This is a genomic window from Vibrio sp. V15_P4S5T153 (assembly GCF_963874485.1).
In the GTDB taxonomy this organism is placed as follows: Bacteria; Pseudomonadota; Gammaproteobacteria; order Enterobacterales; family Vibrionaceae; genus Vibrio; species Vibrio anguillarum.
This window is the reverse complement of sequence record NZ_CAWNHR010000011.1, coordinates 1111042-1168712: the sequence shown is the minus strand read 5'-3', so window position 1 is coordinate 1168712 and position 57671 is coordinate 1111042. Positions and strand designations below refer to the sequence as shown.

The window sequence follows — 57671 nt, the reverse complement described above, 5'->3', positions numbered from 1 at the left end:
ATTGTTCGGCCAAGCCTTTTCCGTTGGCAAACGACCGCTCCTGATGAAAACTTACTGGTGTCTGATGGTAAAACCTTGTGGTATTACAGTCCATTTATCGAACAAGTGAGTATTTATAATCAAGAACAAGCGACGGAACAAACTCCTTTTGTGTTGCTGACTCGTAATCGCGCCAGTGATTGGGATCACTACAAGGTTGCACAAAACGGTGATGATTTCACCCTAACGCCAACCGCGGTAGATTCAAACCAAGGGCAGTTTCAGATAGCGATTGATGAGAAAGGGATCGTGAAAGGTTTTAACGTGATTGAACAAGATGGACAGAAGAGTCTGTTTACGTTTAGCGATGTACAACTAACACCGGCCGCTAAAGCGCGTTTCACGTTCCAGATCCCGCAAGGTGTCGAGGTTGATGATCAACGTAATTGAGATAGGGACTAAGGCGTGAGTAACTATAGTGTGGGTAACTACAGCTTAGATTTTTCGGGTGATGAAGATTTCCGTCCGTTGGCCGCTAGAATGCGCCCTCAGACGGTTGAGCAGTATATTGGCCAGCAGCACATTTTAGGTGTGGGTAAACCCTTGCGGCGTGCATTAGAGGCTGGTCATATTCATTCGATGATCTTGTGGGGGCCGCCCGGTACGGGTAAAACGACCTTGGCTGAAGTGGCGGCGAATTACGCCAATGCAGAGGTTGAACGTGTTTCTGCGGTGACTTCTGGCGTTAAAGAGATCCGTGCTGCCATTGAAAAAGCGCGCGAAAATAAAATGGCGGGTCGACGTACTATTTTGTTTGTAGACGAAGTGCATCGTTTTAATAAATCTCAACAAGATGCCTTTTTGCCACACATTGAAGATGGCACTGTGACTTTCATTGGTGCCACGACAGAGAATCCCTCTTTTGAACTCAACAACGCTTTGCTATCTCGTGCTCGGGTGTACAAATTAACCTCGCTGGCTAGCGATGAAATTTTGCTGGCGCTCAATCAAGCAATCAACGATGCCGATCGCGGTTTAGGTAAAGTTGCAGCGCAGTTTATGGATAACGTGCTCGAACGTTTGGCTGAATTGGTCAATGGTGATGCGCGCATGTCACTCAATTATCTTGAGCTGCTGTACGACATGGCCGAAGAGAATGCGCAAGGTGAAAAGCTCATTACGCTCAAACTGTTGGCCGAAGTGGCAGGCGAAAAAGTGTCGCGCTTTGATAATAAAGGCGATATTTGGTACGACCTTATCTCTGCGGTGCATAAATCGATTCGAGGTTCCAACCCCGATGCGGCGCTGTATTGGTCGGCCAGAATGATCGCAGCAGGCTGCGATCCACTTTATATCGCTCGTCGTTTATTGGCGATAGCTTCGGAAGATGTTGGCAACGCCGACCCAAGAGGCATGCAGGTGGCGCTCGCTGCTTGGGACTGTTTTACCCGCGTTGGTCCTGCGGAAGGTGAACGTGCGATTGCACAAGCGATTGTCTATTTAGCGTGCGCGCCCAAAAGTAATGCTGTGTATAGCGCGTGGAAGCAAGCCTTAGCTGATGCGCATAATTTGCCAGAGTATGAGGTGCCGCCTCATTTGCGTAATGCACCAACCAGTTTGATGAAAGATCTTGGTTATGGAGCACAATATCGCTATGCCCACGATGAACCGGGAGCTTACGCGGCTGGCGAAAGTTATTTGCCGCCTGAAATGAGCGATACACGCTACTACCAGCCAACAAATCGAGGTTTAGAAACCAAAATTGGTGAAAAGTTAGATTACTTGGCTAGTTTAGATGCAAAAAGCCCACAAAAGCGCTATGAAAAATAGTCTCTTTTCGTTATCTTTGTCGGGTTCAATTTTCTCTACGCGTCGCTCTTATTAGAAAGGGATGCAGGCGCGTTTTTCATAACTAAAAGCATAGGATTAGCAATGCTGGATTCTAAATTACTTCGCACTGAGCTGGATGAAACAGCTGCAAAATTAGCGCGTCGCGGTTTCAAACTCGACGTTGAGACAATTCGTCAACTTGAAGAACAACGTAAGTCCATTCAAGTAGAAGTTGAAAATTTACAATCCTCGCGCAACTCCATCTCCAAAGAAATTGGCCAAAAAATGGCCGCCGGCGACAAAGCGGGCGCAGAAGCAGTCAAGCTACAAATCGGCTCTCTAGGCAGTGACTTAGACGCGAAAAAAGCGCAGTTGAATGACATCCAAGCACAATTGGATGCGATTACTATGTCTGTACCCAACGTACCAGATGAATCGGTTCCTGACGGTAAAGATGAAAATGACAACGTAGAAGTTTCTCGTTGGGGCGAACCTAAAACTTACGATTTTGAGCTCAGAGATCACGTTGATCTTGGCGAAATGGCTGGTGGTTTAGATTTTGCTAGTGCGACTAAAATTACTGGCGCTCGCTTTATCGTGATGAAAGGCCAATTTGCTCGCCTACACCGTGCGATTGCTCAGTTCATGCTGGACTTGCACACACAAGAACATGGTTATACAGAAATGTATGTCCCTTATCTTGTCAACGCTGACAGCCTGTTTGGTACTGGTCAGCTACCTAAATTTGGTCAAGACCTATTCCATACTGAGCCACTAACTGAAAAAGTGAATGATGAAGAGCCACGTAAACTGTCTCTTATCCCAACGGCTGAAGTACCGGTAACGAACTTGGTGCGTGACACCATTTCTGACGAAGCCGATCTGCCACTTAAAATGACGGCTCATACACCTTGTTTCCGTTCTGAGGCGGGATCGTATGGTCGCGATACACGTGGTCTTATCCGTATGCACCAATTTGATAAAGTCGAATTGGTTCAGATTACGCGCCCAGAAGATTCAATGGCGGCGCTGGAAGAGTTAACCGGTCATGCGGAAAAAGTGCTGAAATTGCTTGAACTGCCGTACCGTAAAGTGGTGTTGTGTGCAGGTGACATGGGCTTTGGCTCTCGCAAAACTTACGATCTAGAAGTGTGGGTTCCTGCGCAAGGCACATACCGTGAGATCTCCTCTTGCTCAAACATGTGGGATTTCCAAGCGCGTCGTATGCAAGCCCGTTTCCGTCGCAAAGGCGGCAATAAACCTGAGCTTGTACACACGCTGAACGGTTCAGGCCTTGCTGTGGGTCGTACTATGGTAGCCATTTTGGAAAACAACCAACAAGCCGATGGCCGTATTGCCGTTCCTAGCGTACTGCAACCATACATGGGTGGCGCAACGCATATCGGTTAATCATGATGCGTTAAACACAGTAAAAAAACCGACTTGCGAGTCGGTTTTTTTATGCATCAATATTCTATGTCGGTTCTATTTAAGCCCCATCGATTTGAAAGCATTGCGAATTTTGCAATGCCACCGCTACAGCGTTGATCAGTTTTTCAATGTCATCTACTTGGCTAATAAACGGTGGCATCACATAGATTAAACAGCCAAAAGGACGGATCCAGGCCCCTTGCTCAACAAATAGCGCTTGAATGACTTCCATATTGACAGGGCGATGCGTTTCAATCACGCCGATAGCGCCCAGCCAGCGCGTCTCTTTTACCATCTCAAAACGGTTAAGCATGGGCAGTAAATGAGCAAATTGCGCTTCAATACGCTGGGTTTGCTGTTGCCAATCGCCCTGTTCGATGAGCTCTAAGCTAGCGCAGGCGACGGCGCACGCCAATGGGTTAGCCATAAAGGTTGGCCCATGCATAAAGCAGCCCGCTTCGCCAGCACAAACCGTATCGGCGACTTGCTTGGTCGCCAGTGTGGCCGAAAGCGTCATATAGCCACCCGTTAAGGCCTTGCCGACACATAAAATATCAGGCGCGATATTAGCGTGCTCACAGGCGAAGAGCTTTCCAGTACGGCCAAATCCAGTTGCAATCTCATCGGCAATCAGTAGCAAACCATATTGATCGCAAAGTGCACGCACGCCTTTTAAAAACTGAGGATGATAGATACGCATACCGCCAGCACCCTGCACAATTGGTTCTAAAATCACCGCCGCAAGCTCTTGATGAGCGTGCATTATTTTCTCTCGAAAATCATCGAGATCGCGTTCATCCCACTCATCCCAAAAACCGCAAGTTGGCGAATCGGCAAAAATATGCTGCGGCAAAAAACCTTTGTAGAGCGAATGCATCGAGTTATCTGGGTCAGTGACTGACATTGCGGCAAACGTATCGCCGTGATAGCCATGACGTAAGGTGAGAAATTTCGCTCGTGGTTGACCTTTTGCATGCCAGTATTGCAGCGCCATTTTTAAACTGACCTCCACGGCGACGGAGCCAGAATCGGCTAAAAATACGTGCTCAAGATTGCTTGGCGCTAATGCCAGTAATTTTTTACAAAGCGTAATGGCGGGTTGATGTGTGATACCGCCAAACATCACGTGTGACATTTTATCAATTTGCTGATGCGCAGCGTAATTAAGGTGTGGATGGTTATAACCATGAATAGTTGCCCACCAAGAGGACATTCCATCAATCAAGCGTCGCCCATCTTCCAAATAAAGATGGACACCTTGAGCGTGAGTGACGGGATAACAAGTCAATGGCGTCAGCGTTGAAGTGTAGGGATGCCAGATATGTTGGCGGTCGAAGAGTAAATCCATGATCAGTCCATATTGCTGGGTTTGTTTAAATATTAATCAAACGTAAACTTGAGTTTTATTTGGTTGTTGACAGCTTATCGCTTGTCAGTAGACTAGCCAAGCAACAAAATAATAAAACTGAATAAGGAAGAGATGTGGAAGTTCGTCATAACTGGACCGTTGCTGAGGTGAACGCACTGGTCGAAAAGCCGTTTATGGATCTACTGTTTGAAGCGCAGCAAGTACATCGTCAATACCATCCCAAAAATTATGTTCAGGTCAGCACGTTACTTTCTATTAAGACGGGGGCGTGTCCTGAAGATTGTAAATATTGCCCGCAGAGTGCGCATTACCGGACTGATGTTGATAAAGAACGGTTGATGGAAGTCGAGCGGGTGTTAGACGCGGCGCAAAAAGCGAAGCGCTCTGGCTCGACCCGCTTTTGTATGGGAGCTGCGTGGAAAAACCCGAAAGCGCGTGATATGCCTCTCTTGAAAGAGATGATCAGTGGCGTTAAAGAGATGGGCTTGGAAACGTGTATGACGTTGGGCATGCTAACGCCTGATCAAGCAAGCGAGTTGGCCAGTGCAGGGCTTGATTACTACAACCACAACCTAGATACCTCACCTGAATACTATGGCAACATTATCACCACCCGAACCTATCAAGATCGCCTTGATACCTTATCGCACGTGCGCGATGCAGGAATGAAGATCTGCTCTGGGGGAATTATCGGTATGGGAGAGAGCGCTAATGACCGCGCTGGCCTGTTGGTGGAATTAGCGAACTTACCAACCCATCCTGAAAGTGTACCGATTAATATGCTGGTCAAAGTGAAAGGCACACCGTTAGAGCAAGCCGAAGATGTCGAAGCGTTTGATTTTATTCGTCTGATTGCCGTTGCTCGGATCATGATGCCACAATCGGCGGTGCGTTTATCGGCTGGACGTGAAAATATGAATGAGCAGATGCAAGCGCTGTGCTTTATGGCAGGTGCAAACTCCATTTTCTACGGTTGCAAGTTGCTAACGACTCCTAATCCTGATGAAGATAGCGATATGCAGTTATTTAAAAAACTGGGTATCAATAGCCAACAAGTGAGCCAAAAACCGGATGAAGTTGCAGAAAGTGAGCTGCTTGAACGTGTCGTAAAACGGGTGGCAGCTCGTCCTACTAAAGATGATCTTTTCTACGATGCCAGCGTTTAATTCACGTATTTCAGCGGCCCTCAGTGCTCGTCACGATCTTGGGCTTTCTCGTTCTCTTATCGAGCTTGAGGGAGGCAACCAGGTTCGATTGTGCAAAGATGGCCGCCAGTATCTTAACTTTTCCAGTAACGATTACCTTGGCCTTGCACATGACTCAGAATTGATTGCCGCTTGGCAGCAAGGGCTGAGTATGTATGGTTGCGGTAGTGGCGCATCTCCTTTGGTCACAGGCTTTAGCTCAGCCCATCGCAACCTTGAATCTAACTTGTGTGAGTGGCTAGGTTATGAGCGAGCCATTTTGTTTGGCTCGGGTTTTAGTGCTAATCAGGCACTGCTGTTTAGCCTGCTCAATAAAGACGATTTGCTACTGCAAGATAAACTTAACCACGCCTCTTTGATGGAAGCAGGAATGCTTTGCGCAGCCAGTATGAAGCGTTTTCGGCACAACGATGTCACTCATCTTAAGCAACAGTTTAACCGCGATAGTCATATGTTAGTGGTGACTGAAGGGGTCTTTAGCATGGATGGTGATTGTGCACCGCTGTGCGAAATCACGGATGCACTGCAAGGTGAAGCGTGGTTGGCAGTCGATGATGCACACGGCATCGGTGTTTTGGGCGAGGGTGGGGCAGGCAGTTGCAGCGCGGCAGGAATAAAACCACAGCTCTTAGTGGTGACCTTTGGCAAAGCCTTGGGGTTATCGGGTGCAGCTATCTTATGCAATCAAGAGGTGGGTGACTTTCTTACGCAGTTTGCTCGTCACCACGTCTATTCTACAGCCATGCCGCCAGCGCAAGCTTATGCAGTAACTCATGCTATTTCAATGGTCACTCAGCAGCCGTGGCGCAGAGAAAAACTGACTGAGCTGCAAGCTTATTACGCTGAATCCATGCAAGGTTTCGATGGCTATGTTGAAACGCTAACGCCAATCAAACCCTACCTTGTTGGTGAGGCGCAAACAGCATTGAATATCGCCGATCAATTGCGACATAGCGGGTGTTGGTTGACCGCGATTCGCCCACCAACGGTGGCTCAAGGCCGTGCCCGATTGCGTATCACTCTAACCGCCAATCACACTATTGCTGACATAGAGCAACTAACCACACAACTGCAACGTGCGCTAGAGGAGAGCTGAATATGTCACAAACTCATGCCATAGAGATAAATACGCTGCATGACAAAGCCGCCATTGCCCACTCTTTTAGCCGCGCGGCAAAGCATTATGATGTACATGCCGCATTTCAACGTGACGTAGGACACCGTTTGTTGGACAAAATGCCGCGCAATCTAGTAGGGAAAAGAGTGCTCGATCTTGGTTGTGGTACGGGCTATTTTTCAGAGCAACTGCGGCGTAGAGGGGCGTATGTGGTATGTGTTGACCTCTCCAGTGAGATGCTAGTACAAGCTAAAATACGTTGTGGTGATGTTGGCGTCACCTATTATCAAGCCGATGCTGAGGCGCTTCCTTTCGCCAACGCCTCTTTTGATTACGTTTTTTCTAGCTTAGCGCTGCAGTGGTGTGATGACCTTTTTCTACCACTGCGACAAATTCACCACGTATTGAAACCACAAGGGATGGCTTATTTTTCGACATTATTGGACGGTTCGCTGTTTGAACTGAAACAAGCGTGGACAAAAATTGATACACATCAACACGTCAATGATTTCATCACACTCAATCAGGTAAAAATTGCGTTAGCGCAATCTCACTGTTACCACCATCAACTAGACTTGCCTTCGATCACAGTTTGGTATGACAAAGCTTTTTCCTTGATGAGAGATCTTAAAGGAATTGGTGCAAATCACGTAAGTGGACGCTCACAAGGGTTAACAAGCCGCAAGGCTCTACTGCAAATTGAGCAGGCATACCAAGCATTTCAAAACCATCAAGGTCTTCTACCTGCAACTTATCAGGTTTGTTTAGGGGTTATACATCGATGATTGATGCATTTTTTATTGCGGGTACGGACACCGACGTTGGAAAAACGGTCGCTTCAAAAGCGATTCTACAAGCATTAGCCGCCAAGGATTTGGTGACTATTGGCTACAAACCCGTTGCCGCTGGTAGCGAAAAAACGGAATTTGGCTTACGCAACTCAGATGCATTACATCTGATGAAAGCGGCAACCAAAGAGATGCCCTATGGTGATGTGAATCCATATTCTTTAGCGCTCCCTACATCACCACATATCGCCGCAAAACATGAACACGTCGAGATTGATTATGGCGTGCTCAGTAGCAAATTAGCTAAGCATAAAGCGAACGCTGACATTGTGTTGATCGAAGGTGCTGGTGGTTGGCGCGTTCCGATCTCTGATACGGATTGCTTGTCTACTTGGGTTAAACAAGAACAACTACCAGTGGTATTAGTGGTAGGGATTAAACTAGGTTGCTTAAGCCATGCAATTTTAACAGCGGAAAGTATTATCGCCGACGGGTTGAAGATTGTTGGCTGGGTAGCCAACCGAGTGAACCCCGGAACTGAGCATTACGCTGAAATTATTGCAATGTTGGAATCGCGCATTCCAGCGCCTAAGCTTGGTGAAATACCCTATGTGCCAACGGTAAAACGGCAACAAATTGGTAAGTATATTAATGTTGATCCGCTGCTTGCGTCAGAGTAAGCGATGTGAATCAGCCCAAAGGCATCTCTTAGCGAGATGCCTTTTTTGATCAAGCAGGTTATTACCGCAGCTTATTGACGGGGATTTTCGCGAACTGAGCTAAAACAACAAAAGCGAGCACCAGCAAGTTAGCAGCATAGATGACCACTAGCCACTGTGGCATGGAAAGCGTTAAAAATTGCCATACCACTTTCGAACAGTCACCGTAAGCTTCGAACATCCAAGGTGCCCATTGATTGAGTGGTGCCCAGCTGGGGAAAGTGACAAATAAATCACAAGTGGCAAAAGGAGAAGGGTTGAATTGGTAATCCACATGTTGCAGAGCTAAGGTCAAACCTTTATAAGCACTGGCTCCCCAAGTAACGAGTCCAATCCAACGAACAATCGGATTATTGGGTGCGATTAAGCCAAGCAGAGCCGCTCCGCCAATTCCTAGCATCGCCACACGTTCATAAATGCACATCACACACGGTGCGAGCATCATGATGTGCTGAAAAAAAAGCGCACAAGCCTCAAAAAAAACCACAAAAAGAAGTAATAAAAACCAAGATTTTCTCGATTGAGAGAACAGTTTCAGAGTAGAAAAAAAAGTCACATTCAATACCTGTAAAGAATAAAAAGCCCTGATAGTTCAGAGCTTTTTAACTTAGATAAGTTTCATTATCAACCGAATATTTTAATGCCCGGCAGAGATGGCTTGAACTGCTTTGGCTGAATGGTGCGTAATCCACCCTAAGTCATAAAAATGCGCAGTCATGGGTTCAACTAAGAAGACAATGCCAAACAGGCCAACTAATGCCAATACAATCGTGTAGGGCAGAGCCATGATGACCATTTTGCCATAAGAAAGGCGGATCAATGGTGCAAGTGCTGATGTTAATAAGAATAAGAAAGCGGCTTGACCGTTTGGTGTTGCTACTGACGGTAAGTTCGTACCTGTGTTAATCGCGACAGCCAATAAATCGAATTGGTCACGCGTGATAACACCTTCTAGTAGCGCTGTTTTGACTTCATTAATATAGACAGTGCCAACGAAAACGTTATCCGAAACCATCGACAAAAGCCCGTTAGCCACATAGAAGAGAGCAAGCTGAGCCCCTTTATCTTCAACATTCAACACAGCATCGATAACTGGCTTAAAGAGTTGTTGATCGATAATTACGGCTACGATGGAGAAGAATACCGCCAGCAGCGCCGTAAAGGGTAGGGCTTCTTCAAATGCTTTGCCTAGCGAATGTTCTTCTATCACACCAGTAAATGCTGTCGCCAAAATAATAACTGAAAGACCAATCAATCCCACTGCCGCTAAGTGCAGTGCCAATCCAACAATCAGCCAGACAGCAATAGCGCCTTGGATCCAAAGTTTTGCGACGTCTTGATTGGTTCGATTTTTGCGCTCAGCCGTGTCAAAATCGACCAGAATTTGACGAACGTTAGCGGGTAATTCTGCGCCGTAACCAAATAGCTTCAGCTTTTCAACCAATACACAGGTCAAAATACCACAGAGAAAAACAGGTACGGTTACCGGAGACATACGGATGATAAACTCGCCAAAAAACCAACCTGCTTGATCGGCGATGATCAAGTTTTGTGGTTCACCAACCATGGTCATCACCCCGCCTAAAGCGGTACCTACGCCAGCATGCATCAGTAGTGAGCGCAAAAACGCACGATAGTTTTCTAGGTCATCACGTGTTAGTTCTGAGATATGCTCATCTTGAGTATGGTCATGAGCGGAGCTTGTCCCTTGTCCCGATGCCACTTTGTGATAAATCGAGTAAAACCCAACGGCGACACTGATGACCACGGCAATAACTGTTAAAGCATCCAAAAATGCAGACAGGAAAGCAGCTGTAATGCAAAAGGCGACCGAAAGCATCGCTTTTGAACGAATACCAAGTAGTATTTTGGTGAAGATGAACAGCAATAGCTGTTTCATGAAATAGATACCAGCCACCATAAACACCAGTAGCAGCAGAACTTCGATGTTATTCACAAGCTCATGTTTTACTTGCTCTGCACTGGTCATCCCAATGGCGATAGCTTCGATAGCCAGTAAGCCACCAGGTTGCAGGGGATAGCATTTAAGCGCCATCGCTAGGGTGAAAATGAATTCAACCACAAGTAGCCAACCAGCAATAAATGGGTCGACCAAAAAGAAAACAATCGGGTTGATAATGAGAAAAGCAATAATGGCAACTTTGTACCAGTCAGGGGCTTTACCAAGAAAGTTCTTGAGAAAAGCGCTTCCGAGGGACATCGGCATGGGTAGTTCTCTTACTGTTGAGATGATAGACGCTGTCAGCTTATCTTTAATTCATTATGTGAAGTGGCCAAATAGAACGTGTTAAACACGAAAACAGTATCTATCGGCAATGTTCTAGCGAAACAACAAACCGTTTAGGGATTATGGTTTTACCAAGACACTCCTTGAGTGAGACAAGCAATCCTTACTTCGACCGTCACTCTACTCCGCAAGCTTTTTTAGTCAATAATAATCAGGTTATTGATAAAACACTTACCGATATTTTGGTCAAAAACGCGATCAAAGTTGGGTAAGCATAGCATAAGAGTTGTGAAAAATTCACGCCGAGCCGTATTTTGAAGTGGAGTTAAGGTAATAGGCATCTAAATGACTAAAAAGAGCGAATTTTGCAAGCTTAAATTGATTATTTTAAGTTTATTAATGTGAGTTATATCTCTTTATTTTTTCTACTCTTATGAGTTCTTCCTTTTGAAGAACTGCTAAAAATTACCATTTCATTGACTCGGTATTGTTCATAAACAAGATGATTAAATTAGAGTTTAAGCTCTATTTTGTTTGTGATAACTTCGCGGATGGTTTGTTTCCGATAACGTTCAACTAGTGGTATGATGAGTCCCATTCGACCCAAATAAATAGAAAACTGGATAAGTACTTAATGGTCATTAAGGCAAAAAGCCCAGCAGGTTTTGCTGAAAAATACATAATTGAGAGCATTTGGAATGGTCGCTTTGCACCGGGTTCTATCTTACCTGCAGAGCGCGAACTTTCAGAATTAATTGGTGTAACACGTACAACGCTTCGAGAAGTATTACAACGCTTAGCCCGTGATGGTTGGTTGACTATACAGCATGGTAAGCCAACAAAAGTAAACCAATTTATGGAAACTTCCGGTTTACACATATTAGATACATTAATGACGCTCGATGCTGAAAATGCCACCAGTATTGTGGAAGACTTACTTGCGGCTCGGACAAATATTAGCCCCATATTTATGCGTTATGCATTTAAAGTGAACAAAGAGCCTGCTGAGCGTACTATTACTAATGTTATCGAAAGCTGTGAAGCACTATTAAGTGCTAAATCTTGGGATTCTTTTATGGAGTTATCTCCTTATGCACAGAAAATCCAACAGCATATTAAAGATGATGGTGAAAAAGACGAATATAAACGTCAGCAAATATTGATTGCGAAAACCTTTAACTTTTACGATTACATGTTATTTCAGCGTTTAGCGTTTCACTCAGGAAATCAAATTTATGGTTTGATTTTTAATGGGCTAAAGAAATTATATGACCGAGTCGGCAGCTATTATTTCTCTAATCCAGAAGCACGCGAGTTAGCCTTGCAGTTTTACCGTGAATTATTAGCAGTATGTGAAAGTGGCAATCGTGAGCAGTTGCCGATTGTGATCCGTCATTACGGCATTGACAGCGCTCACATATGGAATCAAATGAAAACAACGTTACCGACAAATTTTACAGAAGATGATCATTAGAAAATTCGTTTTACTGTAAAAAAAGCCCGTATGAAACGGGCTTTTTTGTAGGTTAGATATCTTCGTTACCACCCGCTTCTTTAAACCAAGCGGCTAAATGTAATTTTAAATCTTTCAGTTCATCTGGGCCGATTAAGGCCAACCCTAAATCTTCTGCACGAGTAATGTCATTATGGCGGAGTGGGCGAAAGCTCACGAGCATAGCGCGAGCTTGTAGGCCACCAAGCAAATCACGTAATGATTCTAGCTTATAAAGCGTATCATCGCCGTCATCACGCATACCTTTCGTTTTACATTCAATAATATGCAGTTTGTTATTCACCACTGTAGCGACATCGAGTTCATTTCTGACTTCTCGCTCACCTAATTGACGGTAGACTTGAACATTCAAAGAGCGATCTTGAATGGTAGGCATATCATCTTGGATCTGCCTTATTGTACTGTGCACTAATGTTTCTAACCATTCTCCATTGGAAAATCGGCGCGCATCTTCGTTGGCGAAGGTTAAAATGCCATTTTGATAGGTGGCGATTTGTGCTTCGACCAGATCGGTCAACAGAATATGAAGTTCACGATAGCCTTGTTGTTTTTCTGAAAGTGCAACATCTAGCCGCTGCTCTTTGCGGCACGTCGTCGCTAAATAGTTTAATGTGGCTAAACCAGGACCAAGTTCTAATGCATTACTTGCCCAGCGCTCGCCGAGTTCGTAAAGTTTTTGGTCAAGTTGTGGCGGAATATGATGCTCACTAAATTCACCCCGTGCGCCAAAAATGGTTAAGTAGTCTGAAATGGTAATGTGGTCTTGCACTTGGGTATTATTTTGACCATCGGGATAAAGCCAACACAACTGATCACTGTTCGGTTCGACGACAAAAATAGGCCATTGATAGCTACGGAACACCTCATAAACGGATAATAAACGATGTCTCAAACCACAACTTGCGTTCAGCTTGACTTCGTCGTATCTGGTTTTCAAATCTTCCGCTAAAAACTGAATAGCTTGTTTGATTGCTGAGGTATTGGAACCCGATGGGATTTCAAAAAACTCAGAAGTGATGTCGCGCTGACTCAATACCGAGTGTAAACGTAAATACATTGATTTTTGGTCTTGATCACCGATGAAGACAATGTGCGAACTTACCGTTCGATTATCAAGCAGGGGAGTAACCAAGCGAATAGGGTCTTGGTCGATAATGCCAACATGAACAGCCATAGATCATCCTCATGTTTGGCTTGCAAAGAGTAGGAGGTAGATAATAATGCGCAAGCCGATAGTTATCATATAACGATGTGGCATCAAAAAAACAAGGGCGACTTTAGATTAAAAGCCGCCCTTGAGACATAATTTACATGTAACTTACAAATGGGGTTGAGTTTGTTAACGGTCACTCATAATGTAAAACGATGGACTAATTCATTCTGCTGATTAGCAAGCTGAGTTAGGTTGGCGCTTGCCTGTGCAATTTGAGACATGGCTTGATAGCTACCATCAGCGATTAAATTAATATCCTCGATACTGCGTGCAATGTCACCGGTTGTTTCACTTTGCTCGGCGGCCGCCTGTGTAATATGAGTACTCATCTGACTGATTTCTAGAATTAACGCTTGGATCTCTTCCATTGCGCTATTCGCCGTTGATGCTTGCTCGACAGAAAGTTCCATATCAGTCATGCAGCTTTCAATAACAGTACTGGCAGAAGATGAGCTGGATTGCAAGTTGCTGATCATACTTTCAATTTCAGACGTCGAATCCGTTGTGCGTTTTGCCAAAACACGAACTTCGTCAGCTACGACTGCAAACCCGCGCCCTTGCTCTCCAGCACGAGCAGCTTCGATCGCGGCATTGAGCGCCAATAAGTTAGTTTGTTCTGCAATATTACGAATCACATCCAAGATAGAACCAATTTGGCTGCTCATTTTTTGCAGTTCACCGACAGCATCAACCGATTGATTTAAGCGAGTCTCCAATTGATTAATAGTAGTGATATTGTCACTCATAATTTTACGGCCCGATTCAGAAGCCGATTCAACTTTCTGCACCATCTCTAGCGAACTTTGAGCACTTTGCGCTACTTCTTGTACTGAATGAGCCATTTCTGTCATTGCGGTTGCCACGCTCGCGGTTTGCTCACGTTGGGTGCTGAGTTGTGACTGTGCTTTTGAAGAGGTGGTTTGGTTATGGTTAGCTGTGTTGGTTAAATTTTCAGAAGCATCATTCAACTGCACCAAAATATGGTGCAAATTATCTGCTAGCGAATTGATGTGGCCACTTAAGCGACTAAACTCGTTGTTGTAACGAATTTCAATGCGTTGCGTCATATCTCCTTTTGTCAGCCCTTCTAGCGTTTTGAGTATACGATTTAACGGCTCACGAACACTTTGCGCAATGTGGTAACCAATACTCGTAGCCACTAGCACAACCGCAATACCAATCACGATCGCTTTAATAACTCCTTGCTTATAGACTTCCCCGGCTTCTCGTAGAGAGGCATTTAAACCGTCGGTCGCAGTATCGTTAAAAGAGTCTAAAATCGTCATTGCTTTATCGACCTCGATAGCCAAATTCGCAATGTTTTCATAAAGGGCTGTTTTCGCTAGTAAGTAACTATTGTGTTGATCAAGCACACCACCCTTTTGCCCAATATCTTGAGAGAATTTTTGGACGAGATCGTCAAATGTTTTTTTCAGTTCAGGTAATTGGGTCGATAAGCCTCGGTAAGCGTAGTTGAGGTGCGTGACCGCTTTTTTATTCATGGTGACGGCCTTGTCAACAAAGGCGACATCCGAACTGGCCAAAGCGTCTGAAGTGATTAATTCCGCATCTTTCAATTTAATGAAATAACTTTTCGCCATGACTTTAACTGAAATACTATTTTGCCCATCGACAAAATCTTTCATTCCGGTGCTTAAATCGGCATGAAGTCTTTGAAATTCACGAGTTGATTTTTGCACTTGAGCTTGCGCCTCAAACATCGCCTGATAATTATTCATGGCTTGTTCTGCTTCTGAAAAGTAGCGGAGTTCCATCTGTTTAAGTTGGCTTATCCGCTCTTCAAGAGAGGGGTTCATTGCACTTGCTTGTTGGAGCTGGTTTAGCACGTCAGCAAAATCTTGTTTTGCTTTAGCAAATTCTGAACGCATCACATTCATGCGATCTTGGTTTTGTGTCGTCAAAAAGTCCTTAAAAGATTTATCAGCAGAAAGCAGTTGAACACTTGTTTTGTTTGACAAAGAAACGAGCGGTAAGGCGGTGGTTGATACACTTTCGAAATTAGAATGAATTTGATTCATTCCTCCCATCATAATGGCGGTCGTTACTGCAAACATGATGATGATCAGTGTGAAACCAGCGTACATTCGCCTAATCACTGAACCCTTCATAATCCTCTCCCTAGAAAAATAGTGTTTTGTTTTAAAAAATAACAAAATAATGAGTATTGTATTGAATGTGAGACGTACATTTTATGACGGGCCTGGCAAAACGCATTTTTTATATTAGTGTTCTGTCATTTATGCTACGCGTACGGTGTTTTTTATTGAGCTTTTGACAGGGTTCACGCATACTCAAATCCAACTACACACCTATTATATTCAGTAGCATTAAGGTCAAATTAGTGTCGGTTCTATCGGTTGTCGATATGTTGTCGTGGGCCACTTAGGTATTAGCCTTGAACCACTTATCTCGATCTAATGTACTTTGATGTGACTGCGTAATCCTATTTATTAGTGGAGTATTTCATGGCTGAAGAAACCATTTTTAGCAAAATTATCCGTAAAGAAATTCCTGCAGATATCCTCTATCAAGATGATTTAGTTACCGCCTTTCGGGACATTAACCCTAGAGCGCCTAGCCATATTCTTATCATTCCCAATGCGTTTATTCCGACGACCAACGATGTTGAACCTGAGCATGAAGCGGCTATGGGACGTATGTTTACAGTGGCAAAAAAAATCGCTCAACAAGAAGGTATTGCACAAGATGGCTATCGCTTGATAGTGAATTGTAACGCTCATGGTGGCCAAGAGGTTTACCACATTCATATGCACTTGGTTGGTGGTCGCCCGTTGGGTCCGCTTTTGATGAGCTAATGCATGGGTCGCCCAGCCACTATTGGGCGCTCGATTGATACGATTAGAGTTAAATATGGAGTATTGAGTGAAGCGTTACGTGCGACATATTACGGTTTTTTTATCGCCTTTTTTTCTCAATGCCTGTGCTAATTTTTCTGCGGGGAACTTGTTTAGTCATTACAGTGCTCAAAATGGCGCTGTCTATCAGTCCGTTAAATCTGGGCAGTATCAAGATGCGGAGAATGAACTTGCGGAATTTGTCGCGGGTGACATTCTGGACAATCTGGAAAAAGGGCGAGTCCATTTTCTTAACCAGAATTATGTAGACAGTAAGCGTAGTTTCGAATTGAGTGATTCTGCGGTTAAAATTCAACAAGATAAGGCATTGATTTCACTAAGTGATACGGCGACAAGTGTCGGTGCGTTGGCTGTGAATGATAACTTGATGGAATACGTTCCTGCGGATTATGAACTCGGTTTTTTACATCTTTATCTCGGTTTGAATTATTTACAGCAGAATGATTTGGATGGAGCTCTGGTTGAGGTTCGGCGAGCGAATCAGGTACAAGAGCAAGCAAGGCTGGCTAGAGAAGCGGAACTTGAAAAGGCGCAAAAAGAGCTAAAATCACAAGGTGTGACACCAAACTTAGGTAGCGTACTAGCAAACTACCCTGATGCAGGAAAAGCTTTGCAGGCGGTGCAGAATGGTTACCTTTTTTACCTTTCTGCTTTGCTTTATGAAGCCTCTGGTGATCTTAACAGTGCCTATGTCGACTACCGACGCGCTTTGGCCGTCACTCCCGATAATATTGAGGTTATAGAGGGGACATTACGCGTTGCGAAACGATTAGGGATGAGAGAAGACCTAATCCAATTAGAGAAACGCTACGGGAAATCTCATTCACTGACTGCTTCTCAAGGTCGTGTGCTTATAATAGAAGAGCAGAGTGTGGTGAAAGCCTTAGATAGCTGGCGTCAATCTTTACCCTTGTATGACAGCAGAGGAAATGGCGCATTGTATTCTCTCGCCTTACCTTATTATCCTAATACACCTGTTGAATCATTTTCATCACTGACGATGAATGACAAAGTACTCACTTCTCATTTTCTGACGGATGTGAATTTAATGGCAAGTCGAAACTTGTCTGAGAAAATGCCCTCTATAGTAATAAGGCAAGCGTTGAGAGTGCTGGCGAAAGATCAATTGCGCAAAGAAGCTGCCAAAGATGACAATGTTGGTAATTTAGTCTTCAATGTTTGGAATCTGCTGACAGAGCAGCCCGATACGCGCAGTTGGCTAACGCTGCCAGGGCTAGTGCAAACGGCTAGTCTGCAAGTCAATGCAGGCGAGCAACAGATAAGGGTGGGAGAGCAAGAATATCAGTTTTCTGTACCGGAAAAAGGCACCACTTTGGTGTGGGTTTCTCGTCAGGGACGTCATTCAACCATCTGGCATAAACAACTAGGAAGATTGTAATGAAAAAGTGGATATTGGGACTGTTAGTCACATTCTCATTGATTGGATGTGCTGAAAATACCGCAGGATTAAGAGTTGATGGCGCTTCGCAAAAAGTGCTATTTGGCGACAATGTATTAGGTAATCGCTTGGTTGTTGAAGACATTGCAACTAACCAAGTGGATGGTCATACGAGGGGACTTGTGCGTTTAGTGAGTCATTACCAAGGTGACCAAATTATCGAGTACCGTTTTTCTTGGTATGACGATGATGGGCTTGAAGTCAATAACAGACAAAGTCCTTGGAAACAAAAGATCATCAGTGGGATGGAGACGGTGTCGTTGTCGGAGATTTCTGTCAATCCAAATGGAAAACAGTTTCGCGTACAGATCCGTGGGTCAAATAATTAAATTGGGAAAGTAAGGAACCAATATGAACAAAAGTATTATCGCATTGCTAGGGCTCGCTGTCATTTTGGGCGGCTGTTCAAATAAAGTCAGCTACGGAGATGCACAATCCGTTGAAACGACGACAGTTGATTTTGGTTCAACAGATTTACAAAAAATCGCGGGGGAAATGGTTGATAGCATGATGATGTCAGGTTCGGTAGCAGCGATTACCCGTGATTCTCGTCCTATCGTGTTTGTTGAGCGAATCAAAAATAAAACCAGTGAGCACATTGATACTGAATCTATCACTGACACCATCAGTACTAAGATGTTGAATTCAGGTAAGTTCCGCTTCGTCGACATGGATCGTGTTGAAGCCGTGCGCGAACAGCTCAATTTCCAAAATAATGATGAGTTGGTCAACCAAAGTACCGCCATTCAGTTTGGCAAAATGGTTGGCGCACAATATATGCTGTATGGCAACTTGTCGAGTATTGTGAAAAACGCAAGTAGTGATAAAGATGTATATTACAAAATGACGATGCGTTTAATGGATCTTCAAAGTGGCCTTATTGAATGGGCAGATGAAACCGAAATTCGTAAACAGCAGTCAAAAAGTTTACTCGGTTTTTAATTACAAAATTGAGTAATTGAGAGAAGAGGTCCTTATGGCGAGAATGTCTTGGCGTGAAGCTTGTCAGCTTGATCGTACCTTAACGTCGCTAGAAGGATTCTTCTCTGCTCCCCCCGACTATGCACAAACGCTGACGGGGGGGTTAACAAACCGATGTTGGAAAATTGTCACGGAGGAACGCAGCTTTGTTTGGCGGCCTAATACGCCGATCACTCAAGCCTTTTCCATTTCGCGTTTTCAAGAATATCAAATTCTCTCTGCTATCGAATCTTCTCACTTAGGCCCCAAGCCACTTTCCATTAATGATCAAGGATTATTGGTTGAATGGATTGATGGCCAATCCCTTACTGGTGGTTTACCTTTCGATTCTCTATTAAAAACACAGATAAAGATCCATAATCTCAGTACAGCACGCATCCCAGTTGCCCCTTTCAGTTTTATCGCTCGGGTTGATCATTATTGGCTACAGCTCAAAGCTGAGTATAAAAGTGAAGACTTGTCGGCTTTATATCAACGTTGGCGCACCGCACCTAACCTTGCTGATGTTGGTCAGACTTTGTGTCACTTTGATTTGGCTGGCTACAATATGGTTAAAACCGATGAAGGTAACCGCGTGATTGATTGGGAATACGCCTCAATTGCCGACCCCCGGCTCGACCTGGCTTTAAGCATTGATGTTGCAGAAGAAAAACCATTAGAGGCGGTCTACCGTTATTGTCAATTGCGTGAGATTGTGGGGGTCGATGATTGGGTCGAAGGTGTGGTGGCTTGGCATCCAAGAGCAACAATGATGGCCATGTTATGGTATTTGTTAGCACATCAATTATGGGGTGATGACTATTATCGTCAACAAGCCGAACATCTAAAACGCACATTATGTAGCTAGGATCACTGTTTCGTCGTTTTGTTGCAGTAAATTAAGGTTAAAGTCTTTGAAACCACAATCTTCGTGGTAGATTAAAAACCTCAAGGAGTGGGGAGTTATTATGATTATTTATCTGCACGGTTTTGATTCAACAAGCCCAGGAAACCATGAAAAAGTACTGCAATTGCAATTTATTGACAGCGATGTCCGTTTTATTAACTACAGTACACAGCACCCAAAACACGATATGCAGCATCTTCTAAAAGAAGTGCATAAAGTGATTGAGTTGTCTGATGACCCACATCCGATTATTTGTGGTGTAGGCCTCGGCGGCTTCTGGTCTGAGCGGATTGGATTCTTATGCGGAATTAAGCAAGTGGTGTTTAATCCTAACTTGCATCCGGAAACAAACATGACTGGACGCATCGATCGCCCTGAAGAGTATGAAGATATTGCGACTAAGTGTGTTGAGCAATACAGGGTAAAAAATAAAGGACGCTGTTTAGTGATTTTATCTAAAGAAGATGAAATTTATGACAACAGCAAAACAGCAGCAGAGCTCGAAAACTACTACGATATCATTTGGGATGAAACCCAGAACCATAAGTTCAAGAAAATCTCACAGCATTTGCAAGCGATGAAGGCATTTAAAGAATCAAATTAAGCATCCGTGCATCATAGTTTCGACTGAACGACTCACAATTGTGAGTCGTTTTTTTATGGCCCAATCCCCCTATATCTCGTAGTGAAATAGAGGAATTCTTTGGTTGCACCATGAGTTTTGCTCTATATAATGATTAAATTATAAATATTTTGATAAATATCAAAAAAAATTGAGAGCAAGTCTTAAATTTGCCTAATTTGTGTGTAGTTACATGCATTTATCCTAATGAAACGTGCTGCGAAGATAGCTTCATTTGCTGAACAAGATTTATCTGAAGCAAGCGCATTACTGAGAATTCCTTCAGTGTGAGATTTCACGCTGAATCATGTTTATTTCTTTTTGAGGATTATTGTTGTGACACGAATTATCGTAGTCGGTGGTGGCGCGGGTGGTTTAGAGCTCGCGACTAAACTTGGTCGCACTCTTGGCCGTAAAAATCGCGCAGAAATCACATTAGTGGATCGTAAAGCAAGCCACTTATGGAAACCGTTATTGCATGAAGTGGCAACGGGTTCATTAGATGAAGGAGTGGATGCGCTAAGCTATCGCGCTCACGCAAAAAATCATCGTTTTGATTTCCAAATGGGTAGTCTTGCTGATATCGATCGTGAACGCAAAGTGATTGTTCTTAGTGAATTGCAAGATGAGCATGGTGAATTGTTAATGCCAAGTCGTGAGCTTGAATATGACATTTTGGTGCTGGCAATCGGTTCAACGTCTAACGACTTCAATACTCCAGGAGTTCGTGAGCATTGTATCTTCCTTGATAGCCCTGAACAGGCAAATCGTTTTCGTACTGAAATGAACAATGAGTTTCTAAAACTTCATGCGAAAAATGGTAACGGTACAGTTGATATTGCGATTGTTGGCGCAGGTGCAACGGGTGTTGAATTATCTGCAGAGCTACATAATGCAGTAAAAGAGCTGCGGACTTATGGTTTTGGCGATCTTGATTCAAGCAAACTGAATGTCAACCTTGTGGAAGCGGGTGAGCGTATTCTACCCGCTCTTCCACCTCGCATTTCTAGTGCTGCGCACAGCGAATTAACGAAATTAGGTGTCAACGTTCGTACTGCGACTATGGTCACGCGAGCAGATAAGGATGGCCTAACAACTAAAGATGGCGAAAAGATTCCCGCTCAGATCATGGTGTGGGCTGCTGGCATCAAAGCACCGGATTTTATGAAAGAGATTGCTGGTTTGGAAACAAACCGCATTAATCAGTTAGTGGTAAAAAACACCTTACAAACCACAAGAGATGACGATATTTTTGTGATCGGTGATCTAGCACAATGTACACAAGCCGATGGTTCATTTGTGCCACCTCGTGCACAAGCAGCGCACCAAATGGCAAGCCAAGCGTTCAAGAATATTGTTGCTAAGCTTAACGGGCGTGAGCTCAAACCGTATGTTTATAAAGATCACGGTTCGTTGGTTTCATTAAGCCGTTTTTCTACCGTTGGTAGCTTAATGGGTAATTTAACCAAAGGCTCGATGATGGTTGAAGGTCGTATTGCGCGAGTAGTGTACATTTCTTTGTATCGCATGCACCAAATGGCGCTACACGGTATGTTCAAAACAGGGTTGATGATGTTAGTTGGCCGTATTAATCGTGTGTTGCGTCCAAACTTAAAGCTTCACTAATATTCCCAGCGTACTAGCCATAAAAAACCTCGCCTTTGTTAAAAGGCGAGGTTTTTTGTTGTCATCCCTAAACCACCGCCTTGGGCGGTGGTGATTGAACCTTGGGGCTATTGCCCGAAGGAGTGCCCATGCTAGAAGTAAACCTCTTATTCACCACAAGTAAGAGGAAACTAAAAACATGGGCGATTATAGAAGTTCATCACATGTATATTGGCGTTGCAAATACCATATAGTTTGGACTCCGAAATACAGATTTAAGATCTTGAAAGGGAATGTAGGTAAGGAGCTTTATCGCTCAATCTATATTTTGTGCAATATGAAAGATTGTGAAGTCTTGGAATTAAATGTTCAGCCGGATCACGTTNNNNCAGTTAGAGTTGAAGATAAACTAGCAGCGCAGGGATGCCCCCTTATAGGGGGCTATAAACCAAAGCCGCCTTCTAAGAAGGCGGATTTTTACTGTCACCCACCACCACCGCCTTGGGCGATAGTGGTGGTTATATCAAATTCAAGTTATTTAATGGTACTTGAGCGATAAGTGTTATGTGTTAGCCAACTAGGCTGAGCATTGGTTGGTACTGAGCCATCTTGGTTAATGTTTGAGAAATGGAATGAATGTTGGTTCCAAATTCTCGTTGCATTTTTCCATGGTTTATCAGCATCGGCTGATTCATAAACATAGACGCCGTGGTTTATTGCGCTTTCTTTTGCATAATCATTTGCGACCACAATAAGCGATGCATTGTTGTTGCCTTCGAGATCCGCCACAACAGGATATTCCCACAAGGTGTTCGACGAGTTAGCAATCGTTGCTAATACTGCTCCCGTGCGCCCATCAAGAATACGGACTCTCAGAAGATCTTGTACGATAACTTCATCAATGCCATCACCAGTGAAGTCATAAGCAGAGACACCGATTTTTCCACTATTAGAGTCATCATTTTTCACAGACCAAACCTTACTGCCTTGCGCATTGTACATGTCAACAGCATAGTAACCAGCGTATACGATACCCATATTCTGTATGTTGTTGTTGATTTTTTCACCCACAATAAACTGTACAGCATTCACATGCTTTTTGAAGGTGAAGATAGGCTTTGGTTTACTCCACACATTTAAGCCTACCAGTTTGGTATTGCTTGGGACTGTATATCGTTCAGTTGTTGCTTTGCTCTTCATGACAGGAAAAGCATAAGGAATCGTTTTAGTTTTCCAAACAGGAGCTAGGTAAGAAACTGTTTTGGTATGCCAGCCAAAGGACCAGTAAGAAACTTGTTTTGTTCTCCACTCCAATCCAAGGTATGGAACTTCTTTTGTTCGCCACTCTAATGCTGGGTATTTAAAGGCTGAGTCTTTTGAACCTAACGTTATTTTCGAACCATCATTGAGAGTGAATTCCATCTCGAGTACGCCATATGTCCACCACGTTTTATATTTGCCGTAGGTTACATCGACAGAGCGGACTTTGCTTGCATCAATAGTATGCAGTGAACCGCCTTGACCACCCACCATATTACTTGCTGTTGATCCAATAGCGTCAATCAGATCTCCTGAGCGGATTTTAAGTTGGTTGTCATCTGCTATTTTAACTGGATGGCTGTGATGTAAATGGGTATATCCATAAACAGGGGACTTAGCTATTTCATTGGTAGAGTTAGTTGCTGCATTACCAAGGAAATTAGAGATAGCTTGTACACCACCGCCTGGGTTTTCAAGGTTATTAACCTCCCACTTTACTGAGCCGTCATGCTCTAATACGGCAAAGCTACTATTTTGTGCAGAGCCTTTCGAGGCCGGAACTGATACCACAATTTCTGGTTTATTGTCGCTATCTAAGTTGGCAACGGAAGAAAACCAAACCGTATCATTCGCTTGATATTGCCAAGTAAATGAGCCATCGCTTTTATAAAGAGCGCCGTTTGAAAATACTTCTTGGATACCATCGCCATCCGCATCAAAACTGATCGGTGATGGAGCCCACTCTAAACTAAATAGCAAACCAGTATCGTAATTATAAACACCATCGGCAGAGATGATCTCAATTGACCCATCATTGTTTAAATCAGATAGTGAAATTGCGCCAACCGAGCGCCATCCAGAAGCACTCTTCAGGATTTGTTTTTTTATCTGACCTTCATTATCTAATATATTGATGTAAGGGCTGATTGTGCTCGTTGTCACAATTTCAACTACACCATTACCATCAAGATCTGCAACTGCAGGAGAATAGCGAGCATCGGCTATAATGCCACCATTATCATACGACCAAAGCTCAGAACCATCGATACCACTTAGTGCCCTAACTAATCCACCTTGCGTATATTTATTACCTTCAAAAGTAATAACGATAATATCAGCGATATCATTCTCGTCGATTTTTCCATCACCATTATCATCATTTAACTGAGCAACGATAGGTGCCGCCATAACTTGGTTAGACTCAGGTTTAAATGAACTGCCTTGCCAAGACCATTTTAATTGGGTGTTTATTTCACTAGGGCTTGATGCGATTGCAATGTTACTTGCTGTGATACTGCCTATTGACAGTAGCCCGACCGCACATAACGAAAATTTAGAAGTCATTAGGTAACATCTCTCTCAGTATGTTTGTGTAAATTCCGATTTAAATTGATGTTGTTAACCTGTGCTCTACTTCAACGATAGGTATTACGGTAAATGAGTCGAACATGGCACAACACGAGATGGGGAGATTATCAAGACTTAATAAGAGGGATTCAATCTTACATGGCTCTCATAAATGAGAGGTCTTAAAAATGAAACACTCACTAATGAAATACATTGTCAGTTTAACTTTTAGAAGATCACGTACCCAAACCATTGGAACGGTCTGTAGGTGGGTTGTGTTATTGGTTTTAATAAGAATAGTTAACAACAGAATAGCTCTAACCGGTAAGGATATTAAATCAGTGAGCTAAACTGTATGAGAGATGAATAAAAGAAAAAACGCCCAGGCAGGGCGCTTTGTTAGGCTTTATTCTGCAACGCGGCGAACTTGAATGATCATTCCCATTAATGGATGGTCTAGATAGTGGGTTTCGTTGCTGCGCATACGGCGTTTTTGGTCCATCCGATAGCTCTTTAAAAACTCTTCCTTTTCCACTGTTGGGGAGATGGCTTCTAGGTTTCCAAGTTGAACCTCGGCATTTTGCTCTTCAGGTGTAATGTCTAACTCCAATGGTTTACTTTGGAGCACGATTTCTCGCACAGTCGGGGCTTTAAGGTCGAGCGTGGTTTCAGCATAAAGATAGTGCTGCACATAGATTTGTAATTTACCGTCGAGTTCGTAAAGGGGACTCGCGATATTTTGTTCTAGCACACCGTTTACTGGCGATTCTTCTAGTACGGCTACTTTTTCACTGCCGTCAGTATTGAATTTAGCGGAGTAATCTTTACCCGCTTGAATATGGAAAATCGGTGCGGAAGCTCTGCCTTGATCGCCTTGACGCCAAGCCGTATGCAATAGCACTTCAAAGCCGGCGTGGTTTTTCAGTTTTTGTGCTTGATCGTTAAGTTGGTAGTCGGAAAAAGGCAGCATTTTCACGCCTTTTTCTTGGCGATAGTTTAAGTCACTAAAACTGCCCGCGCGTTGAATATTGATTTCAGGCAATGAGTTAGGCCACGACTCACTGACCTTCTCTGCATCAATTGCACGCTTAAAAATGATCACTTCTATGTCAAATTGCCGTTGTGCCAGACTTGGCATCGAAATAAGCAAAAGTAGGAGTGGGATCAGTTTTTTCATTATGGCTCCATCATTTTTTGTGCGTAATTTATGCTCTAGGCATCAGGTTTTGTTGGAATTCGCTGAGCATACTCGACACAAATTGAATTCGTTCACGTCTATCAGCTAATGGTACAGCAAACTTAAACTTAGTTGGCCCTTCCATTGCAAATTTTTTCGGTTGTGATTGCAGAAGTCTAACCAAAAAGACGGGATTAATGTCAGCATCTGGATAGAACTCAATGTAGCCGCCTTTTTCATGTGCTTCGATTTTCTTCACTTTTATACGTGCAGCATCAATTTTGACTTCAGCAACGCCGAGTAAGTTATTTGCAGCATCGGGTAACTTACCAAAGCGATCAATCAACTCGACTTTGAGCTCGGCGAGCTCATCTCGGCTAGCGACACTCGCTATCTGTTTATACATGGAGAGGCGAGTATTTACATCAGGAATGTAATCATCGGGTAATAGCGCAGGCAAACGCATTTCTACTTCGGTTTGTTCACGAAGCAAATCGTCAAGAGAAGGTTCTCTGCCATTTTTTAATGCTTCAACCGCTTGCTCTAGCATCTCCATATAGAGAGTAAAACCAATCGATTGGATCTGACCGCTCTGTTCATCGCCCAATAATTCACCTGCTCCACGGATTTCTAAATCGTGCGTTGCTAGAGTAAAACCGGCTCCAAGATCTTCAAGAGATGCAATCGCTTCTAAACGTTTCACGGCATCTTTAGTGATGGCTTTAGGATGTGGAGTGAGTAAGTAAGCATAAGCTTGATGGTGAGAACGTCCTACTCGGCCACGAAGTTGGTGTAGCTGCGCTAAGCCAAGGTTATCTGCTCGGTCCATAATGATGGTGTTCGCGGTTGGGACATCAATCCCGGTTTCAATGATGGTTGTGCAAACCAATACATTGAATCGTTGGTGATAAAAGTCGTTCATCACTTTTTCCAGCTCACGTTCACGCATTTGTCCATGGGCGACGGTAATTCGAGCTTCAGGGACCAGCTTTTCTAAATCGGCGGCCACTTTGTCGATAGTTTCTACTTGGTTATGTAGAAAATAAACCTGTCCACCGCGCATGATTTCACGTAATACGGCCTCTCGAATCGTATTGTCATCATGTTGGCGTACAAAGGTTTTGATGGCTAATCGTCGTGCGGGTGGTGTGGCGATAATCGATAGATCGCGCATTCCGCTCATCGCCATGTTTAACGTGCGCGGAATCGGCGTTGCCGTTAGCGTGAGGATATCCACATCAGCACGCATCGCTTTCACTTTTTCTTTTTGGCGAACACCAAAACGGTGTTCTTCATCAACGATCAAAAGACCAAGATCGCTAAATTTTAGCTCGCTGGAAAGCAGTTTATGCGTGCCAACCAAAATGTCGACTTTGCCGTCGGCGACATCTTGTAGAATCTGCTTTTGCTCTTTCGCTGATTTGAAGCGTGATAAAACTTCGACACGGATCGGCAGGTTAGCGAATCGGTCTCGAAAGTTCTCAAAATGCTGCTGTGCGAGTAAGGTTGTCGGCACTAATACGGCCACTTGTTTATTGTTGTCGGTGCAAACAAAGGCGGCGCGCATGGCGACTTCTGTTTTGCCAAATCCAACGTCACCACACACTAATCGGTCCATCGCTTTTTTCTGACACATGTCCGATAGCACGGCGTTGATAGCTGTATTTTGATCATCGGTTTCTTCAAATGGGAAACCTGCTTTAAAGGTCGCGTATTGGCCACGATCCAGAGCGAACTTATAGCCTGGTTTGAGCTCTCGCTTGGCGTAAACATCCAGCAGCTCTGCAGCGACATCGCGGACTTTTTCGGCCGCTTTTCGTCGTGCCTTGGTCCATGCTTCACCCCCGAGTTTATGCAATGGTGCGCTTTCTTCCGCGCCGCCAGAGTAACGACTAATGAGATTCAATGAAGCGACAGGGACATAAAGTTTGGCTTCGTTTTGATACTCAAGGGTGACGTATTCGGTCATCATGCCACCCGCTTCAAGCGTCTGTAACCCGAGATAACGGCCGATACCATGATCAATATGAACAACGGGTTGCCCTGGTTTGAGTTCAGCTAAGTTACGAATGACAGCGTCACTATTGGTGACTTTACGGTCTTTCTTACGGCGAAGAATGACACGGTCACCGAGTAAATCACTTTCGCAGATGAACGCTAAGTTAGCATTGTTATCGATAAAGCCGTGCTCAGATGCCCCTAATACGAGACATTGTTTTTCTTTTGCTTGGCACGCTTGCTGGAAGGTTTCTTTTTCGATAGGGCGCAGTTTTACGCGTTGCAATAGCTCTAGTAATGCTTCGCGACGGCCTTCTGATTCGACGGAAAAAATGATTTTCCCAGTGAAACTTTCACTAAATTGCCGGATGGCGGCTAAAGGCTCTTTATTTTGATGCATGACCGCCAAGTCGGGTAATGCACTGACCGCTAAATTGATCCGCCCTTGCTTTTCTGAAATTGGTTCCACACTGAGTTGGATCTGAGCCACGTTTTTGAAAAGACTGAAAAGCTCATCTTTTTTAAGCCACAATTCATGAGGTGGCAGCAACGGGCGAAGAGGGTCAACTTTACGCTGCTGGTAACGATATTCGACGTCGGTTAAAAACTGGTCAATCGCTGTTTCGATATTTCCTACGACAATTAGTTGGCTTTCTGGCGCGATATAATCGAACAAGGTTTCGGTGTGTTCAAAAAATAGTGGTTGCCAGTATTCAATACCGGCTGGCCAAATCCCCTTTGAGACTTGCATATAGACAGATTCTGGTTCACGACGCGCTTCAAATCGTTGACGCCAGCGGGTGCGAAAATCTTCAATTGCACTTTCTGTGGTGGGAAATTCATGAGCAGGCAGCAAGCGTATCTCACTGATCTCTTCAATTGAGCGTTGATTCTCAGGATCGAAGGTGCGTATGGTGTCGATTTCATCATCAAAAAAATCAATGCGATAAGGATCGCTGCTGCCCATTGGAAATAAATCAAGAATCGAACCTCGGCTGGCATATTCGCCTGGGCCAAACACTTGATCAACATGACGATAGCCCGATTTTTCCAGTTGAAGACGTAATTTATCTAAGGAAAATTGATCACCGATTTTGACCATTAAAGTATGCTGTAGCAGAAATTCTCGCGGCGTCTGACGCTGCAATATGGTGCTCACTGGCACAATGGTAATGCCTGTTTTCAAGCTCGGTAATTGATATAGGCGCGCGATGCGATCAGAAATGATCTCTTGATGAGGCGAAAAACTATCATAAGGCAAAGTTTCCCAATCAGGAAACAGCGCCACTTCGGCGTCACTAAACTGCTCAATTTCGTGCTGCAGCTTTAAGGCGGTTTGAGGATCAGGTACAGCCAGTAAAGTGTGGCTATTATGCTGGTTGGCCAGCTCTGCAATTGCCAATGCAAGGCTTGCACCACGTAGGTTACCAATGTGTTTTTTGTCGCCCGCGCCAGCAGGTTTAATCAGAGTCAGTAAAGAGTGTGTAGTCATGAGAACGCTTATGGTTTATTTCGGTCTAAAGAGCGTTGACGCAGCAATTTTTGCTGCTGGTACAGTGCGGCTTTAATCAAGAGATCTTGGTCAGTATCTCGCAGTAAATCGTATTTCATCGTGATGAGATAGTGTTGCTTGTCAGCTTGGCAATCAATCACCGAACTATAGCAATAAATAGCGGCTGCAGGGTGGTCCAAAAACAGTTTACAGCGGGCTTGGGTACCAATCTCTAGTGCGTTTGGATAACGAAAAGAGAAGCGACTGGCACCAAATGTGCTGGTGATGAAGCGTGAATGTGGCTCATCTTGCTGTGATAACATAAAGGTCAGCAACAAATTCAGTTTCGAATTTTGAGTATCAAGTAACTGAACGACGTGCTTGAAATCACTATTTTTCAGTTCTAGTCGTGCACTTTCGGTGAGTGCATCCAACTGGCTAAACTCACTGGCCACAATAAATGGGGCAGGAATCTCCGCTTCAAATATTGATTGGGAAGGTAGCATAAATGTGCTGTCTAAAAGTTCAATATTGGTTGTCAGTCCATAGTGAACCGTAAAAAATTCTTGCTCGGTCATAAAGGCATCCTTCTCATCGCTTTGTTGATTATCGTCATACCGGCGAACTAATCAAGGTATGTCCTTGTTATCGAGTCTATTTAACCGATTTTTGGCAAATTAAAGCTACAACCTTCCACCGTTTCTCGTTACAGTACTGAGCATCACTTTTAGGCGGTTTTTCTTATGTTTCATCCTATTTCGGCGTTCATCGGCTTGCGTTATTTACGTGGGCGATCCGGTGATAGATTCAGTCGATTTGTCTCTTATATGTCTACGGCGGGAATAACCATTGGCGTGATGTCATTGGTGACGGTGCTTTCGGTCATGAATGGTTTTGAATCCCAGCTCAAAAATAGAATTCTAGGTGTGTTGCCTCAGGCTGTAGTTTCGCAAAATGGCGATCGCACTTTGCTCACGCAAGATGTGCCTCAATTCATTAGCCAGCTCTCTAGCGCCAGAGCGGCTGAACCGATTGTACGCAGTGAAGCGGTTGTTCAAAGCTCATCGCAACTGGCCGCAGGCTTGTTGGTGGGAATTGAACCTAATCAACATGATCCGATTGCGGCGCACTTGATTGCGGGTCAAGTGAGTGCGCTCAAGCCAGGCGAATATCAACTCTTCCTTGGCCATTCACTGGCGCGGGCGCTCAACGTGACAATTGGCGATAAAGTGCGTTTGATGGTCACTTCAGCTAGCCAATTTACCCCCTTAGGTCGTATTCCTGCGCAGCGTAATTTTACAGTCGCAGGCATCTTCAATACGGGGTCTGATGTGGATGGACAGCTGATGCTGACGCACATCAAAGATGCAGCGCGATTGCTCCGTTTACCATCAAATACTGTGTCGGGATGGCGGCTCTTTTTTGATGATCCTTTTGTGGTTGCAGACCTAGCTAGCGCACCTTTGCCTGAGGGATGGCAATGGAGTGACTGGCGAGATCAGCGTGGCGAGTTGTTCCAAGCTGTTCGCATGGAAAAAAATATGATGGGTTTGATGCTTGGGTTGATTGTTGGCGTGGCGGCTTTCAATATCATTTCCGCGTTGATCATGGTGGTGATGGAAAAACAAGCTGAGGTCGCGATTTTGAAAACGCAAGGCATGACAGATCAACAAGTACTGGCCATTTTTATGGTTCAAGGCGCGAGTAGTGGAGTGATTGGTTCGCTTGTCGGTGGTGTGTTAGGCGTATTGCTGGCGGATAACCTCAATGGATTATTAGAAAGCATGGGTGTAGCGCTGTTCTCTGTGGGGGGAACGCTGCCCGTAGTGATTAACCCCATGCAAATTATGTTGGTGGTGATAGCGGCCATCACGCTCAGCTTATTCGCGACACTGTTTCCTTCCTACCGCGCGTCATCCGTAAAACCTGCCGAGGCTTTAAGATATGAATAACCTTTTACAATGCCATAACGTATGCAAAACCTACCAAGAAGGGGAGCTACGGACTCAAGTGCTAAAAGGCGTCAGTTTTGGCATTCAAGCGGGGGAGTTAGTCTCAATTATTGGGACTTCTGGATCTGGGAAAAGTACGTTATTACACATTCTGGGTGCACTGGATGAGGCAACCGAAGGTTCAGTGTCGTTTTTAGGTCAGGATTTATCGAGCTTAAGCTCCAATAAACAAGCGAACATTCGCAATCAACATTTGGGTTTTGTGTACCAGTTCCACCATTTATTAGCCGATTTCACCGCTCTTGAGAATGTTGCCATGCCGTTGCTTATTGGTGGCCAAAAAGTATCGCGTGCTAAACAGGCCGCGCAAGCACTGTTAGAAAAAGTGGGGTTGGGACATCGTTTATCTCATCGACCTTCTGAGCTCTCTGGTGGAGAGCGGCAGCGGGTAGCGATTGCGCGAGCGCTTGTCAATCAACCCGATTTGGTGTTAGCCGATGAGCCTACGGGCAACCTTGATCACAAAACGGCGCTAGCGATTTATGATTTGATGCGTCAAATGAATCAAGAGTTTGGCACGGCATTTTTAGTGGTAACGCATGATAGCGAACTTGCTGAAAAAATGGACAGACAGATGCACATGCAAGATGGTTTGCTGATTAATGTGGAGGCACCGTAGATGTTCACCTCGCTCTCTTTAGTGATTGGTCGGCGTTTTAGTCTGGCAAAGCAGCGTAATAAAATGGTGTCGTTTATCTCGCTCTCTTCCATTATCGGTATCGCCGTGGGCGTTGCGGTGATCATCGTGGGCTTGTCGGCGATGAATGGTTTTGAGAGAGAGCTGCAGAATCGCGTGTTATCTGTCATTGCACACGGAGAGTTTGAAGGGGTTCAACAACCCATCGCAAACTGGTCGTCATTAGTCAAGCAAGCCGTGCAGCATCCAAAAGTGGAAGCGGCCGCTCCTTATGTAAAATTGACGGCGCTGGCAGAGAAAGGCGCGCAACTGAAAGCGATTGAGGTGCGCGGAATTGATCCGCAAATGGAGCGCGCCGTGTCGCGTTTATCTCAATTTGTCTCTTCCGATGCATGGCAAGGTTTTGTCGCAGGTCAGCAACAGGTCATTTTAGGCAAAGGAGTGGCGGATAAATTGGGCGCGGCAGTCGGTGACTATGTCACTTTGATGATCCCCTCTGCGAATGAGAGCGCTAAAGTTCAAGCGCCAAAGCGCGTGCGCGTCAAGGTCTCAGGGCTTTTGGAGCTCAATGGCCAAATTGACCACAGCCTTGCATTAGTGCCATTGGCAGATGCACAAGCTTACGCCAAATTAGGAGAGCGAGTGACGGGCGTTGCTATCAAGGTCTCAGAGGTATTAAATGCAACTCAAATTGTAAGAGAGGTCGGCAATACGCTTGATCAATACGTCTATCTACGCAGTTGGCAGCAAAAATTTGGCTTTTTGTACCGTGATATTCAGCTGGTCAGAACCATTATGTATTTGGTGATGGTGCTGGTGATTGGTGTGGCGAGCTTCAACATCGTTTCAACACTTATGATGGCGGTAAAAGATCGTGCGGCTGAAATCGCCATTTTGCGCACTATGGGCGCGACCGATGGATTAGTGAAACGAATTTTTGTCTGGCAGGGTGTTTTCTCTGGTGTATTAGGCAGTGTGATAGGTGGCGTGTTAGGTGTGCTGATTGCGTGGAATTTAACAGCGTTAATCAAAGGATTAGAACGGTTAGTCGGCCATCAGTTTTTGTCTGGTGATATCTATTTTGTCGACTTTTTGCCATCACAAGTGAACCCATCGGATGTGGTGCTTGTCTCTTCCACGGCGATTGTGTTGAGCCTACTAGCTACTTGGTATCCAGCCTCTAGGGCCAGTCAACTGAACCCAGCGTCTGTGCTTAGCGCTAAATAATCTTAACTCGGATTCTTTTCGTTCATCAGCATTGAGCTATTTTTAGCAAACAAAAAGGACCATTTGGTCCTTTTTCAACATCATGCGACATCATTTTACATGCTCAGTTGTATAGCCAGTCTCAATCTCTTGAAGCTTTTATCTCGCTTGGCGCTTTTGCCAGCTTCTTACGACAGAATAGCGCCATAAACCGTGAATGCCGAAGTAGCCGATTATGGCGGAGATCACACCGCACATCATGCAACCCAAAAGGAATGGCGGACCAATGGTACTCATTTGTTGCATGATAAAATGCCAAGAGAGTTCAAAGTGAAATGGTTGTGGTGGTGTTTGCATTACCCATGCGCCAAGTTTGTAGGCGAAGTAGAACAGCACTGGCATGGTGATGGGGTTGCTAATCCAGACCAAGGCTACAGAGAGCGGTAAATTGACGCCGCACATAATGGCAAGGCCAGCGGACATGATCATTTGACTCGGAAGTGGAACAAAAGCCATGAACAAACCTACGGCGAAGGCGCCCGCTGCTGAGCGGCGGTTCAAACACCATAAATTGGGGTTGTACAGCACATTGCCAAAAATTTTCAATGCCTTCTGACGCTTAATCACTTCATGGTTAGGCATAAAACGTTTGATGAACTTTCTTGGCATCGTGACATGACTCTCTTATCTAATTACTGGACCCTAGCTTCGTTTTCGCTAACCGCCATTTCTGCTTCTTATTGGCCTTGGATGCCAGATTGGAAATGGATTATGCCTCTATTCGCCATTCTTATACTCTCTGTCGGTTATAGAAAACTGCGCTTTCTCTCAGGAGTAACAATGGCTTTAATGGTCATTGTGATCAGCGGGAACTTATTACGTGAGCAGTCCAACACTATTTTTCAGACAGGTTCGGATATTACCATAAACGGACAGGTTAACAGCTTTTTTAGACAAATTACTCATGGTTATGAAGGAACAATTTCGATTCGATCAATCAATGGTCAAACCTTAGGCATTTTTTTGCGGCCCAAGGTGCGATTAATTGCTCCTTTACCGTTGAAGTATGGTGACGTGGCTGAATTCTCCATCACAGTAAAACCTATCTTTGGTCGGTTAAATGAGACCGGGTTTGATGCAGAGGCGTACTCTTTGAGCCAAGGTATTGTGGCTCGTGCAACGGTTAATAATGGACAGTCTTATCGCATTGAATCATTACCAGAATGGCGAGCACAATGGTACCAGAAGATCAAAACCTGGCTCGCTGATGATCCCAATCTTGGTATTTTAATGGCGCTTACGTTTGGTGAGCGCAGTGATATTTCAACGGCACAGTGGAAAGCATTACGAGACAGTGGGCTGATTCATTTGGTTGCCATTTCTGGTCTGCACATTGGCATCGCGTTTGGTTTTGGTTATAGCCTTGGGCTCGTATTGATGCGTTTGCATCATCGCATGGGGTGGTCGCCATTCGTCGTAGGAAGCTTGTGCGCACTAGGCTATGCTTGGTTGGCTGGCTTTACCTTGCCCACTCAACGCGCGCTCATCATGTGTTTGCTCAATGTGGCGATGATTGTCCTCAATGTCCGTATCAATACTTTGCAGCGACTGCTTATGACGTTATCGGCGGTGCTGCTTATCGATCCTTTTGCTGCGTTATCCAGTAGCTTTTGGATGTCCTTTATTGCTGTCTCGGTTGTGTTCTACCAACTTTCTCTACCTCAAACTCAGCGATTTTTTTTATGGCGTTTATTGACGATGCAGATTGGGTTAGTGCTGTGTATGCTTCCGGTAACCGCTTATTTTTTCGGTGGGGTCAGTACCAGTGCGGCGCTCTATAACTTAGTGTTTATTCCTTGGTTCAGTTTTGTGGTGGTTCCGGCGATCTTTGTTGCTTTAGTGTGTACGGTTTTGACTTTTGATGGCGCACCTATGGTGTGGCATTGGGTGGCCAAATTACTCATTCCAGTTGATTGGTCAATACATTATTCAAGCCTCAGTTGGTTTCCTATTTCTGGGGCTGTTTTGGCTCTGTTGAGCAGTGCTCTGTTGCTGTTTGTGTTTTCACCGTTGATCTCGCGTTTTGCACTGGCGGTTTACAGCATCATTGTGATGGTTTCTTGGCTCACCATTCCGATAAAAACAGGTTGGCGGATTGATGTGTTAGATGTTGGGCATGGGTTGGCGGTGTTGATCGAAAAAGAAGGACGCTACGTGCTTTATGATACTGGTGCAAGTTGGCAAGGCGGTGATCACATCCAGGCAACAGTTGCCCCCGTGTTAAACAAACGGGGAGCTACGCAATTAGACGGGTTGATTTTGAGTCACTTGGATAACGACCATGCAGGTGGAAGAGCGGAAGTTGAGCGTGTTTGGCAGCCCAAATGGAAACGTGCTAGTCAAACGATAGCGGGTTACCAACCTTGTATTGCTGGTGAACAATGGCAGTGGCAACAACTCTCTTTTGATGTTATCTGGCCACCAAAAACCGTAGCGCGTGCTTACAATCCTCACTCTTGTGTGATTCGAATCTTTGACCAAAATACCGGTTTTTCAGTGCTTTTACCCGGGGATGTTGATGCCATGAGTGAGTGGTTACTTGCGCGAACAGAGCAATCCTTACAAAGTCATATCCTGCTTGTACCACACCACGGTAGTAGGACATCTTCTACTGTTGCTTTGATTCGTAAGGTGAATCCTGAGGTCGCTATTGCCTCGCTCGCCAAAGGCGGACGCTGGCAATTACCTTCCGCACAGGTTGTTCAACGCTACCAGCAACATGGAGCAAACTGGTTGGATACGGGTGAAGCAGGGCAAATTAGCGTTATTTTTGGCATGCAGAATTATCAAGTTAGCAGCTTGCGTATCTCTCACTCTCAGCCTTGGTATAGGCAGATGCTCCGTAACGAGGTAGAATGAGCGCAATATTTTCTTAAAAACAAAGCATTTCTATGTCACTCAATACTGACGAAACCACTTGGCAAACCTTCAAACGCCTGTGGACCTATATCCGCCTATATAAATCTGGCCTAGCAGTTGCGGTTGTCGCATTGATTATCAATGCGGTCTCTGACACCTATATGGTGTCATTACTTAAGCCTCTTCTAGATGAAGGGTTTGGGAATGCGGAATCCGATTTCTTGCGAGTGCTGCCTTTTATTATTTTGGGGATGATGGCGCTACGTGGTTTAAGTGGCTTTGTCTCCTCGTACTGCTTGAGCTGGGTTTCTGGCAATGTTGTGATGTTGATGCGTCGGAAAATTTTCAATCAATTCATGCACATGCCTGTCAGTTTTTTTGATAGAGAATCAACAGGTGGCCTGTTATCACGTATCACCTATGATTCAGAGCAAGTGGCTGGGGCGACCAGTCGTGCATTGGTCAGCATTGTTCGCGAAGGTGCGAGTATCATCGGCCTATTGACCTTGATGTTTTGGAATAGCTGGCAGTTATCTTTGGTATTAATCGTGGTTGCGCCAGTGGTTGCGATGGGGATTGGTATTGTCTCTAAACGTTTTCGCAAGATCTCAAAAGGGATGCAGACCACCATGGGTGATGTGACCTCTTCAGCAGAGCAGATGCTAAAAGGGCACAAAGTCGTACTGAGCTATGGTGGACAAGACGTAGAGCGTAAACGTTTTGACCATGTCAGCAATCAAATGCGTCAACAAACAATGAAGCTGGTTGCGGCGCAGTCCACTGCTGACCCTATCATTCAAATGATTGCTTCTTTAGCACTTGTCACTGTGCTGTTTTTAGCCAGCGTTGATTCTATTCGTGCCGAATTAACACCAGGTACTTTTACGGTGGTGTTCTCGGCAATGTTTGGCTTGATGCGACCACTGAAAGCGTTAACGAGTGTTACCTCCGATTTCCAACGTGGTATGGCGGCCAGTCAAACATTATTTGAGCTGATTGATTTAGAAACCGAGCGCGACACTGGCCAGTTTGAAGCCGAAAAAGTACGTGGTGACGTTAGAGTTCAGGATGTGACCTTTACTTATCAAGGTAAAGAAAAACCAGCGCTGTCTCATGTGAGCTTTGAGATCCCTCAAGGTAAAACTGTCGCGCTTGTTGGGCGTTCCGGCTCAGGGAAAAGTACTATCGCGAGCCTCTTGACTCGTTTTTATGATGTCGATTCAGGTGCTATCTATCTAGATGATCATGATATTCGCGATTATAAACTGAAGAACTTGCGCACCCACTTTGCGCTGGTTTCGCAAAATGTTCACCTCTTCAACGATACCATTGCCAATAATATTGCTTACGCGGCAGAAAATGAGTTTACGCGTGAGCAAATTGAGCACGCGGCTAAGCTTGCTCATGCCATGGAGTTTATCAATAGCATGCCTGATGGCTTGGATACCATGATTGGTGAGAATGGAGCCAGTTTATCGGGTGGTCAACGTCAACGAGTAGCGATTGCACGAGCGTTATTACGTGATGCACCCGTACTTATCCTAGATGAGGCGACTTCTGCGTTGGATACAGAATCTGAGAGAGCGATTCAATCAGCACTTGAAGAGCTACAAAAGAATAAAACGGTATTGGTCATTGCGCACCGCTTGTCGACGATTGAAGAAGCCGATGAAATTCTAGTGGTCGATGAGGGTGAAATTATCGAACGTGGTCATCATGCTCAGTTAATTGCACAGGATGGGGCGTATGCCCAACTACATCGAATTCAATTTGGTGACTAATCAGTGATTGAAAAAATCTGGTTTGGACATCACCCCGCACGTTTTTTGTTATGGCCACTATTGTGGCCACTGAGTGTCTTGTTTCGGTTGGTCAGTCAAGTACGTAAGCGAGCATTTCAAGCGAACAAAAAAGAGCGCTATAAGGCTCCCGTTCCTGTGGTGGTGGTGGGTAATATTACCGCGGGTGGTAATGGTAAAACACCGTTGGTTGTATGGTTAGTGGAAGCTTTACAAGAACAAGGCTTCAAACCAGGAGTTGTTTCGCGTGGGTATGGGGGTAAAGCTCCGGTTTATCCATTAGTGCTGCAAAGTGACACGCCAACCGCTCACTGTGGTGACGAACCTAAATTGATTCACCAGCGCACGGGTGCTCCGGTTGCTGTTGCACCAAAGCGCTCACAAGCAGTGCAAGCCCTGCTTCCGTTGGGTGTTGATGTGATCATCACTGACGATGGCCTTCAGCACTATGCATTGGAGCGTGATCTCGAATTTGCAGTCGTGGACGGTGTTCGTCGCTTCGGTAATGAGCAGTTCATGCCTTTAGGTCCGTTAAGAGAGCCACTCTCTCGGTTAGCGGAAGTTGATTTTATTGTGACTAATGGCGGTCAAGCTCAATATGGCGAATTGGCTATGCACCTTTCACCTAGCTTAGCCGTTAACTTAGTGACAGGTCAGCAAGCGCCAGTGAGCCAGTTACCTGCATTAGTGGCTTTTGCTGGCATTGGTTATCCCACGCGCTTTTTCAATACATTAGAAGCTTTAGGTGCAAAGACGGTATTGACCCAAGGTTTTGCGGATCACCGAGAGTATCAATATTCAGAATTAGAGGCGCTTGCGCAACATGGAGCAAACGTCATCATGACAGAAAAAGACGCAGTGAAATGTGCGGCCTTTGCACAAGAAAACTGGTGGTATCTTCCCGTTTCTGCGCAATTTAGTTCGCCAGATGAAAGGCGTATTTTGGACAAAATAAAAGAGGTAATGGAGTCATATGGATCACCGTCTGCTTGAAATTGTAGCTTGCCCTGTATGTAAAAGTAAGTTGACTTATGATAAAGAAAATCAAGAGCTTATTTGTAAATTAGATCGTTTGGCCTACCCAATAAAAGAAGGGATTCCTGTGTTGCTTGAGCCAGAAGCGCGCAGCATGACGATGGATGAGGGACGATAATGGCTTTCACCGTTATTATCCCTGCTCGTTATCAGTCAACTCGCTTACCTGGCAAACCTTTGGCCGATATCGGCGGTAAACCCATGATTCAGTGGGTTTATGAGCAAGCGTTACAATCGGGAGCTGAGCAGGTCGTTATTGCTACTGATGATGCTCGTGTTGAAGCGGCTGTCCATGCGTTTGGTGGCAATGTTTGTATGACATCATCACATCACGAGTCCGGTACTGAGCGTTTAGCCGAAGTGGTGAAATTAATGGGCATTGCCGATCACCACATTATTGTTAACGTACAAGGTGACGAGCCATTCATTCCACCGAGCATCATCAAGCAGGTCGCTAACAATTTAGCCAACAGTAGCGCGCCGATGGCGACTTTAGCGGTTGAAATTACTGATCAAGCTGAAGTGTTTAACCCTAACGCGGTTAAAGTGGTAACAGATCAAGAGGGTTACGCGCTGTATTTCAGCCGTGCGACAATTCCTTGGGATAGAGATAATTTTGCAGTTGGTGGTCAAACGGTGATTCAGCCATTGCTACGTCATATTGGTATTTACGCTTATCGGGCTGGTTTCATCAATACTTATATCAACTGGCAACCCAGTGTACTTGAGAAAATTGAGTGTTTAGAGCAGCTTCGAGTACTGTGGTATGGTGAAAAAATTCACGTTGCCGTTGCTAAAGAAGCACCACCTGCAGGGGTAGATACACCAGAAGATTTAGAGTTAGTGAGAGCGATAGTAAGCCAACGTTAGCTAAAAAAGGAGCAATTATGCTCCTTTTTATCACCGAGTTAATCACGGTTTTATGCGTGCCATGACCTGATCTTTTACGATGAAGTGATGATAAAGAGCCGCTGCGATATGACCACCGATAACAGTCAATACAATCACCTGCATTACTTCACCGTGTAAAGTTTTCCCTATGTTATAAAGCCAATCACTCTTACCTATCAATGAGGGAATAGCATCGCCTGCCAGAGTTAATGTCCGACCTTTTCCTGCAAAACGAAGATAACCACTGATTGGAACAAGCAATGTAAGGAGGTAAAGGGCAGCATGCGCTCCATATAGCAGCTTCTGCATAAGGTCACTTTCATACACTGGCGCTGGTGCTGTTGTGCTTAGTTTTACGGCTAAACGAATCATCGATAATCCAAAAACAGCGACTCCAAACCATGCATGTAAGTTCAGCCATAACACTCGCATTTCGCTACCTTTATCGGAGAATGAACGAAATGAATCGCTTAAAAACAGCAATACGAACAGTAATGCTATAACCCAGTGTATAGCGATGATGATTTTGTTGTGCTTCATTAGTTAAATACCCTTATAAATATTGGTGATTTTATTTAAGCAAATATTTAATGAATGAAATGTGAACAAAGCTGTAAGGATGTATTACAAATATTTTTTTAATAAAAAATGCGCAACGAATGAGGTCGCGCATTATGACGTCGATATTTAAGGTAACGACTTGTTCTTATGTGTCACGTTCGCCGTGTGGTGGGCAAGTCGCTAAAATTTCACGTCGGCCACTCTCTTTGACTTCCTCTAAAATGACATCAAACCCCCATAAACGGTAAAGGTGTTTTAGTACCTCATGACAGCTTTGATCTAAAGGAATTCTATCGTGTGGAACGTGTTGAAGCGTCAGTGAACGATCACCACGTACATCCACGTTATAAACTTGAATATTCGGTTCTAAATTACTGAGATTGTACTGTGCCGCAAGCTTTTCACGGATGGCGTGATAGCCAATATCATCGTGAATGGCACTAACTTCAATAAAATTCTTGCGATCGTCATCCACAATGGCAAACAGCTTGAAATCGCGCATTACTTTAGGTGAAAGATACTGGCTAATGAAGCTCTCGTCCTTAAAGTTGTGCATAGCAAAATGAAGCGCATCTAACCATTCTGTGCCAGCAAGCTCAGGAAACCATTCCCTATCTTCATCGGTTGGCTCTTCACAAATACGTTTAATATCTCGGAACATAGCAAAGCCAAGTGCATATGGATTGATGCCACTAAAATAGGGGCTGTTGTAAGAAGGTTGTGCGACGACACTGGTGTGGCTGTGTAGAAACTCAAGAATGAATTTCTCAGAAACAAAACCTTCATCATAAAGGTGATTCAAGATAGTGTAGTGCCAGAATGTGGCCCAGCCTTCATTCATCACTTGCGTCTGTTTTTGTGGGTAAAAATATTGGCTTATTTTCCTCACAATACGAACGATCTCCCGTTGCCATGGCTCAAGCAGTGGCGCATGTTTCTCAATGAAATAAAGAATGTTTTCTTGTGGCTCACTTGGAAAACGAACTTTAAGATCTTCTTCTTTGGTTTTTGCTTTGGGCACGGTGCGCCACAGTTCATTAACTTGTGATTGTAGATAAGCTTCGCGCTCTTCTTGACGTGCTTTTTCTTCTGCTATCGATATTTTTTCAGGTCGTTTATAGCGGTCAACACCATAATTCATTAACGCATGGCATGAGTCGAGCAGCGATTCGACTTCGGGTACGCCATATTTTTCTTCGCATTCTGAAATGTAGTTTTTGGCAAACAAGAGATAGTCAATGATAGAGCTCGCATCCGTCCAAGTTTGGAAAAGGTAGTTGCCTTTGAAAAACGAGTTGTGTCCATAGCAAGCGTGCGCCATCACTAAGGCTTGCATGGTGACGGTGTTTTCTTCCATCAAATAGGCAATGCATGGGTCTGAGTTAATCACGATCTCATACGCGAGCCCCATTTGGCCATGTTTGTAACCTTGTTCCGTTTGAATAAATTTTTTGCCAAATGACCAGTGGCTGTAATTAATCGGCATGCCAATGCTGGAGTAGGCATCCATCATCTGCTCGGAGGTAATAACTTCAATTTGATTAGGGTAAGTATCGAGACGATAAAACTCAGCTACCCGGCGTATTTCAGTATGGTATTTCTCCAAAAGCTCAAACGTCCAGTCAGGCCCGTCTGGTAACAATTTGCTCTTGCGTTTTGAAGTACCTTTCGCTTTTGTTGTCATTAGTATGCCTCCCTAAGCTGTTTCCTTTTGGAATAGCTCCCTAAATACAGGGAATATGTCATCCACGGTGCGAATGTTTTTAATCGCAAAATTGCCAAATGAGGGTTGTAATTTTTCGTACTCGTGCCACAAGGTTTGGTGTGAGCGACGAGTGATTTCAATATAAGCGTAATACTGGCAATATGGCAGAAGCTTATTGGTGAGGAGTTCTTTACAACGAGGCGAATCATCAGCCCAGTTATCACCATCGGATGCTTGAGCTGCGTAGATATTCCATTCGCCGAGAGGGTAGCGTTGTTCAATGATTTCATGCATTAATTTCAGTGCGCTAGAAACAATCGTGCCGCCGGTCTCTTGAGAGTAGAAGAACTCGTGCTCATCCACCTCTTTGGCTTGCGTATGGTGACGAATAAACACCACTTCGACATTTTCATAAGTGCGAGTTAAAAATAGATACAGCAACACGTAAAAACGTTTGGCAATATCTTTAGTCGCTTGATCCATTGAACCCGACACATCCATTAAGCAGAACATAACAGCTTGGCTCGATGGAATGGGGCGTTTTTCAAAGTTTTTGAAACGTAGGTCAAACGTATCAATAAACGGCACACTTTCAATTTTTTTACGCAACGCTTCGATTTCTTGCTTAAGTCGCTTCTCTTCTAATACTTGAGCGGGCTCTCTATTTTGAATGCGCAGTAACTCTTCTTCTAATTCCCCCATTAAACGACGTTTTCCCGCTGTCATTGCGGTGCGGCGAGCTAGTGATTGTTGCAAAGAGCGAACTACAGCGATGTTCGACGGTACACCTGCCGTTTTGAAACCCGCGCGATGAGTTTTCCATTCTGTAATCTTATTGATTTGATTTTTTTCTAGATTAGGCAATTCCAGATCTTCAAACAGTAGATCAAGATATTCATCTTTAGAGATTTGGAAAATAAATTCATCTTGGCCTTCGCCATCAGCACTCGCATCACCTTGTCCTGAACCATTGCCTTGTCCGCCACCTTTAGGTCTCTCAATTTTATCACCAGTAATAAACTGGTCATTACCTGGGTGAACCCGTTCTTTCAGGCCGCCTTTTCCTTGATGAAACACGGGTTCTTTGATGTCGTGATTTGGGATCGACACATCTTCGCCAGACTCGGTGTTGGTGATGGAGCGACGATTCACTGCGTCTGCAACAGATTCTTTGATCTGCTCTTTATGACGGCGTAAAAAGCGTTGTCTATTGACCGCGCTTTTGTTTTTACCGTTCAATCTTCTATCGATAAATTGCGCCATGAGTATCCCCTTGAAAACGTCACCTTTACGTTAGCCATTGTTGGTATGGCTAACGCATGTACAGGTTTTGGTTTGCTTGAAGTTAAGAAGATTTACGGACGCGTAAATACCACTCAGACAACAGCCTTACTTGTTTTTCTGTATAACCTTTCTCCATCATACGAGCGACAAAATCGTCGTGTTTTTTCTGATCATCAGATGAGGTTTTGGCATTAAAAGAGATAACAGGAAGTAGCTCTTCGGTATTTGAGAACATTTTTTTCTCAATGACGGTACGCAGTTTTTCGTAACTGGTCCAAACCGGATTTTGTCCATTGTTGTGCGCTTTCGCACGCAGTACAAAATTGACGATTTCATTTCGGAAATCTTTCGGGTTACTAATGCCTGCTGTTTTCTCGATTTTTTCTAACTCGTTATTGAGCGATGAACGATCGAAAAGTTGGCCAGTTTCAGGATCACGATACTCTTGGTCTTGGATCCAGAAATCAGCATAAGTAACGTAGCGGTCAAAAATATTTTGACCGTATTCAGAATAAGATTCCAAATAAGCAGTTTGAATCTCTTTACCAATGAACTCGACATAACGAGGCACTAAGTAGCCTTTTAAAAACTCCATATATCGTTCAGCGATTTCTTGAGGGAACTGCTCGCGTTCAACTTGCTGTTCGATGACATAGAACAGATGAACGGGGTTAGCCGCAACTTCCGTTTGGTCAAAGTTGAATACGCGCGACAGTATTTTAAAGGCAAAGCGAGTCGATAAACCGGACATACCTTCGTCAACACCTGCGTAGTCACGATACTCTTGATAGCTTTTTGCTTTTGGATCGGTATCTTTTAGCGTTTCACCATCGTAGACGCGCATTTTGGAGAATAGTGACGAGTTTTCCGGCACTTTTAGGCGCGAGAGGATACTAAATTGACCAAGTAATTCTAGTGTGCTTGGTGAGCATGGCGCTTTGGATAGTTCACTGTGTTCAAGCAGTTTTTGGTAAATTTTCACTTCTTCCGAGACGCGTAAACAGTAAGGGACTTTAACGATATAAACCCGGTCCAAAAACGCTTCGTTGTTTTTGTTGTTACGGAATGTCTGCCACTCTGATTCGTTTGAGTGCGCTAAAATCATGCCATCAAAGGGTAGGGCGGATAACCCTTCTGTTCCGTTGAAGTTTCCTTCTTGCGTGGCGGTTAAGAGTGGGTGAAGCACCTTAATTGGCGCTTTGAACATCTCAACAAACTCCATTAACCCTTGGTTGGCTTTACAGAGTGCACCGGAATAGCTATATGCATCGGGGTCATCTTGCGAGAAATGCTCGAGTTTTCGAATATCCACTTTCCCAACCAGTGACGAAATGTCTTGGTTGTTTTCATCACCGGGTTCTGTTTTTGCGACGGCAATTTGATCGAGAATTGAAGGTCGTACTTTGACGACTTTGAATTTGGAAATATCGCCACCAAACTCGTGTAAGCGTTTGGCCGCCCAAGGTGATGTAATTGAGCGTAAATAGCGTTTTTCTATCCCATATTCCTGCTTGAGGATTTCGCCATCTTCAACCACATCAAACAGACAAAATGGGTGGTCATTGACTGGGCTACGAACGCCATTTGCAGACAAAACATAAATAGGCATTTGTTGCATTAAAGCTTTGAGTTTCTCCGCCAGTGAAGATTTACCGCCACCAACTGGACCGAGTAGATAGAGAATTTGTTTTCTTTCTTCTAAACCTTGGGCAGCGTGTTTGAGGTAGGAAACAATCTGTTCTATGGCTTCTTCCATGCCATAGAAATCCTCAAAAGTTTTATAACGAGAAATCACCCGGTTAGAGAAAATGCGACTCAATCGGGGGTGTTTTGCTGTGTCTATCAGCTCAGGCTCACCAATCGCCATTAACAGCCGCTCTGCTGCATTGGCATAAGCACTTTTATCTTCTTTACACAGAGCTAAAAACTCTTGCAGTGATAGCTCTTCATCCTTGGCGGCTTCATAGCGTGCCTGAAAGTGGTCAAAAATACTCATAGTGAATTCCCCTCTGAAAACTGTCTAACTGACAACACCGCTTAAAAACACAAATTAATAACAATTTAAGACTAGTCCGAGTTTGACAATTTTGCTTAACAATTATGTGTTTATTTAAATTTCGTGACAGTAATAACGTCGAGCAGGTTGAACTATTTAGTGTGTGAATATCAAGAGTTCGAGGGATAAGTTGGTGTTGGAGTTAATAACTGCGAGGGGGAATGTAAAAAAGACGCAGTGTCTGCGTCTTTTCATCTTTCGTCAGCCTACCTTGCTAGGTATTAAAATTTAGGCATTAAAAATTTGTGTAAATTCTGCGGTTGACAAATGGTATTGGCGAGGACAATTACGCCAAGCCGTTAACATGCGACGATATTTATCTGACATTGGCATTTGGCTGTTGAAGTGGTGATCAGCTTTATCAAATTGTGGGTAAAGCCCTTCAGACTCAACCAAGAAACGCACGTAATGAACGCGTTGTGACTCTTTAGCGATATCAAACCCTAAAAAGTGCAGGCGGCGCTGATCCACATTTTTGCTTTCTGCATCGGAGAGCATTTTGTGTGATTCTTGCATAGCGTGATACATCTCCATGATGTCGATCACTTCGCGGCACTCCGCTTCGGTCAAGCAGCCAAATTCTTTGTTGAGTTCTCGCATTTGCAGTTCATAACCACGTTCTACAATGGTTTGTAACCGCTTGTATTTTTTGGCGTTGTTGGGATCCATCTGTGACATCAAAAAATACTGATTAGATAGAATCAGTCGTTGAGCGTTGGTCATTTCCATGAAGGTAGCCTCACTAAATTTTATGTTCTATTTGATGGCATAAGGTTAACAGCAATTATCGACAATGAAACATGATCTCAACACGGATTTAATATGGAAAGCATAAAATGTGTGCAATTCTTGTTACTTTTTGTGTAAGTGGTTATAGATATAATCTTTGTCGGAAAAGACACGCAACCATTCTGGCTTAAATACGGATAGTATCGCTAACGCCATACCATTGAGCAGCCCTTCTGGGAAAGCGAGTAAAGGAACAAAAATTAGGTAATTATCGCGGATGACTTGCCAGTCATGTTGCCCAAGAAGTAATTGATAAGCGGTGTTAATGGCCAAATGCAGGCTACCCGTCAGGCCGCCATTTAAAAAACCAGCCACAAAAATAAACACAAAAATATTGCGCGGTAGATAATGATAACTCAAAGCAAACAAAGCATAACTAACTAGGATTGGCAGTAGCGATGATAGTAGTAAGTATTCGGGGATGTTAAAGAAGGCCAGTTTACCGACCACCGCCAGTGCGAATGTAACAGGAATAGTTATAACAAATGCGCAGCGCCAGCCAAACATCATCGTGAGGGTTGTTAAACCGAGAAAATGGATAGGCAATCCTTCTGTTACTCCGGCTTGAGCTAACCACAAAAGAAAAAGTGCAAAAGAGGCAAAATAGGTGAGATGCTGAAAGGATTTCTCGGCCTTAAACTTTGTCCAAAATGAGTATTTAAAATCGCGAAGGGTCGTTAACCCAACAAGTAGCAGGAGCAATAGCACCGCAAGTTGTTCCAGCTGCATGGCTAGCCTCTCTATAAAAATACCAGCATTATGCTGGCATTTTTATGGTTATTAAATCAAGCAATCAATATTTTATGTTTGAGTGATACTGAGCTAAGATCCCAACGATTTTGTCCATGGTCTCTTTTGACGGCGGATTCACACCTTCTAATGGGTATTCTAGCCCCATTGCTTCCCATTTATGAGCGCCCAATTTGTGATAAGGCAGCAGCTCTACTTTCTCGATGTTATCCATATCTTTAATAAAATCACCAAGCATATGAGCCGCTTCTTCGTCATCAGTGTAGCCAGGAACAATCACATAACGGATCCACGTTTTTTTACCTATGGTGTGTAAGTAGCGCGCGAAATCTAAGGTTCGCTTATTCGACACACCAATAAAATCATGGTGGATCTCATCTTTCATGTGTTTGATGTCTAACATCACTAAATCAGTGGCATCGAGTACTTCATCAATCACGTCTGTGTGTTTGCGAATATAACCGTTGGTATCTAAGCAGGTGTGAATGCCCTCAGCTTGCGCTGCGCGGAATAAATCACGAACAAATTCGGGTTGAAGCATAGCTTCACCGCCTGAGCAGGTAATTCCGCCGCCAGAGGCTTTCATAAAATGGCGATAAGATTTTGCTTCGGTAATGATTTCTTCAACAGTCACTTCCTTGCCTTCATGGGTGTCCCATGTGTCACGATTATGACAATACATACAACGCATTAGGCAGCCTTGCATAAAAACAATGAAGCGAATTCCAGGGCCATCTACCGTGCCACAAGACTCAAAAGAATGAATACGACCAGTTGTTGACATCAGTTCATCTCGAATAGGTTATTTGCCCGTTATTTTATTACAAATGGTAGGGATTAAGTAGGGTTAATGTGCAATTGCCGCCGCATATCCTAAACCATATGTTGTGGCTCAAAATGAATGTCATGAAATTCTGCACATTGACTACACTGTATAGAAATAAGAACTCGTTGAATGCGATAGGGTTTAAATAAGGAATAGTTCATGGATGTACAGTTTTCTCAAAAGCAAAAAATCAGTCTATTTTTAGTTATCCTTTGTGTTGGTTTTTTAGGTTTAGGGATTTATACCGCAAAGAGCTTGACGGGAATGGATGAACAGTATCGCTCCAGTGGCGAAGTGGCATCCGGTTCTGTGGCGATATTTACTACTCAAGCAAATTTGTTGTCGCTTGCATCAGAGCTAAACAACATGCAAGGCAATCAGGTCAACTCGATTTTGAATAAATTGGATCAGTTGATGGGAGAGGTGAATGCTAATGTTGCTTTCCTGCAAAAGACCAATTTTGCTCAAGAAGGGGAAGTGTTGCTCAAGGCGGCCAAACAATTTGACCAATTTTTGCGTCCTTGGTTGCAAGTGAAATCAGAAGTGGGTTTCAACGTTAACGAAGGTAAGCTGGGCGAGCTGAAAACGTTGGCCACCACGATAGAGAAAAAGATAGATGAGACGGGGATGGTTACAATCAACTCGGATTTTCAAGCCATGGTTAAGGCGCAGCAAAATTATTTATTAGAACCCACGGAGCAAAACTTAAAACTGTTTAATCGTGCTATGGCCAGTTTCGTCAATATGTCTGATTCTTATTCGATGTTGGATCTGTATGAAAAAGAGATACAACAATTTAAACAGGCTTTTTTACGTGTGAGTGAACTGTCTCAGCAATTGCAAGTGATGGAGAAACAAAGAGGCGATACAGAGGCGCAAGTTAAGTCGGTGATTCAAGATATTTCAACCAAGCTTTCCGCGTTGAGTGAGCAATATCAGTTGGCCGCAAAAACGACCGCATCGCAAACACAGTGGTCTGTATTGGCGGCCTGTGCGTTACTTGCCATATTGACCATTGCTATTTTCCTTACCTTTAGTTTTTCTCTTTCTCGTTCTTTGTCGCAAACAATTCACGTGTTGAACAATATCTCGCGTGGCGATTTGTCACGCCGTATGCCGATGACGAATAACGAAAAGGACGAATTTAATCAACTGGCATTGGCCATTAACCAAAGCTGTGAAAATTTAGGGAAATTGGTGAGTGGTGTGCAGAAAAGCAGTGAAGCCTTGTCTGGTGATGCCGCGTCACTGAATGTTGGATTAGACACTTTGGTGACAAATCAATCTGACGTTTTGGGACAAACGCAATTGTTGACATCGGCCACAGAAGAGGTCAGCGTGACGACCCAAGAAGTATCCAACTCATTGGAGTTTGTTGCGGAACTCAGCAAATCTTCTATGCAAAGTGCAGAAGAGGGAGGAAAAGTGATTTCCGTTGCTATTACGTCACTGGTTGAGGTTGGTAAAATCCTAAGCTCGGCCGCAGGCCACATTCATCAACTTGAACAAGCTTCTGCAAAAGTAGACTCGGTGATGGACATCATTAATGGTATTGCCGAGCAGACTAACTTATTGGCACTCAATGCCGCAATTGAAGCGGCGAGAGCGGGAGAGCAAGGTCGTGGCTTTGCTGTTGTCGCTGATGAAGTTCGAAGTTTAGCGGTAAGAACGGTCAATGCCGTGGCCGAAATTTCCGGCACGATTGATACTATGCAAAAGGAAAGTGCGGAAGTAATCACTTATATTGCGCAATCTGAGCAGTCTATGCAGAGTGGGCAAGAGAAAGGTAATGAGGCAATACAGGCCATCGCGCAAATTATCAAAAAAGCAGATGAAGCGGCGAATAAAACAGAAGCCATTTTTGCATCGATCCGAGATTTGGCGACGACTAGCCATTCAATGGCAGATAATATGATACAAATATCTCGAGCCATGAAGGCCTTGGAAGAGAACAATGAACAGTTAAGAGCAACCAGCCAGATTGTGGATAAACGCTCTAGCAGCCTAAGTGTAGACTGCCAAAGTTTCACCATATAATTTCAGTTTGCTAAACGTTAGAAAAAAGCAAAAAGAGAAATATTACCGACACCGTGAATGGAGTTTTTGTCTTCCTTATACTCAGGTGTGTTTGCGGTGAACGTTAAACTCGCACCGACTTGTTGAATATACCAAGCCGCACCAATTACAGCGGTCGCTTGAAGATTTTCCAAGTTAACTTGGTAATATTCAGCGGGGTGATCTAGTCCGTTTAAAGGCCTATCTCCTTCGATGGTAATGTCATTGAAGCGATAGCGTCCTTCTACACCTCCGAAGAGAAACCATCCAGCATCCGAGACACCAATCATCCCTGCCGAGAAAGGGTTTTCTGCACTGATTTGAGCACTGCCAAAGTTACCCGCAAGATCGGTCCCCCAACGCATCATAAAACCTGTGGAGAGATCACTGCGAAAGTTACCTACGTTGACCTCTGAAACGTTGGAAAGCTCAACGTCAGTGCCTGCATAGCTGCGGTATCGTGTCAGATTAAAGTGAGACAGATAACCCACGCTGCCGACGATTTTTTCCTCTACTTGGTAGGCCCAGCCATTGGGTTCGTCAGATTTAGTGATGCTGTGCACTAACTTTTGCGCTTTCTCAGAAAGCGCAGCATCTCCGGTGGTTCCAATGGTTAAATTTGCCCGCGTGGCTTGTTGGGGATGCAAACTAATATAGTTAAGCTCGGTGTGTAAATACCCAGCGTAAGGTCGTTCATTCGGCTCTGGTTTGGTAAGAGAAATCTCCGAAGGAGTCCACATTTTGTGGCCAATGCTGATTTCCCATTTGTCCAATGGGGCCGCTCCCCAAACCGAAAGGCTGAGTGGTTTAGCCCACCAATATGGAGCAATCGCCCCTGAGGTGTAGCTTAAAAATAAACCATTGGTGTAGTCGCGATCTACGCCAAATACGCCATCGTTATCGAGGTTAAAAGCAACCGTTGCGTGTTGAGAGGCCAGCGCAGAAGCACTGAGTAACGTCAATGGGATAATGTGAAATAACTTCATACGGACACTGCAGAGTATAGACAAGCCCTAATCATATAGTAAAGATGCCCTATTCAGTTGATAAATGGGCAATTGAATCAAAATAAATGTGGTAGGCGTAACATTTGTGGTTGATGCATTGCACATTTTTGATTTCTGAGTATAAAAAAGCCCCACTCATCGAGCAGGGCTTAACTACTTTGCTATTAATTTAACTGAAATTATAGAGATTCAGTGAAAGTACGCGCAATAACGTCAGCTTGTTGTTCTGCAGTCAGTGAGTTAAAACGTACAGCATAGCCAGATACACGAATGGTTAGCTGAGGGTATTTCTCAGGGTGTTTAACCGCATCTTCTAAAGTTTCGCGATTAAGCACGTTCACGTTTAGGTGTTGGCCACCCTCAATGCCTGCTTCATGGTGGAAGTAACCATCCATCAGACCAGCAAGGTTTGAACGTTGACTTGCTTCTTCTTTGCCTAACGCATTTGGAACGATAGAGAAAGTATAAGAAATACCATCTTGCGCATCAGCAAACGGTAGTTTCGCTACTGAAGTCAATGATGCTACTGCACCTTTTTCGTCACGGCCATGCATTGGGTTTGCACCCGGTGCGAAAGGCATACCAGCACGACGACCATCAGGTGTGTTACCTGTTTTCTTACCATATACCACGTTTGAAGTGATAGTCAGGATAGACTGAGTTGGAATTGCATCACGGTACATCTTAAGTTTACGGATTTTGCCCATAAACGTAGAAACAAGTTGGCATGCGATGTCATCAACGCGGGCGTCATTGTTACCAAATTTAGGATAATCACCTTCGATTTCGAAATCGATCGCTAGGCCATCTTCGTCACGAATTGGCTTAACTTTTGCGTATTTGATTGCAGATAGAGAGTCAGCAGCAACAGACAGGCCAGCAATACCACATGCCATCGTACGTTTAACGTCACGATCATGCAGTGCCATTAGCGCGGCTTCATAGCTGTATTTGTCGTGCATGTAGTGAATGCTGTTTAGTGCGGTCACATATTGCTTCGCCAACCAATCCATGAAGTGGTCCATTTTTGCCCATAGTTCGTCATAGTCAAGATACTCACCTGCGATCTTGTCCATTTTAGGACCAACTTGGATTTTCAACTTCTCATCAATACCACCATTGATGGTGTAAAGCATGGTTTTAGCAAGGTTTGCACGCGCTCCGAAGAACTGCATTTGTTTACCTACAACCATTGGCGATACACAACATGCGATAGCATAGTCGTCAGAGTTCATGTCTGGACGCATTAAATCGTCGTTTTCGTACTGGATAGATGAAGTATCGATAGATACTTTTGCACAGAAACGTTTAAAGCCGTCAGGTAGCTGCTCAGACCAAAGTACAGTTATGTTTGGCTCTGGAGAAGGACCCATAGTGTATAGGCTGTTTAGGAAACGGAAGTTAGAACGCGTAACGAGTGTACGACCGTCAAGACCCATACCACCCATTGATTCTGTTGCCCAAATTGGGTCGCCAGAGAATAGTTCATCGTATTCAGGAGTACGTAGGAAACGAACCATACGCAGCTTCATTACGAAGTGGTCGATCATTTCTTGAGCTTGTACTTCAGTGATTTTACCCGCTTCTAGATCACGTTGGATGAAGATATCTAGGAAAGTCGAAGTACGACCTAGCGACATTGCCGCACCGTTTTGTGATTTAACAGCAGCTAGATAGCCGAAGTAAGTCCACTGGATAGCTTCTTGTGCAGTTTCTGCTGGGCGAGAGATGTCAAAACCGTATTTTTCAGCCATTTTTTTCATTTGGCCAAGTGCGCGGTGTTGTTCTGCAATTTCTTCACGAAGTTGCATCGTTGCCGTTAGATCTTCGCCGTTCTCAAAACGCTCTTGTAGAGAAGTGAATTGAGCAAGCTTATCCTTCATTAGGAAATCAATACCGTAAAGTGCTACGCGACGGTAGTCACCAATGATACGGCCACGACCATAAGCATCAGGAAGGCCCGTCAGAACACCAGACTTACGACACGCTAGGATATCAGGAGTGTAGATATCGAAAACGCCAGCGTTGTGAGTTTTACGGTATTCTGAGTAGATTTTTGAAATCATAGGGTCAAGAGTTCTACCGTATGCTTTGCAAGAACCTTCAACCATACGCACACCACCGTTAGGGATGATAGCGCGCTTAAGTGGTTTCTCAGTTTGTAGACCCACGATAGTTTCAAGATCTTTTTCGATGTAGCCTGCATCGTGAGCAGTGATGGTAGAAATAACGTCAGTATCGAAATCGACAGGGGCTTTAGTCGCGTTTTCCTGTTTGATACCTTCCATTACTTTAGCCCAAAGCTTGTTTGTCGCTTCAGTACCTTCAGAAACTAGGAAAGATTCGTCACCTTCATACGGCGTATAGTTCTTTTGAATAAAATCACGAACGTTAACTTCGTTTTGCCACTCACCTGCAACAAAACTTTCCCAAGCTTTAGCAAATTGCTCTGCCATGACATACCTACCTTTTTAGTAGAAAAAACACGTACCGTCTTCACCGTTGAGCCAGTTATCCTCGAAAGGAGCAGTACACTCTATTAATACAATATCTATATTCACACTATTCAATTATCTGAATATAGATATTGTGCTTTTAAGCCTTGAATGCAAGATTAGACTAAAATTTTTTTGTAAACCTTAAACTAAATCAATAAAAGTTAAATTTTTCAAATAAAGTTTGGGTAGTGCGAGCACTACCCAAATTCGTATTAGTCCAAGCTCATTATAGCCAAGCTTTTAAACCGTATTGGTTTTCAAGCATACCAACCGCAAGCATAGCAATTAAACAGATGATCAGCACACCACCTGGAATGATGATTTTGTCGATAAAAGACAGCTTTGATGCACGTTCTTTGTCGCCAATTAGGCCATTGTTATCGAGTAGCATGGTCAATGCCCACGCTAGAACAGGGTTCACCACAGCGCTACCAAAGATACAGATGCCCGCTGCTTGTGAATCTTTTGTGTTTCTTACCATTTGCATACCCGCTTCTAGTAAAGGAAGAAATACCCCTACTAATAGAGCAATACGCATCACTGGAGGCCAAACCGCTACGTCCATAGGGAAGCCAAGGATAGCAATAGTCATGACCAATAAACCTAAGATGATGGCACCACCAGGAATTGGGCGTTTAGCAATCGCCGCTGGGATCATATACGTTCCCCATGACGATGTGATATTACCACCACCAAGTGCTGTACCTACCATTTGACGAATTGAACACATGGTCATTGTGTCATCAACATCCATCAGTACTTTTTCAGTTCTCTTCGGATAGTTCAATTCTTGGAAAATTCGGTGACCAAGGAAATCTGGTGACCACATCGCAACGGCCAAAATAGCAAAGGGCAATGAGGCGATAAAGTGTTCTACTGTTGGCAAACCAAGCATCCAACCTTCAGTGGTTGAGCCCCACCAGTAAACAGGATTAAGGTTAGGTAAGCCCATTTGAGTTTCAAATTGAAGATCAAAGCCAGTACCGAATAAAAGCGCAATCGCAAGCCCAGTCATTGCACAGACAGGAATTGCTAACCAACGCATGTTGATTTTTGCAAGAAATGCATACAGCACAATATTGACACCTAAAACCACTAGGCCAACGTAACCTAAGCTGCCTGCGGCGACATCGACCGATTGCAAACTGGTAGCCCAAGTTTGGATAGAACCAATTTGGCTCATTGTTCCGGTAAAGCCGAGGAAGATAAGCAACCCGCCTGCGGTTCCCTCGGAGGTTAGATTGACCAGTTTCGAGCCTCCTTTAAAGTAACTTAAGAGAAGACCAAAAACGCCAAGCAAAATTGCCAATGCCAAAGGGTGTGCACCGGCTAATGCGATTGAGCCGATAAGAGGGATCATTGGGCCATGGTTGCCAGCTAAGTTGGCTTTTGGGTTTAAGAAACCAGAGGCAATAACACAGAAGAAGAGGGCAGGAAATAACATCTCTACACGTGCAACTTCAATCGCGAAGTCTTTACCTAGATGAATGTGCTCCCATGCTTGGGTTAGGCCATCAGCCCAAGACATCATTACCGCTGAGTACATGGCGATGATGCCGATTGTGCCCGCGATGGCTGGTACAAAATCTTCAAGTTCAAAACGGAAGTCACGACCAGGTAAGTTCAAACCAAAGCGACGGGGCTTCATGATTTGCAGTTCGTGGTCTAGGTAATCTGAACGGCTTGCAAACTCAGATGCTGGACGATGCAGCTCTTTATAGCTTTTCGTCTCGATTTCTGAGCGCTCATTGTTGACTACGTCTGGCATAGATTCCTCATATTTTTAAAAGTTAGTAATTCGTACTGAATCCTAGTAATCCGCGAAGAAGCGGTAATGTTTTTAATTGAATATGTAGCACATCTCATATGTGCTTGCATAACAACAACTAAAAAAGAGAGTGTGGTCATTTATACAACCTTATCTTTGCTCGCGAGTTTAGCTTGCTTATCCTTTAGGGTGATTGATCTTGATCACTTTAAGAATAAATGTGAAAGAAAACTACAGCAGCCTAATGAAAACGGGGGGTTGAGCCGTTACTTGCTTGAAATAAGTTTTCACATTGTGATGTTTGTAAAAGAGTTTCAATGATATTAATGACCTTAAATATCCTATGAATCTAGGTGTACTTTATACATAAATAGGTTGTCTATCTTTAAGTAAATGTTAACAAAATGAGTTAACTGTTAACTGTTAACTGTTAACTGTTAACTGTTAATTGCTTGATGTGCCATTTATATGCGCCATATGGAGAAGTATTGGCTAAAATGTGAATTTTTAATCAGATAAAATAACTTAATATCCTTATTTTCCAGGTTAATAATTTGTTGCATGTTTTCGGTGTGAATGCTAGTTTGTATCAAAAATGGGAGTTGGAATACTCTGCAGTAGCAAATACAGGGAGTTAAGCGCATGACTGATGTACCGGCGCTGAATATTAAAGAGCTGCACAAAACCTTTGGTCAAAACGAAGTACTAAAAGGAATCTCGCTAGAAGCTCGTAAGGGTGATGTGATCTCCATTATTGGTTCTTCTGGCTCGGGAAAAAGTACCTTTCTTAGATGCATCAATTTACTTGAAACACCAACCTCTGGTGATATTTGGGTCAATGGTGAACTCATTCAAATGAAAAAAAATCGGCAAGGTGAAGCTTCACCTGTGAGTGAAAAGCAGGTGCAACGAATTCGCTCACGCCTTGCTATGGTATTTCAGGGATTTAACCTTTGGTCGCACATGACGGTGCTAGAAAACGTTATTGAAGCACCAATTCATGTGTTAGGAGTACCGAAAGCACGAGCCATCGAGAGTGCTGAGGTGCTGCTAAAAAAAGTCGGCCTGTATGAACGTAAAGACTATTATCCTGGTCACCTTTCTGGTGGGCAACAACAACGTGCGGCGATTGCTAGAGCGTTGGCCGTGGAGCCAGAAGTCATGCTGTTTGATGAGCCCACTTCTGCACTTGATCCTGAATTGGTGGGTGAAGTGTTGGGTGTTATGAGAGACTTGGCAGAAGAAGGCCGTACTATGCTGGTAGTGACTCATGAAATGGCCTTTGCTCGCGATGTTTCAAACCATGTGATGTTCTTGCACCAAGGTTTAGTGGAAGAGCAAGGAGATCCAGCCATCCTGTTCACCCAGCCTAAATCTGAACGGTTAAAACAATTTATATCCTCTATTTATTAATGTGTTCATTATGTTGTGGTATTCGTCACGACATAAATATTAAGCAAAACCAACATAAACATAGCATGATAAATAAGTAAGACCTCAATCACAGGAGTATGGAAATGAAAAAGTGGTTATTAGTTGCAGCCGTTGCTGCTAGTGCAATGACTGGTATGGCCCAAGCGAAAGAATGGAAGACGGTTCGTTTTGGTATAGAAGGGGCTTATCCTCCTTTTAGCTGGACAGAGGCTGATGGATCTCTCAAAGGTTTTGATGTTGATATGGCCAATGCGTTGTGCAAGGAGATGAAAGTGGAATGTAAAATCGTTCCACAAGACTGGGATGGCATTATCCCATCACTGCTCGCACGTAAATATGACGCGATTATTGCAGCCATGTCGATTACCGACGAGCGCAAGAAAAAAGTCGATTTCACTGGTAAGTACGCATTAATTCCCAATAAATTTATCGCCAAGAAGGGAGCCGCGTTGGATTTTTCTAAAGAAGGTCTAAAAGGGGTGAAAATTGGTGTACAACGTGCAACAACGCACGATAAGTATCTTACTGATAATTATGGCGATGCAGTTGAAATTGTCCGCTATGGTTCATTTGATGAAGCCTATCTTGACCTAGCCAATGGCCGTATTGCGGCAGTATTGGGTGATGCCTCTGCATTGGAAGAGGGTGTGCTTAACAAAGCGGGCGGCGAAGCGTATGAGTTCGTCGGCCCATCATTAACCGATCCGAAATGGTTTGGCGATGGTTTTGGTATTGCGGTTCGTAAACAAGACAAAGATCTCACTCAAAAACTTGATATGGCGATTAAATCTCTTCGTCAACAAGGGATTTACCAAGAAATTGCGACCAAATACTTTAATTACGATGTATACGGTGAATAAGCTGTAACATCATATCTTACCCATATAATTAGAAGGTGAGAGTGGGCCGAGCATATGAATATGTTTATCGATCACTCTGTCATTAGGACTGGTTAGCTCAGTTGACTCCACCTTCTCAATTATGATGGGAATCCATTGATTCTTAACGGCTGGATCCTAGTTCCAGAAGTACCCAGCCGTTAAATTCTCCAGGGACTAGGGATGAATTATGTTGGACCTACACGGATATGAAGCCTCAATTTTGAAGGGAGCGGTGCTGACCATTGAAGTTGCCGTGTTCTCTTTATTACTTGCCATGTTACTTGGCATGCTAGGTGCGCTAGCCAAGCTTGCACCTTACCGTTGGGCAAGAGCTATTGCCACTCTTTATACGACCATCATTCGCGGTATTCCAGACCTTGTGTTAATGATGCTTATTTTCTTTGGCGGTCAAATATTGTTGA

47 protein-coding genes and 1 pseudogene (2 of these 48 only partly in view) are annotated in these 57671 nt (G+C 44.0%); 28 read left to right on the top strand and 20 right to left on the bottom strand.

Annotated elements, in window-relative coordinates:
- The 3 genes from lolA to serS all read left to right on the top strand — a co-directional run.
- Nucleotides 1–429: the 3' portion of an outer membrane lipoprotein chaperone LolA gene (gene lolA / locus AACT42_RS07140; RefSeq protein WP_047687948.1), read on the top strand. 174 nt of this gene lie to the left of the window's left edge; the window shows 429 of its 603 coding nt (coding positions 175–603); the start codon falls outside the window, past its left edge; the stop codon is at nucleotides 427–429.
- 30 nt (nucleotides 430–459) lie between these two features.
- Nucleotides 460–1809 (top strand): replication-associated recombination protein A, encoded by a 1350-nt coding sequence (locus tag AACT42_RS07135; protein ID WP_026028684.1) that lies wholly within the window; start codon nucleotides 460–462, stop codon nucleotides 1807–1809.
- 102 nt (nucleotides 1810–1911) lie between these two features.
- Entirely contained in the window at nucleotides 1912–3219 is a 1308-nt protein-coding gene (serS, locus tag AACT42_RS07130; RefSeq protein WP_013856507.1) for a serine--tRNA ligase, read from the top strand.
- A 79-nt stretch (nucleotides 3220–3298) separates the two neighbouring features.
- On the opposite strand, the gene bioA is transcribed toward serS, so the two are convergent.
- Nucleotides 3299–4588 carry an adenosylmethionine--8-amino-7-oxononanoate transaminase gene (gene bioA, locus AACT42_RS07125; protein ID WP_094132233.1) on the bottom strand — a complete coding sequence of 430 codons (1290 nt, stop codon included), beginning with the start codon at nucleotides 4586–4588 and terminating at the stop codon, nucleotides 3299–3301.
- Nucleotides 4589–4722: 134 nt separating this feature from the next.
- Between bioA and bioB the strand changes: the two genes are divergently transcribed.
- The 4 genes from bioB to bioD are packed head-to-tail and all read left to right on the top strand — an operon-like array spanning nucleotide 4723 to nucleotide 8399.
- The gene (gene bioB, locus AACT42_RS07120; RefSeq protein WP_013856509.1) at nucleotides 4723–5775 is read left to right on the top strand and encodes a biotin synthase BioB; all 1053 of its coding nucleotides are present in this window, start codon (nucleotides 4723–4725) and stop codon (nucleotides 5773–5775) included.
- Entirely contained in the window at nucleotides 5747–6910 is a 1164-nt protein-coding gene (bioF, locus tag AACT42_RS07115; protein WP_094132234.1) for an 8-amino-7-oxononanoate synthase, read from the top strand. Before bioB ends, bioF begins: the two co-directional genes overlap by 29 nt.
- A 2-nt stretch (nucleotides 6911–6912) precedes the next feature.
- On the top strand, nucleotides 6913–7716 hold the full coding sequence (bioC, locus tag AACT42_RS07110) for a malonyl-ACP O-methyltransferase BioC (RefSeq protein WP_094132235.1): 804 nt from the start codon (nucleotides 6913–6915) through the stop codon (nucleotides 7714–7716).
- The gene (bioD, locus tag AACT42_RS07105; RefSeq protein ID WP_038148451.1) at nucleotides 7713–8399 is read left to right on the top strand and encodes a dethiobiotin synthase; all 687 of its coding nucleotides are present in this window, start codon (nucleotides 7713–7715) and stop codon (nucleotides 8397–8399) included. Before bioC ends, bioD begins: the two co-directional genes overlap by 4 nt.
- A 61-nt stretch (nucleotides 8400–8460) precedes the next feature.
- Here bioD and dsbB read toward each other — a convergent pair whose 3' ends face one another.
- Both dsbB and nhaB read right to left on the bottom strand, forming a co-directional pair.
- Nucleotides 8461–9000 carry a disulfide bond formation protein DsbB gene (dsbB, locus tag AACT42_RS07100; protein ID WP_094132236.1) on the bottom strand — a complete coding sequence of 180 codons (540 nt, stop codon included), beginning with the start codon at nucleotides 8998–9000 and terminating at the stop codon, nucleotides 8461–8463.
- 75 nt (nucleotides 9001–9075) lie between these two features.
- Nucleotides 9076–10665 carry a Na(+)/H(+) antiporter NhaB gene (gene nhaB / locus AACT42_RS07095; RefSeq protein WP_013856514.1) on the bottom strand — a complete coding sequence of 530 codons (1590 nt, stop codon included), beginning with the start codon at nucleotides 10663–10665 and terminating at the stop codon, nucleotides 9076–9078.
- 655 nt (nucleotides 10666–11320) lie between these two features.
- Here nhaB and fadR point away from each other — a divergent pair.
- On the top strand, nucleotides 11321–12160 hold the full coding sequence (gene fadR, locus AACT42_RS07090) for a fatty acid metabolism transcriptional regulator FadR (protein WP_010319711.1): 840 nt from the start codon (nucleotides 11321–11323) through the stop codon (nucleotides 12158–12160).
- Between the two features lie 52 nt (nucleotides 12161–12212).
- Here fadR and AACT42_RS07085 read toward each other — a convergent pair whose 3' ends face one another.
- Nucleotides 12213–13373 (bottom strand): DUF1887 family protein, encoded by a 1161-nt coding sequence (locus tag AACT42_RS07085; protein ID WP_013856516.1) that lies wholly within the window; start codon nucleotides 13371–13373, stop codon nucleotides 12213–12215.
- A 176-nt stretch (nucleotides 13374–13549) separates the two neighbouring features.
- On the bottom strand, nucleotides 13550–15541 hold the full coding sequence (locus tag AACT42_RS07080) for a methyl-accepting chemotaxis protein (protein WP_094168003.1): 1992 nt from the start codon (nucleotides 15539–15541) through the stop codon (nucleotides 13550–13552).
- 357 nt (nucleotides 15542–15898) lie between these two features.
- Between AACT42_RS07080 and hinT the strand changes: the two genes are divergently transcribed.
- The 8 genes and pseudogenes from hinT to tnpA all read left to right on the top strand — a co-directional run.
- On the top strand, nucleotides 15899–16249 hold the full coding sequence (gene hinT / locus AACT42_RS07075; protein WP_026027183.1) for a purine nucleoside phosphoramidase: 351 nt from the start codon (nucleotides 15899–15901) through the stop codon (nucleotides 16247–16249).
- A 67-nt stretch (nucleotides 16250–16316) separates the two neighbouring features.
- Entirely contained in the window at nucleotides 16317–17708 is a 1392-nt protein-coding gene (locus AACT42_RS07070; RefSeq protein WP_094132238.1) for a COG3014 family protein, read from the top strand.
- Nucleotides 17708–18097, top strand: a complete 390-nt coding sequence (locus AACT42_RS07065) for a YcfL family protein (protein WP_013856520.1) — start codon at nucleotides 17708–17710, stop codon at nucleotides 18095–18097. Before AACT42_RS07070 ends, AACT42_RS07065 begins: the two co-directional genes overlap by 1 nt.
- Before the next feature lie 22 nt (nucleotides 18098–18119).
- Nucleotides 18120–18710 carry a penicillin-binding protein activator LpoB gene (lpoB, locus tag AACT42_RS07060; protein WP_013856521.1) on the top strand — a complete coding sequence of 197 codons (591 nt, stop codon included), beginning with the start codon at nucleotides 18120–18122 and terminating at the stop codon, nucleotides 18708–18710.
- A gap of 34 nt (nucleotides 18711–18744) precedes the next feature.
- Nucleotides 18745–19596, top strand: a complete 852-nt coding sequence (locus tag AACT42_RS07055) for a phosphotransferase (protein ID WP_038172104.1) — start codon at nucleotides 18745–18747, stop codon at nucleotides 19594–19596.
- Nucleotides 19597–19696: 100 nt separating this feature from the next.
- Complete coding sequence (ycfP, locus tag AACT42_RS07050; protein ID WP_094132239.1) at nucleotides 19697–20239, top strand: alpha/beta hydrolase YcfP; 543 nt, start codon at nucleotides 19697–19699, stop codon at nucleotides 20237–20239.
- A gap of 354 nt (nucleotides 20240–20593) precedes the next feature.
- Nucleotides 20594–21883: an NAD(P)/FAD-dependent oxidoreductase gene (locus AACT42_RS07045; protein ID WP_026028144.1), complete on the top strand. Its 1290-nt coding sequence runs from the start codon at nucleotides 20594–20596 to the stop codon at nucleotides 21881–21883.
- A 178-nt stretch (nucleotides 21884–22061) separates the two neighbouring features.
- Nucleotides 22062–22256, top strand: a pseudogene (gene tnpA, locus AACT42_RS07040) (IS200/IS605 family transposase); the annotation flags it as partial.
- A gap of 140 nt (nucleotides 22257–22396) precedes the next feature.
- On the opposite strand, the gene AACT42_RS07035 reads toward tnpA, so the two are convergent.
- From AACT42_RS07035 to AACT42_RS07020, 4 genes are all read right to left on the bottom strand, one after another.
- Nucleotides 22397–24466: a beta-prism lectin domain-containing protein gene (locus tag AACT42_RS07035; protein WP_094133271.1), complete on the bottom strand. Its 2070-nt coding sequence runs from the start codon at nucleotides 24464–24466 to the stop codon at nucleotides 22397–22399.
- Nucleotides 24467–24875: 409 nt separating this feature from the next.
- The gene (locus AACT42_RS07030) at nucleotides 24876–25646 is read right to left on the bottom strand and encodes a peptidoglycan binding protein CsiV (protein ID WP_094133270.1); all 771 of its coding nucleotides are present in this window, start codon (nucleotides 25644–25646) and stop codon (nucleotides 24876–24878) included.
- Nucleotides 25647–25674: 28 nt separating this feature from the next.
- Nucleotides 25675–29136 carry a transcription-repair coupling factor gene (gene mfd, locus AACT42_RS07025; protein WP_094133269.1) on the bottom strand — a complete coding sequence of 1154 codons (3462 nt, stop codon included), beginning with the start codon at nucleotides 29134–29136 and terminating at the stop codon, nucleotides 25675–25677.
- 8 nt (nucleotides 29137–29144) lie between these two features.
- Nucleotides 29145–29714: a PilZ domain-containing protein gene (locus tag AACT42_RS07020; protein WP_094133268.1), complete on the bottom strand. Its 570-nt coding sequence runs from the start codon at nucleotides 29712–29714 to the stop codon at nucleotides 29145–29147.
- A gap of 165 nt (nucleotides 29715–29879) precedes the next feature.
- Here AACT42_RS07020 and lolC point away from each other — a divergent pair, with 165 nt between their 5' ends.
- From lolC to lolE, 3 genes are read left to right on the top strand one after another with little or no spacing between them, the layout of a single operon-like run.
- Nucleotides 29880–31088 carry a lipoprotein-releasing ABC transporter permease subunit LolC gene (gene lolC, locus AACT42_RS07015; RefSeq protein ID WP_094133267.1) on the top strand — a complete coding sequence of 403 codons (1209 nt, stop codon included), beginning with the start codon at nucleotides 29880–29882 and terminating at the stop codon, nucleotides 31086–31088.
- Nucleotides 31081–31767 (top strand): lipoprotein-releasing ABC transporter ATP-binding protein LolD, encoded by a 687-nt coding sequence (lolD, locus tag AACT42_RS07010; protein WP_017042302.1) that lies wholly within the window; start codon nucleotides 31081–31083, stop codon nucleotides 31765–31767. Before lolC ends, lolD begins: the two co-directional genes overlap by 8 nt.
- Nucleotides 31768–33012, top strand: a complete 1245-nt coding sequence (gene lolE, locus AACT42_RS07005; RefSeq protein WP_094133266.1) for a lipoprotein-releasing ABC transporter permease subunit LolE — start codon at nucleotides 31768–31770, stop codon at nucleotides 33010–33012.
- Between the two features lie 138 nt (nucleotides 33013–33150).
- Here lolE and AACT42_RS07000 read toward each other — a convergent pair whose 3' ends face one another.
- Nucleotides 33151–33660 (bottom strand): DUF2062 domain-containing protein, encoded by a 510-nt coding sequence (locus AACT42_RS07000; RefSeq protein ID WP_010319231.1) that lies wholly within the window; start codon nucleotides 33658–33660, stop codon nucleotides 33151–33153.
- Between the two features lie 6 nt (nucleotides 33661–33666).
- On the opposite strand from AACT42_RS07000, the gene AACT42_RS06995 reads away from it, so the two are divergent.
- Genes AACT42_RS06995 through kdsB form a run of 5 tightly spaced genes read left to right on the top strand, consistent with a single transcriptional unit; the run spans nucleotide 33667 to nucleotide 39614 of the window.
- Nucleotides 33667–35910: a DNA internalization-related competence protein ComEC/Rec2 gene (locus tag AACT42_RS06995; protein WP_094133265.1), complete on the top strand. Its 2244-nt coding sequence runs from the start codon at nucleotides 33667–33669 to the stop codon at nucleotides 35908–35910.
- 32 nt (nucleotides 35911–35942) lie between these two features.
- Entirely contained in the window at nucleotides 35943–37691 is a 1749-nt protein-coding gene (gene msbA / locus AACT42_RS06990) for a lipid A ABC transporter ATP-binding protein/permease MsbA (protein WP_094133264.1), read from the top strand.
- 3 nt (nucleotides 37692–37694) lie between these two features.
- Nucleotides 37695–38702: a tetraacyldisaccharide 4'-kinase gene (lpxK, locus tag AACT42_RS06985; RefSeq protein ID WP_094133263.1), complete on the top strand. Its 1008-nt coding sequence runs from the start codon at nucleotides 37695–37697 to the stop codon at nucleotides 38700–38702.
- On the top strand, nucleotides 38683–38862 hold the full coding sequence (locus AACT42_RS06980) for a Trm112 family protein (RefSeq protein WP_013856535.1): 180 nt from the start codon (nucleotides 38683–38685) through the stop codon (nucleotides 38860–38862). The genes lpxK and AACT42_RS06980 overlap by 20 nt, the downstream gene beginning before the upstream one ends.
- Nucleotides 38862–39614 (top strand): 3-deoxy-manno-octulosonate cytidylyltransferase, encoded by a 753-nt coding sequence (gene kdsB / locus AACT42_RS06975; RefSeq protein ID WP_094133262.1) that lies wholly within the window; start codon nucleotides 38862–38864, stop codon nucleotides 39612–39614. The genes AACT42_RS06980 and kdsB overlap by 1 nt, the downstream gene beginning before the upstream one ends.
- Nucleotides 39615–39656: 42 nt before the next feature.
- On the opposite strand, the gene AACT42_RS06970 is transcribed toward kdsB, so the two are convergent.
- From AACT42_RS06970 to pflA, 7 genes are all read right to left on the bottom strand, one after another.
- The gene (locus tag AACT42_RS06970; RefSeq protein ID WP_017045183.1) at nucleotides 39657–40175 is read right to left on the bottom strand and encodes a cytochrome b; all 519 of its coding nucleotides are present in this window, start codon (nucleotides 40173–40175) and stop codon (nucleotides 39657–39659) included.
- A 166-nt stretch (nucleotides 40176–40341) separates the two neighbouring features.
- Complete coding sequence (locus tag AACT42_RS06965) at nucleotides 40342–41880, bottom strand: SpoVR family protein (protein ID WP_013856538.1); 1539 nt, start codon at nucleotides 41878–41880, stop codon at nucleotides 40342–40344.
- Between the two features lie 12 nt (nucleotides 41881–41892).
- On the bottom strand, nucleotides 41893–43164 hold the full coding sequence (locus AACT42_RS06960) for a YeaH/YhbH family protein (protein WP_017042294.1): 1272 nt from the start codon (nucleotides 43162–43164) through the stop codon (nucleotides 41893–41895).
- Between the two features lie 82 nt (nucleotides 43165–43246).
- Nucleotides 43247–45181 (bottom strand): PrkA family serine protein kinase, encoded by a 1935-nt coding sequence (locus AACT42_RS06955; protein WP_013856540.1) that lies wholly within the window; start codon nucleotides 45179–45181, stop codon nucleotides 43247–43249.
- A 288-nt stretch (nucleotides 45182–45469) separates the two neighbouring features.
- Nucleotides 45470–45970: a YfbU family protein gene (locus AACT42_RS06950; RefSeq protein WP_013856541.1), complete on the bottom strand. Its 501-nt coding sequence runs from the start codon at nucleotides 45968–45970 to the stop codon at nucleotides 45470–45472.
- Nucleotides 45971–46093: 123 nt separating this feature from the next.
- Nucleotides 46094–46759, bottom strand: a complete 666-nt coding sequence (locus AACT42_RS06945; protein WP_017048072.1) for an energy-coupling factor ABC transporter permease — start codon at nucleotides 46757–46759, stop codon at nucleotides 46094–46096.
- Between the two features lie 64 nt (nucleotides 46760–46823).
- Nucleotides 46824–47564 (bottom strand): pyruvate formate lyase 1-activating protein, encoded by a 741-nt coding sequence (pflA, locus tag AACT42_RS06940; protein WP_013856543.1) that lies wholly within the window; start codon nucleotides 47562–47564, stop codon nucleotides 46824–46826.
- Between the two features lie 201 nt (nucleotides 47565–47765).
- Between pflA and AACT42_RS06935 the strand changes: the two genes are divergently transcribed.
- Nucleotides 47766–49643, top strand: coding sequence for a methyl-accepting chemotaxis protein (locus AACT42_RS06935; protein WP_094133645.1), 1878 nt, complete (start codon nucleotides 47766–47768; stop codon nucleotides 49641–49643).
- A 17-nt stretch (nucleotides 49644–49660) separates the two neighbouring features.
- Here AACT42_RS06935 and AACT42_RS06930 read toward each other — a convergent pair whose 3' ends face one another.
- From AACT42_RS06930 to AACT42_RS06920, 3 genes are all read right to left on the bottom strand, one after another.
- The gene (locus tag AACT42_RS06930) at nucleotides 49661–50647 is read right to left on the bottom strand and encodes a lipid A deacylase LpxR family protein (RefSeq protein WP_176429067.1); all 987 of its coding nucleotides are present in this window, start codon (nucleotides 50645–50647) and stop codon (nucleotides 49661–49663) included.
- A 200-nt stretch (nucleotides 50648–50847) separates the two neighbouring features.
- Nucleotides 50848–53124, bottom strand: coding sequence for a formate C-acetyltransferase (gene pflB, locus AACT42_RS06925; protein WP_017050385.1), 2277 nt, complete (start codon nucleotides 53122–53124; stop codon nucleotides 50848–50850).
- 268 nt (nucleotides 53125–53392) lie between these two features.
- Entirely contained in the window at nucleotides 53393–54934 is a 1542-nt protein-coding gene (locus tag AACT42_RS06920) for a DUF3360 family protein (protein ID WP_094132091.1), read from the bottom strand.
- 642 nt (nucleotides 54935–55576) lie between these two features.
- On the opposite strand from AACT42_RS06920, the gene AACT42_RS06915 reads away from it, so the two are divergent.
- The 3 genes from AACT42_RS06915 to AACT42_RS06905 all read left to right on the top strand — a co-directional run.
- Complete coding sequence (locus tag AACT42_RS06915; RefSeq protein ID WP_013856548.1) at nucleotides 55577–56347, top strand: ABC transporter ATP-binding protein; 771 nt, start codon at nucleotides 55577–55579, stop codon at nucleotides 56345–56347.
- A gap of 104 nt (nucleotides 56348–56451) precedes the next feature.
- On the top strand, nucleotides 56452–57228 hold the full coding sequence (locus AACT42_RS06910; protein ID WP_026028918.1) for an ABC transporter substrate-binding protein: 777 nt from the start codon (nucleotides 56452–56454) through the stop codon (nucleotides 57226–57228).
- A gap of 208 nt (nucleotides 57229–57436) precedes the next feature.
- A protein-coding gene (locus AACT42_RS06905; RefSeq protein WP_094132090.1) for an ABC transporter permease crosses the window boundary here: on the top strand, nucleotides 57437–57671 show its beginning. The gene runs 506 nt beyond the window's last position; 235 of the gene's 741 nt are visible here — the first part of the coding sequence; its start codon is at nucleotides 57437–57439; the stop codon falls past the right edge of the window.

Excerpts from the sequence above, each read along its gene's own strand:
- serS (WP_013856507.1), top strand. The coding sequence starts at position 1,912 with ATGCTGGATTCTAAATTACTTCGCACTGAGCTGGATGAAACAGCTGCA.
- bioA (WP_094132233.1), bottom strand. The coding sequence starts at position 4,588 with ATGGATTTACTCTTCGACCGCCAACATATCTGGCATCCCTACACTTCA.
- bioF (WP_094132234.1), top strand. The coding sequence starts at position 5,747 with ATGATCTTTTCTACGATGCCAGCGTTTAATTCACGTATTTCAGCGGCC.
- bioC (WP_094132235.1), top strand. The coding sequence starts at position 6,913 with ATGTCACAAACTCATGCCATAGAGATAAATACGCTGCATGACAAAGCC.
- bioD (WP_038148451.1), top strand. The coding sequence starts at position 7,713 with ATGATTGATGCATTTTTTATTGCGGGTACGGACACCGACGTTGGAAAA.
- nhaB (WP_013856514.1), bottom strand. The coding sequence starts at position 10,665 with ATGCCGATGTCCCTCGGAAGCGCTTTTCTCAAGAACTTTCTTGGTAAA.
- fadR (WP_010319711.1), top strand. The coding sequence starts at position 11,321 with ATGGTCATTAAGGCAAAAAGCCCAGCAGGTTTTGCTGAAAAATACATA.
- AACT42_RS07085 (WP_013856516.1), bottom strand. The coding sequence starts at position 13,373 with ATGGCTGTTCATGTTGGCATTATCGACCAAGACCCTATTCGCTTGGTT.
- AACT42_RS07080 (WP_094168003.1), bottom strand. The coding sequence starts at position 15,541 with ATGAAGGGTTCAGTGATTAGGCGAATGTACGCTGGTTTCACACTGATC.
- hinT (WP_026027183.1), top strand. The coding sequence starts at position 15,899 with ATGGCTGAAGAAACCATTTTTAGCAAAATTATCCGTAAAGAAATTCCT.
- AACT42_RS07065 (WP_013856520.1), top strand. The coding sequence starts at position 17,708 with ATGAAAAAGTGGATATTGGGACTGTTAGTCACATTCTCATTGATTGGA.
- lpoB (WP_013856521.1), top strand. The coding sequence starts at position 18,120 with ATGAACAAAAGTATTATCGCATTGCTAGGGCTCGCTGTCATTTTGGGC.
- AACT42_RS07055 (WP_038172104.1), top strand. The coding sequence starts at position 18,745 with ATGGCGAGAATGTCTTGGCGTGAAGCTTGTCAGCTTGATCGTACCTTA.
- ycfP (WP_094132239.1), top strand. The coding sequence starts at position 19,697 with ATGATTATTTATCTGCACGGTTTTGATTCAACAAGCCCAGGAAACCAT.
- AACT42_RS07035 (WP_094133271.1), bottom strand. The coding sequence starts at position 24,466 with ATGACTTCTAAATTTTCGTTATGTGCGGTCGGGCTACTGTCAATAGGC.
- AACT42_RS07030 (WP_094133270.1), bottom strand. The coding sequence starts at position 25,646 with ATGAAAAAACTGATCCCACTCCTACTTTTGCTTATTTCGATGCCAAGT.
- mfd (WP_094133269.1), bottom strand. The coding sequence starts at position 29,136 with ATGACTACACACTCTTTACTGACTCTGATTAAACCTGCTGGCGCGGGC.
- AACT42_RS07020 (WP_094133268.1), bottom strand. The coding sequence starts at position 29,714 with ATGACCGAGCAAGAATTTTTTACGGTTCACTATGGACTGACAACCAAT.
- lolC (WP_094133267.1), top strand. The coding sequence starts at position 29,880 with ATGTTTCATCCTATTTCGGCGTTCATCGGCTTGCGTTATTTACGTGGG.
- lolD (WP_017042302.1), top strand. The coding sequence starts at position 31,081 with ATGAATAACCTTTTACAATGCCATAACGTATGCAAAACCTACCAAGAA.
- lolE (WP_094133266.1), top strand. The coding sequence starts at position 31,768 with ATGTTCACCTCGCTCTCTTTAGTGATTGGTCGGCGTTTTAGTCTGGCA.
- AACT42_RS07000 (WP_010319231.1), bottom strand. The coding sequence starts at position 33,660 with ATGCCAAGAAAGTTCATCAAACGTTTTATGCCTAACCATGAAGTGATT.
- AACT42_RS06995 (WP_094133265.1), top strand. The coding sequence starts at position 33,667 with ATGACTCTCTTATCTAATTACTGGACCCTAGCTTCGTTTTCGCTAACC.
- msbA (WP_094133264.1), top strand. The coding sequence starts at position 35,943 with ATGTCACTCAATACTGACGAAACCACTTGGCAAACCTTCAAACGCCTG.
- AACT42_RS06980 (WP_013856535.1), top strand. The coding sequence starts at position 38,683 with ATGGATCACCGTCTGCTTGAAATTGTAGCTTGCCCTGTATGTAAAAGT.
- kdsB (WP_094133262.1), top strand. The coding sequence starts at position 38,862 with ATGGCTTTCACCGTTATTATCCCTGCTCGTTATCAGTCAACTCGCTTA.
- AACT42_RS06970 (WP_017045183.1), bottom strand. The coding sequence starts at position 40,175 with ATGAAGCACAACAAAATCATCATCGCTATACACTGGGTTATAGCATTA.
- AACT42_RS06965 (WP_013856538.1), bottom strand. The coding sequence starts at position 41,880 with ATGACAACAAAAGCGAAAGGTACTTCAAAACGCAAGAGCAAATTGTTA.
- AACT42_RS06960 (WP_017042294.1), bottom strand. The coding sequence starts at position 43,164 with ATGGCGCAATTTATCGATAGAAGATTGAACGGTAAAAACAAAAGCGCG.
- AACT42_RS06955 (WP_013856540.1), bottom strand. The coding sequence starts at position 45,181 with ATGAGTATTTTTGACCACTTTCAGGCACGCTATGAAGCCGCCAAGGAT.
- AACT42_RS06950 (WP_013856541.1), bottom strand. The coding sequence starts at position 45,970 with ATGGAAATGACCAACGCTCAACGACTGATTCTATCTAATCAGTATTTT.
- AACT42_RS06945 (WP_017048072.1), bottom strand. The coding sequence starts at position 46,759 with ATGCAGCTGGAACAACTTGCGGTGCTATTGCTCCTGCTACTTGTTGGG.
- pflA (WP_013856543.1), bottom strand. The coding sequence starts at position 47,564 with ATGTCAACAACTGGTCGTATTCATTCTTTTGAGTCTTGTGGCACGGTA.
- AACT42_RS06935 (WP_094133645.1), top strand. The coding sequence starts at position 47,766 with ATGGATGTACAGTTTTCTCAAAAGCAAAAAATCAGTCTATTTTTAGTT.
- AACT42_RS06930 (WP_176429067.1), bottom strand. The coding sequence starts at position 50,647 with ATGAAGTTATTTCACATTATCCCATTGACGTTACTCAGTGCTTCTGCG.
- pflB (WP_017050385.1), bottom strand. The coding sequence starts at position 53,124 with ATGGCAGAGCAATTTGCTAAAGCTTGGGAAAGTTTTGTTGCAGGTGAG.
- AACT42_RS06920 (WP_094132091.1), bottom strand. The coding sequence starts at position 54,934 with ATGCCAGACGTAGTCAACAATGAGCGCTCAGAAATCGAGACGAAAAGC.
- AACT42_RS06915 (WP_013856548.1), top strand. The coding sequence starts at position 55,577 with ATGACTGATGTACCGGCGCTGAATATTAAAGAGCTGCACAAAACCTTT.
- AACT42_RS06910 (WP_026028918.1), top strand. The coding sequence starts at position 56,452 with ATGAAAAAGTGGTTATTAGTTGCAGCCGTTGCTGCTAGTGCAATGACT.